Origin of the sequence: Streptomyces sp. NPDC006314 (assembly GCF_040613075.1) — a bacterium.
GTDB lineage: Bacteria > Actinomycetota > Actinomycetes > Streptomycetales > Streptomycetaceae > Streptomyces.
Window position 1 is genome coordinate 76587 of sequence record NZ_JBEXRL010000014.1, and the last position, 56206, is coordinate 132792.

General features: G+C 70.9%; 57 protein-coding genes, 1 pseudogene and 1 riboswitch (1 of these 59 running past the window's edge). Of the genes and pseudogenes, 14 read left to right on the forward strand and 44 right to left on the reverse strand.

Annotated features, from left to right (window positions below; all coding sequences use genetic code 11):
* The 7 genes and pseudogenes from ABZ079_RS24750 to ABZ079_RS24780 all read right to left on the reverse strand — a co-directional run.
* Positions 1-593, reverse strand: a pseudogene (locus ABZ079_RS24750) (hypothetical protein); the annotation flags it as partial.
* A 189-nt stretch (positions 594-782) separates the two neighbouring features.
* Positions 783-2213, reverse strand: a complete 1431-nt coding sequence (locus ABZ079_RS24755) for an FAD-dependent oxidoreductase (protein ID WP_356941633.1) — start codon at positions 2211-2213, stop codon at positions 783-785.
* 22 nt (positions 2214-2235) lie between these two features.
* Entirely contained in the window at positions 2236-3036 is an 801-nt protein-coding gene (locus ABZ079_RS24760; RefSeq protein WP_356941634.1) for an ABC transporter permease, read from the reverse strand.
* Positions 3036-3965, reverse strand: a complete 930-nt coding sequence (locus ABZ079_RS24765; RefSeq protein WP_356941635.1) for an ABC transporter permease — start codon at positions 3963-3965, stop codon at positions 3036-3038. Before ABZ079_RS24765 ends, ABZ079_RS24760 begins: the two co-directional genes overlap by 1 nt.
* Before the next feature lie 3 nt (positions 3966-3968).
* Positions 3969-5135, reverse strand: a complete 1167-nt coding sequence (locus ABZ079_RS24770) for an ABC transporter ATP-binding protein (RefSeq protein ID WP_356941636.1) — start codon at positions 5133-5135, stop codon at positions 3969-3971.
* Positions 5132-6379: a spermidine/putrescine ABC transporter substrate-binding protein gene (locus tag ABZ079_RS24775; protein ID WP_356941637.1), complete on the reverse strand. Its 1248-nt coding sequence runs from the start codon at positions 6377-6379 to the stop codon at positions 5132-5134. Before ABZ079_RS24775 ends, ABZ079_RS24770 begins: the two co-directional genes overlap by 4 nt.
* Before the next feature lie 82 nt (positions 6380-6461).
* Entirely contained in the window at positions 6462-7997 is a 1536-nt protein-coding gene (locus tag ABZ079_RS24780) for a gamma-aminobutyraldehyde dehydrogenase (RefSeq protein ID WP_356941638.1), read from the reverse strand.
* A 210-nt stretch (positions 7998-8207) separates the two neighbouring features.
* On the opposite strand from ABZ079_RS24780, the gene ABZ079_RS24785 reads away from it, so the two are divergent.
* Positions 8208-8771, forward strand: coding sequence for an NADAR family protein (locus tag ABZ079_RS24785; RefSeq protein ID WP_356941639.1), 564 nt, complete (start codon positions 8208-8210; stop codon positions 8769-8771).
* 311 nt (positions 8772-9082) lie between these two features.
* Here ABZ079_RS24785 and ABZ079_RS24790 read toward each other — a convergent pair whose 3' ends face one another.
* Positions 9083-9988 (reverse strand): DUF4190 domain-containing protein, encoded by a 906-nt coding sequence (locus ABZ079_RS24790; RefSeq protein WP_356941640.1) that lies wholly within the window; start codon positions 9986-9988, stop codon positions 9083-9085.
* A 152-nt stretch (positions 9989-10140) separates the two neighbouring features.
* On the opposite strand from ABZ079_RS24790, the gene ABZ079_RS24795 reads away from it, so the two are divergent.
* Positions 10141-11211 carry an adenosine deaminase gene (locus ABZ079_RS24795; protein WP_356941641.1) on the forward strand — a complete coding sequence of 357 codons (1071 nt, stop codon included), beginning with the start codon at positions 10141-10143 and terminating at the stop codon, positions 11209-11211.
* Positions 11212-11230: 19 nt separating this feature from the next.
* Positions 11231-11920, forward strand: coding sequence for a glycerophosphodiester phosphodiesterase (locus tag ABZ079_RS24800; protein WP_356941642.1), 690 nt, complete (start codon positions 11231-11233; stop codon positions 11918-11920).
* Here the strand turns inward: ABZ079_RS24800 and ABZ079_RS24805 are convergent.
* Positions 11917-12516, reverse strand: coding sequence for an NAD(P)-binding domain-containing protein (locus ABZ079_RS24805; protein ID WP_356941643.1), 600 nt, complete (start codon positions 12514-12516; stop codon positions 11917-11919). The genes ABZ079_RS24800 and ABZ079_RS24805 overlap by 4 nt on opposite strands.
* Positions 12517-12587: 71 nt before the next feature.
* Here ABZ079_RS24805 and ABZ079_RS24810 point away from each other — a divergent pair, with 71 nt between their 5' ends.
* On the forward strand, positions 12588-12947 hold the full coding sequence (locus tag ABZ079_RS24810) for a helix-turn-helix domain-containing protein (protein WP_356941644.1): 360 nt from the start codon (positions 12588-12590) through the stop codon (positions 12945-12947).
* Positions 12948-13066: 119 nt separating this feature from the next.
* Here the strand turns inward: ABZ079_RS24810 and ABZ079_RS24815 are convergent, their stop codons facing one another.
* Together ABZ079_RS24815 and ABZ079_RS24820 are read right to left on the reverse strand one after the other, a co-directional pair.
* Entirely contained in the window at positions 13067-13600 is a 534-nt protein-coding gene (locus ABZ079_RS24815) for a hypothetical protein (RefSeq protein ID WP_356941645.1), read from the reverse strand.
* A 205-nt stretch (positions 13601-13805) separates the two neighbouring features.
* On the reverse strand, positions 13806-15245 hold the full coding sequence (locus tag ABZ079_RS24820) for a gamma-aminobutyraldehyde dehydrogenase (protein ID WP_356941646.1): 1440 nt from the start codon (positions 15243-15245) through the stop codon (positions 13806-13808).
* A gap of 205 nt (positions 15246-15450) precedes the next feature.
* Between ABZ079_RS24820 and ABZ079_RS24825 the strand changes: the two genes are divergently transcribed.
* The 7 genes from ABZ079_RS24825 to ABZ079_RS24855 all read left to right on the forward strand — a co-directional run bounded on the left by ABZ079_RS24825 (position 15451) and on the right by ABZ079_RS24855 (position 22283).
* Entirely contained in the window at positions 15451-15969 is a 519-nt protein-coding gene (locus ABZ079_RS24825; RefSeq protein WP_356941647.1) for an Lrp/AsnC family transcriptional regulator, read from the forward strand.
* The gene (locus ABZ079_RS24830; protein WP_356941648.1) at positions 15954-17336 is read left to right on the forward strand and encodes an aspartate aminotransferase family protein; all 1383 of its coding nucleotides are present in this window, start codon (positions 15954-15956) and stop codon (positions 17334-17336) included. Before ABZ079_RS24825 ends, ABZ079_RS24830 begins: the two co-directional genes overlap by 16 nt.
* Before the next feature lie 198 nt (positions 17337-17534).
* A complete protein-coding gene (locus ABZ079_RS24835; RefSeq protein ID WP_356941649.1) occupies positions 17535-18275 on the forward strand; it encodes an ATP-binding cassette domain-containing protein in 741 nt (246 codons plus the stop codon).
* Entirely contained in the window at positions 18257-19714 is a 1458-nt protein-coding gene (locus ABZ079_RS24840; RefSeq protein ID WP_356941650.1) for a hypothetical protein, read from the forward strand. Before ABZ079_RS24835 ends, ABZ079_RS24840 begins: the two co-directional genes overlap by 19 nt.
* Positions 19715-19825: 111 nt before the next feature.
* Positions 19826-20233: a VOC family protein gene (locus ABZ079_RS24845; protein WP_356941651.1), complete on the forward strand. Its 408-nt coding sequence runs from the start codon at positions 19826-19828 to the stop codon at positions 20231-20233.
* A 124-nt stretch (positions 20234-20357) separates the two neighbouring features.
* Entirely contained in the window at positions 20358-21434 is a 1077-nt protein-coding gene (locus ABZ079_RS24850) for a Rossmann fold nucleotide-binding protein (protein ID WP_356941731.1), read from the forward strand.
* A gap of 159 nt (positions 21435-21593) precedes the next feature.
* Positions 21594-22283 (forward strand): LAETG motif-containing sortase-dependent surface protein, encoded by a 690-nt coding sequence (locus tag ABZ079_RS24855; RefSeq protein ID WP_356941652.1) that lies wholly within the window; start codon positions 21594-21596, stop codon positions 22281-22283.
* 144 nt (positions 22284-22427) lie between these two features.
* Here the strand turns inward: ABZ079_RS24855 and ABZ079_RS24860 are convergent, their stop codons facing one another.
* From ABZ079_RS24860 to rlmN, 5 genes are all read right to left on the reverse strand, one after another.
* On the reverse strand, positions 22428-23225 hold the full coding sequence (locus ABZ079_RS24860; RefSeq protein ID WP_356941732.1) for a maleylpyruvate isomerase N-terminal domain-containing protein: 798 nt from the start codon (positions 23223-23225) through the stop codon (positions 22428-22430).
* A gap of 11 nt (positions 23226-23236) precedes the next feature.
* Complete coding sequence (locus ABZ079_RS24865) at positions 23237-24256, reverse strand: ABC transporter ATP-binding protein (protein ID WP_356941653.1); 1020 nt, start codon at positions 24254-24256, stop codon at positions 23237-23239.
* Positions 24256-25857, reverse strand: a complete 1602-nt coding sequence (locus ABZ079_RS24870; protein WP_356941654.1) for an iron ABC transporter permease — start codon at positions 25855-25857, stop codon at positions 24256-24258. The genes ABZ079_RS24865 and ABZ079_RS24870 overlap by 1 nt, the downstream gene beginning before the upstream one ends.
* 38 nt (positions 25858-25895) lie before the next feature.
* A complete protein-coding gene (locus tag ABZ079_RS24875; protein ID WP_356941655.1) occupies positions 25896-26978 on the reverse strand; it encodes a thiamine ABC transporter substrate-binding protein in 1083 nt (360 codons plus the stop codon).
* A gap of 81 nt (positions 26979-27059) precedes the next feature.
* A riboswitch (TPP riboswitch) is annotated at positions 27060-27167 on the reverse strand.
* Positions 27168-27190: 23 nt separating this feature from the next.
* Positions 27191-28297, reverse strand: coding sequence for a 23S rRNA (adenine(2503)-C(2))-methyltransferase RlmN (rlmN, locus tag ABZ079_RS24880; RefSeq protein ID WP_356941656.1), 1107 nt, complete (start codon positions 28295-28297; stop codon positions 27191-27193).
* A gap of 208 nt (positions 28298-28505) precedes the next feature.
* Between rlmN and ABZ079_RS24885 the strand changes: the two genes are divergently transcribed.
* Positions 28506-28898 carry a hypothetical protein gene (locus ABZ079_RS24885; protein WP_356941657.1) on the forward strand — a complete coding sequence of 131 codons (393 nt, stop codon included), beginning with the start codon at positions 28506-28508 and terminating at the stop codon, positions 28896-28898.
* 316 nt (positions 28899-29214) lie between these two features.
* Here ABZ079_RS24885 and ABZ079_RS24890 read toward each other — a convergent pair whose 3' ends face one another.
* The 6 genes from ABZ079_RS24890 to rpsB all read right to left on the reverse strand — a co-directional run bounded on the left by ABZ079_RS24890 (position 29215) and on the right by rpsB (position 35424).
* Positions 29215-30441, reverse strand: a complete 1227-nt coding sequence (locus ABZ079_RS24890; protein ID WP_356941658.1) for a cytochrome P450 — start codon at positions 30439-30441, stop codon at positions 29215-29217.
* A 229-nt stretch (positions 30442-30670) separates the two neighbouring features.
* Positions 30671-31813, reverse strand: coding sequence for a phosphatidate cytidylyltransferase (locus ABZ079_RS24895; protein ID WP_356941659.1), 1143 nt, complete (start codon positions 31811-31813; stop codon positions 30671-30673).
* A complete protein-coding gene (gene frr / locus ABZ079_RS24900) occupies positions 31813-32370 on the reverse strand; it encodes a ribosome recycling factor (RefSeq protein WP_055706853.1) in 558 nt (185 codons plus the stop codon). Before frr ends, ABZ079_RS24895 begins: the two co-directional genes overlap by 1 nt.
* Before the next feature lie 183 nt (positions 32371-32553).
* The gene (gene pyrH, locus ABZ079_RS24905) at positions 32554-33312 is read right to left on the reverse strand and encodes a UMP kinase (protein ID WP_356941660.1); all 759 of its coding nucleotides are present in this window, start codon (positions 33310-33312) and stop codon (positions 32554-32556) included.
* Positions 33313-33516: 204 nt separating this feature from the next.
* The gene (tsf, locus tag ABZ079_RS24910; protein ID WP_356941661.1) at positions 33517-34353 is read right to left on the reverse strand and encodes a translation elongation factor Ts; all 837 of its coding nucleotides are present in this window, start codon (positions 34351-34353) and stop codon (positions 33517-33519) included.
* A gap of 150 nt (positions 34354-34503) precedes the next feature.
* Positions 34504-35424, reverse strand: coding sequence for a 30S ribosomal protein S2 (rpsB, locus tag ABZ079_RS24915; protein ID WP_356941662.1), 921 nt, complete (start codon positions 35422-35424; stop codon positions 34504-34506).
* 273 nt (positions 35425-35697) lie between these two features.
* Here rpsB and ABZ079_RS24920 point away from each other — a divergent pair, with 273 nt between their 5' ends.
* On the forward strand, positions 35698-36282 hold the full coding sequence (locus ABZ079_RS24920; protein ID WP_356941663.1) for a peptidoglycan DD-metalloendopeptidase family protein: 585 nt from the start codon (positions 35698-35700) through the stop codon (positions 36280-36282).
* A 125-nt stretch (positions 36283-36407) separates the two neighbouring features.
* Here the strand turns inward: ABZ079_RS24920 and ABZ079_RS24925 are convergent, their stop codons facing one another.
* The 18 genes from ABZ079_RS24925 to ABZ079_RS25010 form a co-directional block, all read right to left on the reverse strand.
* Positions 36408-36965, reverse strand: coding sequence for a helix-turn-helix domain-containing protein (locus tag ABZ079_RS24925; protein ID WP_356941733.1), 558 nt, complete (start codon positions 36963-36965; stop codon positions 36408-36410).
* A 64-nt stretch (positions 36966-37029) separates the two neighbouring features.
* Entirely contained in the window at positions 37030-37872 is an 843-nt protein-coding gene (whiG, locus tag ABZ079_RS24930) for an RNA polymerase sigma factor WhiG (RefSeq protein WP_356941664.1), read from the reverse strand.
* Positions 37873-38184: 312 nt separating this feature from the next.
* On the reverse strand, positions 38185-39345 hold the full coding sequence (dprA, locus tag ABZ079_RS24935) for a DNA-processing protein DprA (protein WP_356941665.1): 1161 nt from the start codon (positions 39343-39345) through the stop codon (positions 38185-38187).
* Positions 39342-40967: a YifB family Mg chelatase-like AAA ATPase gene (locus ABZ079_RS24940; RefSeq protein WP_356941666.1), complete on the reverse strand. Its 1626-nt coding sequence runs from the start codon at positions 40965-40967 to the stop codon at positions 39342-39344. Before ABZ079_RS24940 ends, dprA begins: the two co-directional genes overlap by 4 nt.
* Positions 40968-41333, reverse strand: a complete 366-nt coding sequence (locus ABZ079_RS24945) for a YraN family protein (RefSeq protein ID WP_356941667.1) — start codon at positions 41331-41333, stop codon at positions 40968-40970.
* Between the two features lie 88 nt (positions 41334-41421).
* The gene (locus ABZ079_RS24950; protein WP_003965949.1) at positions 41422-41730 is read right to left on the reverse strand and encodes a DUF2469 domain-containing protein; all 309 of its coding nucleotides are present in this window, start codon (positions 41728-41730) and stop codon (positions 41422-41424) included.
* A 56-nt stretch (positions 41731-41786) separates the two neighbouring features.
* Positions 41787-42311 carry an NUDIX hydrolase gene (locus tag ABZ079_RS24955; protein ID WP_356941668.1) on the reverse strand — a complete coding sequence of 175 codons (525 nt, stop codon included), beginning with the start codon at positions 42309-42311 and terminating at the stop codon, positions 41787-41789.
* The gene (gene lepB, locus ABZ079_RS24960) at positions 42301-43086 is read right to left on the reverse strand and encodes a signal peptidase I (protein ID WP_356941669.1); all 786 of its coding nucleotides are present in this window, start codon (positions 43084-43086) and stop codon (positions 42301-42303) included. The genes ABZ079_RS24955 and lepB (ABZ079_RS24960) overlap by 11 nt, the downstream gene beginning before the upstream one ends.
* A 71-nt stretch (positions 43087-43157) precedes the next feature.
* Positions 43158-43322, reverse strand: a complete 165-nt coding sequence (locus ABZ079_RS24965) for a hypothetical protein (RefSeq protein WP_356941670.1) — start codon at positions 43320-43322, stop codon at positions 43158-43160.
* 90 nt (positions 43323-43412) lie between these two features.
* Entirely contained in the window at positions 43413-44420 is a 1008-nt protein-coding gene (gene lepB / locus ABZ079_RS24970) for a signal peptidase I (protein WP_356941671.1), read from the reverse strand.
* On the reverse strand, positions 44308-45402 hold the full coding sequence (gene lepB / locus ABZ079_RS24975; protein ID WP_356941672.1) for a signal peptidase I: 1095 nt from the start codon (positions 45400-45402) through the stop codon (positions 44308-44310). Before lepB (ABZ079_RS24975) ends, lepB (ABZ079_RS24970) begins: the two co-directional genes overlap by 113 nt.
* Positions 45395-46096 carry a signal peptidase I gene (gene lepB, locus ABZ079_RS24980; RefSeq protein ID WP_356941673.1) on the reverse strand — a complete coding sequence of 234 codons (702 nt, stop codon included), beginning with the start codon at positions 46094-46096 and terminating at the stop codon, positions 45395-45397. The genes lepB (ABZ079_RS24975) and lepB (ABZ079_RS24980) overlap by 8 nt, the downstream gene beginning before the upstream one ends.
* A 45-nt stretch (positions 46097-46141) precedes the next feature.
* Entirely contained in the window at positions 46142-46492 is a 351-nt protein-coding gene (rplS, locus tag ABZ079_RS24985; RefSeq protein WP_356941674.1) for a 50S ribosomal protein L19, read from the reverse strand.
* A gap of 135 nt (positions 46493-46627) precedes the next feature.
* Entirely contained in the window at positions 46628-47461 is an 834-nt protein-coding gene (trmD, locus tag ABZ079_RS24990; protein ID WP_356941675.1) for a tRNA (guanosine(37)-N1)-methyltransferase TrmD, read from the reverse strand.
* Positions 47461-48021 carry a ribosome maturation factor RimM gene (rimM, locus tag ABZ079_RS24995; RefSeq protein WP_356941676.1) on the reverse strand — a complete coding sequence of 187 codons (561 nt, stop codon included), beginning with the start codon at positions 48019-48021 and terminating at the stop codon, positions 47461-47463. The genes trmD and rimM overlap by 1 nt, the downstream gene beginning before the upstream one ends.
* Before the next feature lie 82 nt (positions 48022-48103).
* Complete coding sequence (locus tag ABZ079_RS25000) at positions 48104-48343, reverse strand: RNA-binding protein (RefSeq protein ID WP_003973401.1); 240 nt, start codon at positions 48341-48343, stop codon at positions 48104-48106.
* Positions 48344-48348: 5 nt separating this feature from the next.
* The gene (gene rpsP, locus ABZ079_RS25005) at positions 48349-48768 is read right to left on the reverse strand and encodes a 30S ribosomal protein S16 (RefSeq protein ID WP_030785131.1); all 420 of its coding nucleotides are present in this window, start codon (positions 48766-48768) and stop codon (positions 48349-48351) included.
* 369 nt (positions 48769-49137) lie between these two features.
* Complete coding sequence (locus ABZ079_RS25010) at positions 49138-49737, reverse strand: hypothetical protein (protein WP_356941677.1); 600 nt, start codon at positions 49735-49737, stop codon at positions 49138-49140.
* A 580-nt stretch (positions 49738-50317) separates the two neighbouring features.
* On the opposite strand from ABZ079_RS25010, the gene ABZ079_RS25015 reads away from it, so the two are divergent.
* Positions 50318-51133 carry a class I SAM-dependent methyltransferase gene (locus ABZ079_RS25015; protein ID WP_356941678.1) on the forward strand — a complete coding sequence of 272 codons (816 nt, stop codon included), beginning with the start codon at positions 50318-50320 and terminating at the stop codon, positions 51131-51133.
* Positions 51134-51376: 243 nt separating this feature from the next.
* On the opposite strand, the gene ffh is transcribed toward ABZ079_RS25015, so the two are convergent.
* The 4 genes from ffh to ABZ079_RS25035 all read right to left on the reverse strand — a co-directional run.
* Positions 51377-52927 (reverse strand): signal recognition particle protein, encoded by a 1551-nt coding sequence (gene ffh, locus ABZ079_RS25020; RefSeq protein ID WP_356941679.1) that lies wholly within the window; start codon positions 52925-52927, stop codon positions 51377-51379.
* 84 nt (positions 52928-53011) lie between these two features.
* Positions 53012-55462 carry a [protein-PII] uridylyltransferase gene (locus tag ABZ079_RS25025; RefSeq protein ID WP_356941680.1) on the reverse strand — a complete coding sequence of 817 codons (2451 nt, stop codon included), beginning with the start codon at positions 55460-55462 and terminating at the stop codon, positions 53012-53014.
* 26 nt (positions 55463-55488) lie between these two features.
* Complete coding sequence (locus ABZ079_RS25030; protein WP_356941681.1) at positions 55489-55827, reverse strand: P-II family nitrogen regulator; 339 nt, start codon at positions 55825-55827, stop codon at positions 55489-55491.
* Positions 55824-56206: the end of an ammonium transporter gene (locus tag ABZ079_RS25035; protein WP_356941682.1), read on the reverse strand. It continues 961 nt past the right edge of the window; 383 of the gene's 1344 nt are visible here — the last part of the coding sequence; the start codon falls outside the window, past its right edge — the gene reads right to left on this strand; its stop codon occupies positions 55824-55826. The genes ABZ079_RS25030 and ABZ079_RS25035 overlap by 4 nt, the downstream gene beginning before the upstream one ends.

Here is a 56206-nt window from a genome sequence, read left to right on the forward strand (position 1 = left end):
GGAGCCTCCTCCTTCGGGGCCTCCTCCTTCGGGGCCTCCTCCTTGGGAGCCTCCTCCTTCGGGGCCTCCTCCTTGGGAGCCTCCTCCTTCGGGGCCTCGCCCGGCTTGTTCGGGTCCGGCTTGTTCGCGTCCGGCTTGTTCGCGTCCGGCTTGTTCGCGTCCGGCTTGTTCGGGTCCGGCTTCCAGTGGTCCTTGTCGTGCTCCTTCCACTGGTCCTTGTGCTCGTGGTGCCAGAAGTAATGGACGTCGCGGTGGGAGTCCCAGAAGTAGTACCGGTGGTGCTTGACCACTACGTAGAAGCACTTGTGGTGGTCGTCCCAGTGGTACTCCCGCTTCTCGACCCAGCAGGAGAACTTCTTGTGCTTCTTCCAGTGGGACTTCTTGTGCTTGTCCCAGCAGTAGAGCTTGTGATGCTTGCCGTGATGCTTGGCAGCCATGCCCACTGCCGACGCCTCCGGCATCGGCGCCGCCGTCGCGGTCGCGGCCGGCAGGATGACACCTCCGGTGACGAAGGCGGCCGAGGCCACCGCGGCCGCCAGGCCCAGGCGGCGACTGGGACGGGATACTTCGCGCTCAAGGGTGGTGCGAGTCATGGTCTCTCCTGCTGATCCAGTGAGGAAGTCGGTGCCTCTCGGTGAGGCCGTGCTTCAAGTACGCCGGAATCGGGCAGCAGGGTCACGCTCCGGGAATTCGTGGCTTGACGGAGCTGTGAGAAGCGGGTAAAAGTCCCCGAAATGGACAGGCCCAGGTCGTTGACCTGGGCCTTTGTGCACCGCATCGGCTCAGCTGTCGAAGCCCAGCCCGAGCCGGTCCATCGTCCGCAGCCACAGATTGCGGCGGCCGCCGTGCGCGTCCGCGCGGGCCAGGGACCACTTGGTGAGGGCGATGCCCGTCCAGGCGAAGGGCTCCGGCGGGAACGGCAGCGGCTTCTTGCGGACCATCTCCAGCTCGGTCCGCTCGGTGCGCTCCCCGTCCAGCAGGTCCAGCATCACGTCCGCGCCGAAGCGGGTCGCGCCGACGCCGAGGCCGGTGTAGCCCGCCGCGTAAGCGACCTTCCCCTGATGGGCGGTGCCGAAGAACGCCGAGAATCGGGAGCAGGTGTCGATCGCGCCGCCCCAGGCGTGGGTGAAGCGGACGCCCTCCAGCTGCGGGAAGCAGGTGAAGAAGTGGCCCGCGAGCTTGGCGTACGTCTCCGGCCGGTCGTCGTACTCGGCGCGCACCCGGCCGCCGTAGGGGTAGATCGCGTCATAGCCGCCCCACAGGATGCGGTTGTCGGCGGACAGCCGGAAGTAGTGGAACTGGTTGGCGCTGTCGCCCAGCCCCTGCCGGTTCTTCCAGCCGATCTCCGCCAGCCGGCCGGCACTCAGCGGCTCGGTCATCAGCGCGTAGTCGTAGACCGGGACGGTGTACGAGCGCACGCGGCGCAACAGGCTCGGAAAGATGTTCGTGCCGAGAGCGACCCCGCGGGCGCGGACCGCGCCGTACGGCGTGCCCACGGCCATGCCGGCGCCGTACTGCTTCAGGGTCAGCGCGGGCGTACGCTCGTACACCCGCACGCCCAGCTCGATGCACGCCCGCTTCAGGCCCCACGCCAGCTTCGCGGGGTGGAGCATGGCCACGCCCCGGCGGTCCCACAGGCCCGCCTCGAAGGTGGGCGAGTTCACCTGCTCGCGCACGGCGTCGGTGTCCAGGAGCTCGATGCCGTCCGCGAGGCCCTTCTCCGTCAGCTCCCGGTACCAGTCGCGGAGTTCCCAGGCCTGGTAGGTCTCGGTGGCGACGTCGATCTCGCCGGTGCGTTCGAAGTCGCAGTCGATGCCGTGCCGGGTGATCGCCGCCTCGATCTCGTCGAGGTTGCGCCGGCCCAGCTCCTCCAGCCGGTGGATCTCGTCCGGCCAGCGGGCCAGGCCGTTGGGCAGGCCGTGTGTGAGGGAGGCGGCGCAGAAGCCGCCGTTGCGGCCGGAGGCGGCCCAGCCCACCTCGCGGCCTTCCAGCAGGACCACATCGCGCCGCGGGTCGCGCTCCTTGGCGTTGAGCGCCGTCCACAGTCCGCTGTAGCCGCCGCCGACGACCAGCAGGTCGCAGGTCTCGGTGCCGGTGAGGGCGGGCTCGGGGGATGGCTTGCCGGGGTCTTCCAGCCAGTACGGGACCGGCTGGGCTTCGGAGAGAGAGGCGATCCAGTTGTCTTTGCCACGGCTCATGGCGCTTGGGGCCATGATTTCAACTCCCTACAGGGGCTTATGCCTTTTGCTTGGTACGGCGATGGGTGACGACCATCGAGGTCAGGACGAACAGCACGGCGACGAGGAACATGGCCGTGCCGATCACGTTGATCTGCACAGGCGTTCCGCGCTGCGCCGAACCCCACACGAACATGGGGAACGTGACGGTCGAACCGGCGTTGAAATTGGTGATGATGAAATCGTCGAAGGAGAGCGCGAACGAGAGCAGCGCGCCCGCGGCGATTCCGGGTGCCGCGATGGGCAGGGTGACCCGTGCGAAGGTCTGCACCGGGCCGGCGTACAGGTCTCGGGCGGCCTCCTCGAGGCGCGGGTCCATCGACATCACGCGGGCCTTGACCGCGGTGACGACGAAGCTGAGGCAGAACATGATGTGGGCGATCAGGATCGTCCAGAAGCCCAGCGGTGCACCCATGTTGAGGAACAGGGTGAGCAGCGAGGCCGCCATGACGACCTCGGGCATCGCCATCGGCAGGAAGATCAGCGAGTTGACGGCGCCGCGTGCGCGGAAGCGGTAGCGGACGAGCGCGAAGGCGATCATCGTGCCGAGGAGCGTGGCGCCGACCGTCGCCCACACGGCGATCTGGAGACTGAGGGACAGCGAGCCGCACATGTCGGCGACGCCGCACGGGTCCCTCCAGGCGGCCGTGGAGAACTGCTGCCATTCGTAGTTGAAGCGCCCCTTCGGCTTGTTGAAGGAGAACACCGTGACGATGACGTTGGGCAGGAGGAGATAGGCGAGCGTGAAAAGTCCGGCGATGACGACCAGACGACGCTTGAGCCAGGTGACGAAGGGCATTAGACCAGATCCTCCGTCCCGGACCGTCGGATGTAGATCGTGACCATGGCCAGGATCGCGGCCATGAGGATGAAGGAGAGCGCGGCCGCCGTCGGGTAGTCCAGAATGCGCAGGAACTGTGTCTGGATGACGTTGCCGATCATGCGCGTGTCGGTGGAGCCGAGGAGTTCGGCGTTGACGTAGTCACCGGCCGCCGGGATGAAGGTCAGCAGCGTGCCGGAGACCACGCCCGGCATCGACAGCGGGAAGGTGACCTTGCGGAAGGTGGTCCAGGGCTTGGCGTACAGATCGCCGGCCGCCTCGTGCAGCCGCCCGTCGATCCGCTCCAGCGAGGTGTACAACGGCAGGATCATGAACGGTAGGAAGTTGTACGTCAGGCCGCAGACGACCGCCAGGGGTGTGGCCAGGACCCGGTCGCCGGCCGTCCAGCCGAGCCAGCTGGTGAGATCCAGGATGTGCAGCGAGTTCAGGGCGTGCACGATCGGACCGTTGTCCGCGAGGATCGTCTTCCAGGCCAGGGTGCGGATCAGGAAGCTGGTGAAGAACGGGGCGATCACCAGGATCATGATGAGGTTCCGCCAGCGGCCCGCGCGGAAGGCGATGAGGTAGGCCAGCGGGTAGCCGAGCAGCAGGCACAGGATCGTCGCGGCGGCCGCGTAGAGCACCGAGCGCAGGAACTGCGGCCAGTACTCGGCGAGCGCGTCCCAGTAGGTCGCGAAGTGCCAGGTGACCTTGTAGCCCTCCTCCAGGGAGCCCGTCTGCACGGATGTGGAGGCCTGGTAGATCATCGGCAGCGCGAAGAAGACGATCAGCCACAGCATGCCGGGCAGCAGCAGCCAGTACGGGGTGAACCGGCCGCGCTTGCGCGGGGGCTTCTTCGTGGGTTCGGCGGGGACGAGGGGCGGGGGCGCCTCGGTGAGCGTCGACATGATCTACGCGGCCTCTTCCTCGACGGACTCCACGCCGGCGTCGATGTCCTGGGCCGCGTCCAGGCCGAAGGTGTGAGCCGGGCTCCAGTGCAGGACGACGTCGGCTCCGGGGACGAGGCGGCCGTCGCGCTCGACGTTCTGGACGTACACCGCGAGTTCGTCGCAGACGGGGCTGTCGATCACGTACTGCGTGGAGACGCCGATGAAGCTCGCGTCGGCGATCCTGCCGGTGAGGCGGTTGCGTCCCTCGGGGATCGAGCCCGCGTCGTCGGCGTGCGTGAGCGCGATCTTCTCCGGACGGATACCGACCAGCACCTTGCCGCCGGCCGTCGTCGGGGCGGAGCATCGCGCCTCGGGCAGCACCAGCTTGCCGCCACCCGCCTTGAGGACGATGTCGTCGCCGTTCTTCGTGTCGACCTCGGCCTCGATGAGGTTGGAGGTGCCGAGGAAGTTCGCGACGAACGTCGTCTGCGGGTTCTCGTACAGGTCGGTGGGCGCACCGAGCTGCTCGACGCGGCCCGCGTTCATCACGGCGACCGTGTCGGCCATGGTCATGGCCTCCTCCTGGTCGTGCGTGACATGGACGAAGGTGATGCCGACCTCGGTCTGGATGCGCTTCAGCTCCAGCTGCATCTGGCGGCGCAGCTTCAGGTCGAGGGCGCCCAGCGGCTCGTCGAGGAGGAGCACTTTCGGGTGGTTGATCAGCGCGCGGGCCACGGCGACCCGCTGTTGCTGGCCACCGGAGAGCTGGTGCGGCTTCTTGCGCGCCTGCTCGCCGAGCTGGACCAGCTCCAGCATGTCCTCCACCTGCTTCTTCACACTCTTGACGCCGCGCCGGCGCAGACCGAAGGCGACGTTCTCGAAGATGTCCAGGTGCGGGAAGAGGGCGTAGGACTGGAAGACCGTGTTGACCGGCCGTTTGTACGGCGGCAAGTGGGTGACGTCCTGGTCGCCGAGGCGTACGGTCCCGGAGGAGGGTTCCTCCAGCCCGGCGATCATGCGCAGGGTGGTCGTCTTGCCGCAGCCGGAGGCACCGAGCAGGGCGAAGAAGGAGCCCTGCGGCACGGTCAGGTCCAGCGGGTGCACGGCGGTGAAGGCGCCGTAGGTCTTGGAGATCCCGGAGAGGCGGACGTCGCCGCTGTTGTCTGGTGTCGTCTTCATCGTCGTCACGCCCCTGTCAGCTTCGCGAACTTCTCTTCGTAGGCCGTCTCTTCCTTCTGGCTCAGGGAGCGGAAGGCACGGGACTTCGCCTGCATGGCCTTGTCGGGAACGATCAGCGGATTCGTCGCCGCCTCCTTGTCGATCTTCGCAAGGTAGGGCTTCACGCCGTCGACCGGAGTCACGTAGTTGATGTAGGCGGCGAGCGCGGCGGCCTGCTCGGGCTCGTAGTAGAAGTCGATGAGCCGCTCGGCGTTCGTCTTGTGGCGGGCCTTGTTGGGAATGCACAGGTTGTCGGTCGACGTCATGTAGCCGCTGTCCGGGATGACGAAGTCCACGTCCGGGCTGTCCGCCTTGAGCTGGACCACGTCACCCGCCCAGGCGATACAGGCCGCGAAGTCCCCCTTGGTGAGGTCGGACGTGTAGTCGTTGCCGGTGAAGCGGCGGATCTGCCCCTTGTCGACGGCCTTCTGGAGACGGGCGATCACCGCGTCGAAGTCGTCGTCGGTGAACTTCGCCGGGTCCTTGCCCATGTCGAGCAGGGTCATCCCGATGGAGTCGCGCATCTCCGACAGGAAGCCGACGCGCCCCTTGAGCTTGGGATTGTCGAGCAGGTCGGAGACCGACTTCACCTCGATGCCGTCCAGCGCCTTCTTGTTGTAGGCGATGACGGTGGAGATGCCCTGCCAGGGGTACGAGTACGCCCGCCCCGGATCCCAGTCCGGGTTGCGGAACTGGGGCGAGAGGTTGGTGTAGGCGTGCGGCAGGTTGGACGGGTCCAGTTTCTGGACCCACCCGAGACGGATGAGCCGGGCGGCCAGCCAGTCCGTGAGGACGATGATGTCGCGGCCGGTGTCCTGGCCGGCGGCCAGCTGCGGCTTGATCTTGCCGAAGAACTCGTTGTTGTCGTTGATGTCCTCGCTGTAGTCGACCGTGATGCCGGTCCGCTCGCGGAAGGTGTCGAGCGTCGGGTGATGCTTGCCCTTGTCGTCGACGTCGATGTACTCGGTCCAGTTGGAGAAGTTCACGGTCTTCTCCTGGGCCGAGTGGTCCGCGGCGGACATGCCGCCCTGCGTCTTGCCCGCCGCGGGAATCCCGCAGGCGCTCAGCGCCCCGAGTCCGCCGGCCGCGAGCGCACCGCCCGCGGATGCCCGCAGCAGCGAGCGGCGGGTCATGGCGGCCCTGCCGTTGCGCAGGCTGCGCCGCATGGCGGCCATGTGGGCCGGGGTCAGACGGTCGGGCTCGTACTGCTCCATGCGCGTGGTGCCCTTTCGGGAGGGATGGGTCGGCCTGGTGAGGGCCGGGTCGTCACATCCGGCGGCAGCCGGTCGGCAGCTGCTACCGGTCCCCGAAGATCGTGCGGTGCCAGTCCTTGCGGGCCACCGCAGTGTTGTCGAACATAACGTGCTTGACCTGCGTGTACTCCTCGAATGAGTACGCCGACATGTCCTTGCCGAAGCCGGAGGCCTTGTAGCCGCCGTGCGGCATCTCGCTGATGATCGGGATGTGGTCGTTGATCCAGACGCAGCCCGCCTTGATCTCGCGGGTGGCCCGGTTCGCGCGGTAGACGTTGCCGCTCCACGCGGAGGCGGCGAGGCCGTACGGGGTGTCGTTGGCCAGCCGGATGCCTTCATCATCACCGTCGAACGGCAGCACGACCAGTACAGGGCCGAAGATCTCGGACTGGACGATCTCGCTGTCCTGTGCGGCGTCGGCGATCAGGGTGGGCCGGTAGTAGGCGCCGTCCTCGAGGTCGCCCTTCGGTGCCTCGCCGCCGGTGACCACGCGCGCGTAGGCACGCGCACGGTCCACGAAGCCTGCGACACGGTCCCGCTGGGCGTGTGAGATGAGCGGCCCGAGGTCGGTACCCGGAGCGAAGGGGTCGCCGAGCCGTACGGTCTCCATCAGGATGGCGGTCTGCTCCACGAACGCCTCGTACAGAGGGCGCTGCACGTACGCGCGCGTGGCGGCGGTGCAGTCCTGTCCGGTGTTGATGAGCGCACCGGCTACGGCGCCGTGGACGGCCGCCTCGAGATCGGCGTCGTCGAAGACGACGAAGGGGGCCTTGCCGCCCAGCTCCAGGTGGAGGCGCTTGACGGTGGCGGTGGCGATCTCGGCGACGCGCTTGCCGACGGGGGTGGACCCGGTGAAGGAGGTCATGGCGACGTCCGGGTGGCCCACCAGGTGCTCGCCGGCCTCCTTTCCGGTGCCCGTGACGATGTTGACGACCCCGTCCGGGATACCGGCGTCCGTGGCGGCCTCGGCGAAGAGCAGCGAGGTGAGCGGGGTCAGCTCGGCCGGCTTCAGGACGATGGTGTTGCCGGCCGCGATCGCCGGGAGGATCTTCCAGGCGGCCATCTGGAGCGGGTAGTTCCAGGGCGCGATGGACCCGACGACACCGATGGGCTCACGCCGGATGTACGAGGTGTGGTCGCCGGAGTACTCACCGGCGGACTGCCCCTGCAGATGCCGGGCGGCACCTGCGAAGAAGGCGGTGTTGTCGATGGTGCCCGGCACGTCGAACTCACGCGTGAGCTTCAGCGGCTTGCCGCACTGCAGGGACTCCGCGCGGGCGAACTCCTCGGCGCGGTCGGCGAGCACGGCGGCGAACCGGTGCAGGGCGTCCGAGCGCTCGCCCGGGGTGGCACGTGCCCAGCCCGGGAATGCCTCGCGCGCCGCGGCGACGGCCGCGTCGACGTCGTCGGTGCCGGCCGCCTCGTAGGTGTACACCTCCGCACCGGTGGCGGGGTCGATCACGGCGTGGGTACGGCCCGACGTTCCCTTGGTGAGGCGGCCGGCGATGAACTGCGCGCCGTCCGCGAATCGGTCCTGTGCGGGGAATCGTTCCGGGGTGGCGGTGCCCGGGTTGTGCATGTCGCTCTCCTCCGCCGTTCGTCCCGTCCCCGGGGGGCGGGTGGCGTAGCTCCAGCTCGATTTGAGTGCCGATCCTGACAGAGCAATGGCACTCCAACAAGTGATTCCGTTGTTGCCTTTTGGTTACGCGACGGAATCTGTCGACCAGGTGTCGAGTCGGGGCGGAAAAGGGCGGACGGAGTGTCAGTGGTGCGTGCCAGACTCGCGTGCATGGGAGAGATCGACGGGGTGGAAGCGCTGATCAGGGAGGTCCGGGCGGGGGCCCGGCCCCGGTACCTCCACTTCTGGGGGCACCGGCCGCGACCGGACGGCAAAATCGGCCCGAGCTGTCTGAGTCAGTGGTGGCCGTCACCCTTCGTGGTGGACGGGGTCGGATACGCGACGGCCGAGCACTGGATGATGGCGGGCAAGGCCCGGCTGTTCGGGGACGCGGAGGCGGAGCGCCGGGTGCTGGCCGCGGAGCATCCCGCCGAGGCGAAGAAGGCGGGGCGGCTGGTCAGGGACTTCGACGAGGCGATATGGGAGCGGGAGCGCTTCCGGATCGTGGTCGAGGGCAGCCTGCACAAGTTCGCGGCCGACGACGCCCTCCGGGTGTTTCTGCTGGGCACCGGTGACCGGGTGCTGGTCGAGGCGAGCCCCGTGGACCGCATCTGGGGCATCGGCCTCGCCGCGGACGACGAGGCGGCATCGGACCCGGAGCGCTGGCGCGGCCCGAACCTGCTCGGCTTCGCCCTGATGGAAGCCCGGGAAAGATTGGCGGGCGCGGGGGCCTGAGGGAGCGGGGCCTGAGGCGCGTCCGTGGCGAGCGGGGCCCGAGGGAGACGCGTCCGAGGCGAGCACGGCCTGAAGAGGCGAGCAGGGGGCGAGCAGGGGACGGTGCGGCGGCGCCTGGGGGAAGCGGGCCTGGGCGGGAGACGGCGGTGGAGGCCCGGGCCCGAACCGGCTGGGAGGACGATCGGCTCGGGCCCGCGGGCAGCGGACGCGTCTCGCTCGGGTGCCAGACGTGCGCGGTCCCGCAGATCCGGGACACCAGACGTGCGCGGCCCCGCCTCAAGTCCCGGGCATCGGTGGTGAGCGGTCCCGCGTCAGTTGCTGAACGCGATGGCGAAGGCGAACAACCCGATTACCAGAACGATGCCGGCGGCTCCGCAGATGAGGCCGGCCAGGGCCACACCCGGGTTGGTGGCCTCGCCCCGGTTGGCCTTCCCGCGGCCGATCGCGCCGAAGATGATCGCCAGGATGCCCAGCACCAGGGCCACCGGCCACACCAGGAAGCCGAGCGACGCCAGAATCCCGAGCACCAGGGAAGCCGTTCCCATGCCGTCGCTCGGAGCCGGCTGCACACCGGGCCAGCCGTAGCCGTTCGGGGCCGGGTAGGGGCCGCCGTACGTCGGCTGAGGCTGCCCCGGGTAGCCGTACGCCGACGGGCCGCCCGGATATCCGTACGGCACCTGTCCCGGGCCGTCGGGCGCGATGGGCGGCGGAGGCACGGGTTCCGCTCCCCCGTCCCACGCGGCGGGCGGCGCCGGCGGGGCGAAGGGGCTGCCGGTGGCCGCCGGCGCGGTGGGCGGGGCGTAGGGGTTCGCGGGGGCGGCGGGCGGAGCGTAGGGGTTCGCCGGAGGCGGGGCAGCCGGGGGCACGAAGGGGCCGGCCGGCGGCGCGGACGGGTTCGCCGGGGGCGCGACGGAGTCGGCCGGACTGGCCCATGGCGCGGGCACGGCCCCGGCGGGCCCACCCGGTGCCGCAGGCAGCGAGGTCAGCGTCTGCTGGTCGTGGACGGAGCCGGAAATCCGGCCCGCGGCCGGACTCTGCCGTCCCGTCGGTATCGACTCCTGCACCGGCGTGTACGGCCGGCCCTGCGCCGGGACGGCATCCTGCACCTGGGGGGGTGGCGGGGCCGCCGTCTGCTTGTCCAGGGACACTCGAGGCGACGGCGGCACTTCCCCGGTGGTCCGCTCCGGCGGCGGGTACTGCGGCACCTCGTCGGACATGCTGGAAGACCCCTCTGCTGGACGTCCCGTCATGCTACGGGCAGCCCGGGACGGCGTGGGCCGGGGCCTACGATGATCCCGCGTCATCGATCAGCCGATCACCGCGCCCGCACCGACCACGCTCCGCGGGCGCCCGTCCCGGGGAGGACCCCATGACCGACAGCAGCTCCGTACCCGCCGCCGGTACGGCCGACCGCGATCTGCGGACCTTCATCGCCGGACTGCCCAAGGCCGAGCTGCACGTCCACCACGTCGGCTCCGCCTCCCCGCGCATCGTCTCGGAACTGGCCGCCCGCCACCCCGACTCCAAGGTCCCCACCGACCCCGAGGCCCTGATCGACTACTTCACCTTCACCGACTTCGCGCACTTCGTCGAGGTGTATCTGTCGGTCGTCGACCTCATCCGCACCCCGGAGGACGTCCGGCTGCTCACCTACGAGGTGGCCCGGGACCTGGCCCGCCAGCAGGTGCGGTACGCCGAGCTGACCATCACCCCCTACTCCTCCACCCGGCGCGGGATCGAGGAGACGGCGTTCATGGCCGCGATCGAGGACGCCCGGAAGGCGGCCGAGGCCGAGTTCGGAACGGTCCTGCGCTGGTGCTTCGACATTCCCGGCGAGGCCGGGCTCGAGTCCGCCGAGGAGACCGCGCGTCTGGCCACCGACGACCGGATCCGCCCGGAGGGCCTGGTGTCGTTCGGGCTCGGCGGGCCCGAGATCGGCGTGCCGCGGCCGCAGTTCAAGCCCTACTTCGACCGGGCCATCGCCGCGGGGCTGCACTCCGTCCCGCACGCCGGTGAGACGACCGGCCCCGAGACGGTGTGGGACGCGCTGAACGAGCTGCGGGCCGAGCGCATCGGGCACGGCACCAGCTCGGCGCGGGACCCCAGGCTGCTCGCCCACCTCGCCGAGCACCGCATCCCGCTGGAGGTCTGCCCGACCTCCAACATCGCCACCCGCGCGGTCCCCACCCTGGACGAGCACCCGCTCAAGGAGTTCACGCGCGCCGGGGTCCTGGTCACGATCAACTCGGACGACCCGCCGATGTTCGGGACCGACCTCAACAACGAGTACGCGGTGGCCGCCCGCCTCCTCGACCTGGACGAGCGCGGCCTCGCCGACCTCGCGAAGAACGCCGTCGAGGTGTCCTTCCTGGACGCGGCGGGCAAGGCGCGGATCGCGGCGGAGATCGACACCTACACCGCCGCCTGGCTCACCCTCTGACACACACCACAATGGGGCCATGCAGACCGTGACCGCCGTGGCCCACCGCGGCGACCCCTACCGCTTCCGCGAGAACACGATCGACTCGCTGTGTTCCGCGCTCGACCTGGGCGCGGACGTTGTCGAGGTCGACGTACGGCTCACCCGTGACGGTGTCCCCGTGCTGCTGCACGACGAGACGCTGGAGCGGCTGTGGGAACTCGACCGGCCGCTGCGCGCGCTGTCCGCCGAGGAGTTGCGCGGGCTCACGGCGGGCGGTGTGCCGACGCTCGCGGAAGCGCTGGCCGCGACCGGGGACAGCAGGGTGATGGTGGACCTGTGCGGGCGGGGCGGCCGCCGGCTCGTGGACCGGGTCATGGACGTGGTCCGGCAGAGCGGGGCCCGGGACCGCGTCTACTACTGCGCGGGCGCCGAGGCGATGCTCGCCGTCCGTGCCGCCGACCCGGCCGCCGAGATCGCCCTGACCTGGACGACCCTCGCCCCGCCCCGGCCCGCGCTGCTGGACGCGGTCCGCCCCCGCTCGCTCAACTACCGCTTCTCCCTGGTGAGCCGGGACCTGGCGGCCCGCGTCCACCACGACGGCTACCTGTTGTCCGTCTGGACCCCGGACACCCGCCGCTCCATACGCCGCATGCTGGACCTGGGCGTCGACTCGATCACGACGAACCGGGTCGACGTCCTGCACGCCCTGAGGTCCCAAGGCGCCTAGCTCCCGGCGAACTCCAGCGGGGGCGCGATCGCCTGGGCGTCCGCTCCCTCCGCCACCCACAGCCGGACCAGCAGCGCGGCCGTCGCCTCCAGCAGTCCGGCCCGGTCCAGTCCTCCGGCGTGCAGCGGCTCGCAGCCGAGGTCGCGGACGAGGTGTCGTACGACCCCGAGCGCGTCCTCGTCGTCGCCGCACAGCGGAACGGCGAGCGGCCGCCCGCCGAAGACCGGCGGGGTCAGACGCCAGACGCTCTCGTGGCAGAGGTTGAACGCCTTGACCACGCGGGCGCCGGGCGCGGCGGCCGCGATCCGCTCGGCCGCGGCCGGCCCGCCGGTCGTGAGGAGCCCGAAGTCCGGGCCGCCGACCGGATTGGTGCAGTCGATCAACACCCGTCCGCGCAGGGCGTCCCCGAGCCCGGCGACCACGCCCACCACCGCCGCGTACGGCACCGCGAGCAGCACCGCGTCGGTGCCGTGTTCCGCCGCATCGCGCACATCACCCCGCGACCGGCTGCCGGCGACCACCTGGTGCCCGGCTCGCTCCCACTGCCGGCCCAGCGCGTCCGCCATCGCGCCCGTGCCGAGAATCCCGATCCGCACAACTGCCCCTCTTCCGTTCGGCGTCGCTTACCTCCGCGACAGTAGGGAGCCGCTCGGGCACCATTCGGTATGTGATCGATGACCAGCCCTTCCTCGCCGACTGTCGCGCCCGCCTCGCCTTCGACCTGCTCGCCAACACCTGGAACTCGGTGGTGCTGTGGGCCCTGCGGGACGCCCCGCAGCGCCCTGGTGCGCTGCGCGAGCGCATCGGCGGGATCAGCCAGAAGGTGCTGACGGAGACTCTGCGCCGACTGGAGTTCAACGGCCTGGTGGAACGGCGCTCGTACGGCGGCGCACCGCCCCGCGTGGAGTACGGACTGACGCCGCTGGGGCGGTCGTTGCTCGCGCCCATCGACGCCTTCGGCGTCTGGGCCTTCGAGCACGGCGACGAGGTCATGGCCGCCCAGGAGCGCTACACCCGCGAGCACTGAGGGGCCGTCACCGGTAGCCGGCCACGTACACATCGTGCCGGTCCCGGCCGGGGCGTCTACTCCGTGAACTCCTCTTACGCCTAGGGTGAGTCGATGCCCCGTGGCTCGGTGGAGCGCGCTCACCGCCCTCGTGCCGCAGGAGCCGGCACGGCCCGCTGCCCGCTGAGCGCCTCCAGCCGCTTGATCTTCTTCCGTACGACGTACAGCGGGACGACTCCGAGGATCCCGAAGGACATGTCGATCAGGGTCCACCAGAAGGGAATGCCCCGGACGGGCCCGCAGGCGAGGGCGAGCGGGACGATCCCGGCACAGGCGATCATCCCGAACTCGATCACCCAGATGTTGCGCACCGGGTCGCGGTACGGGCCGTAGAAGGCGACCGCGATGACGAGGTGTGCGAACGCCAGCCAGTCCGTGCCGTAGAGGACGAAGGGGTACTCGGCGTCGGCGGTGTCCAGCCCGTGCCGCACCCGGGAGATCCACGCCATCAGCCCGGGCAGGTGCTCCGGCACGGACAGCGCGCGCAACGCACTCTCCGTCCAGCGCAGTTCGTGGACCAGCGGGAAGGCGGTGGCCCCGCTGAGGACGAGGCACACGACGAAGAAGACCAGCCAGACGCGGATGCCCTTGAGCAGGGCGGCTCTGTCGCTCATGGCAGGAGCGTACGCCTAGAATTGAACGCGTTCAAAAGCGGGGCTCTTCATGGCGAGCGCGCCGATGAGGGAGGCCGGCGCGGGGTCGTCCGGACAACGGCCCACGCGAGGAGGACGAGCCGCGGTTCGCGGCGGTGGAGTGGGAACAAAAAGCGGCCCCGGACAGGGATGTGTCCTGTCCGGGGCCGCTCAGTCGTCGCGGCGGTCAGGCGTCCAGGGACGTCATCACGTGCTTGATGCGCGTGTAGTCCTCGAACCCGTACGCCGACAGGTCCTTGCCGTAGCCGGACTTCTTGAAGCCGCCGTGGGGCATCTCGGCGACCAGCGGGATGTGGGTGTTGATCCACACGCAGCCGAAGTCGAGCTTCTTGGACATGCGCATCGCGCGGGCGTGGTCCTTGGTCCACACCGAGGAGGCGAGGGCGTACTCGACGCCGTTGGCCCACTCGACGGCCTGCTCCTCGTCGTTGAAGGACTGGACGGTGATGACGGGGCCGAAGACCTCGTTCTGGATGATCTCGTCGTCCTGCTTGACGCCGGACACGACGGTCGGAGCGTAGAAGTAGCCCTTGTCACCGACCTGCTGGCCGCCGGTCTCGACCTTGGCGTGCGCGGGCAGGCGCTCGATGAAGCCGGCGACCTGCTTGAGCTGGTTCGGGTTGTTCAGCGGGCCGAACAGGACGTCCTCGTCGTCCGGCAGGCCGGTCTTCGTCTCGGAGGCGGCCTTGGCGAGCGCGGCCACGAACTCGTCGTGGATGGAGTCCTGTACGAGGACCCGGGTCGCGGCCGTACAGTCCTGGCCGGCGTTGAAGAAGCCCGCCACGGAGATGTCCTCGACGGCCTTGGCGATGTCGGTGTCCTCGAAGACGACGACCGGGGCCTTGCCGCCCAGCTCCAGGTGGACCCGCTTGACGTCCTTGGACGCGGACTCGGCGACCGAGATGCCCGCGCGGACGGATCCGGTGATGGAGGCCATCGCCGGGGTCGGGTGCTCGACCATCGCACGGCCGGTGTCCCGGTCACCGCAGATGACGTTGAAGACGCCCTTGGGGAGGATCGAGCCGATGATGTCGGCGATCAAGACCGTGGAGGCGGGGGTCGTGTCGGACGGCTTCAGGACGACCGTGTTGCCCGCCGCGATCGCCGGGGCGAACTTCCACACGGCCATCATCATCGGGTAGTTCCAGGGGGCGACCTGGGCGCAGACGCCGACCGGCTCACGGCGGATGATCGACGTCATCCCCTCCATGTACTCGCCGGCCGAGCGGCCCTCGAGCAACCGGGCCGCACCGGCGAAGAAGCGGATCTGGTCGACCATCGGCGGGATCTCCTCGGAGCGGGTGAGCCCGACCGGCTTGCCCGTGTTCTCCACCTCGGCCGCGATCAGCTCCTCGGCGCGCTCCTCGAACGCGTCCGCGATCTTCAGGAGGGCCTTCTGCCGCTCGGCCGGCGTCGTGTCGCGCCAGGCCGGGAAGGCGCGGGCGGCGGCCTCCATGGCGGCGTCCACGTCCGCCTGTCCGGACAGCGGCGCGGTCGCGTACGCCTCGCCGGTCGCGGGGTTGACCACCTCGGTGGTCCGTCCGTCGGCGGCGTCCCGGAACTCACCGTCGATGTAGTTGCGCAGACGACGCAGCTCGGTGCTCACTGCCGGCCTCCTGATCTGGTTCGAAAGTTCAAGCTGTGCGACGTGTCCAGCCCTGTCCGGCTGTCCAGCCACTGAGACACCCACCCTAATCGGCACACCCACGTTTTCAACACCCCCATCGCGAGCGGTTCTGCGAAATCCGCAAGCTTTGGCCTCTGAAACAACGAATTTCATCGATCAGGCCTTGCGAAACTATCGAGACGTCGTGCAGAGTGAGCTCGTGGCCAGTCGAAGCGCAGACCAGAGGGACTCGTCCCGCGAGTCCAGGAACGGCACTCCCCAGCTGGATGCCGTCTCCCTCGCCATCATTCAGCAGCTCCAGGAGGACGGCCGCCGGCCGTACGCCGCGATCGGCAAGGCCGTGGGCCTGTCGGAGGCGGCCGTGCGCCAGCGCGTCCAGAAGCTGCTGGACCAGGGCGTGATGCAGATCGTCGCCGTCACGGACCCGCTCACCGTGGGCTTCCGCCGGCAGGCGATGGTCGGGATCAACGTCGAGGGCGATGTCGAGTCGATCGCGGACGCGCTGACCGGCATGTCGGAAGTCGAGTACGTGGTGATGACCGCGGGCTCGTTCGACATCCTCGCCGAGATCGTCTGCGAGGACGACGACCACCTGCTGGACGTCATCAACAAACGCATCCGGGCGCTGCCCGGCGTGCGCTCCACCGAGAGCTTCGTCTACCTCAAGCTCAAGAAGCAGACCTACATGTGGGGAACCCGATAACCGTGAGCCAGAAGGACCTCAGCAAGACCGCGTACGACCACTTGTGGATGCACTTCACCCGCATGTCCTCGTACGAGAACTCCCCCGTCCCGACCATCGTCCGGGGCGAGGGCACCTACATCTACGACGACAAGGGCAAGCGCTACCTCGACGGTCTCGCGGGTCTGTTCGTGGTCCAGGCCGGTCACGGCCGCACCGAACTCGCCGAGACCGCCTTCAAGCAGGCCCAGGAGCTGGCGTTCTTCCCGGTGTGGTCCTACGCCCACCCCAAGGCCGTCGAGCTGGCCGAGCGCCTCGCCGACTACGCCCCGGGTGACCTGAACAAGGTCTTCTTCACCACCGGCGGCGGCGAGGCCGTCGAGACCGCGTGGAAGCTCGCCAAGCAGTACTTCAAGCTCCAGGGCAAGCCGACCAAGTACAAGGTCATCTCCCGCGCGGTCGCCTACCACGGCACCCCGCAGGGCGCCCTGTCGATCACGGGTCTGCCGAGCCTGAAGGCGCCGTTCGAGCCGCTCGTCCCGGGCGCGCACAAGGTGCCGAACACCAACATCTACCGCGCCCCGATCTTCGGTGACGACCCGGAGGCCTTCGGCCGCTGGGCCGCCGACCAGATCGAGCAGGAGATCCTGTTCGAGGGCCCCGAGACCGTCGCGGCCGTCTTCCTCGAGCCGGTGCAGAACGCGGGTGGCTGCTTCCCGCCGCCCCCCGGCTACTTCCAGCGGGTCCGCGAGATCTGCGACAAGTACGACGTGCTGCTCGTGTCGGACGAGGTCATCTGCGCCTTCGGCCGTCTCGGCACGATGTTCGCCTGCGACAAGTTCGGCTACGTCCCGGACATGATCACCTGCGCCAAGGGCATGACCTCGGGTTACTCCCCGATCGGCGCCTGCATAGTCTCCGACAGGATCGCCGAGCCGTTCTACAAGGGCGACAACACCTTCCTGCACGGCTACACCTTCGGCGGTCACCCCGTGTCGGCCGCGGTCGGTCTCGCCAACCTCGACCTGTTCGAGCGCGAGAACCTCACCCAGCACGTGCTCGACAACGAGGGCGCCTTCCTGCAGACCCTGCAGAAGCTGCACGACCTGCCGATCGTCGGCGACGTCCGCGGCAACGGCTTCTTCTACGGCATCGAGCTGGTGAAGGACAAGAACACCAAGGAGTCCTTCACCGACGAGGAGACCGAGCGCGTCCTGTACGGCTTCCTCTCCAAGGCTCTGTTCGACAACGGCCTGTACTGCCGCGCCGACGACCGCGGCGACCCGGTCGTCCAGCTCGCCCCGCCGCTGATCTCCAACCAGGAGACCTTCGACGAGATCGAGCAGATCCTGCGCGCGACCCTGACGGAGGCGTGGACCAAGCTCTGATCTCGATCCGTCCGATCAGCTGATCAGCACACGGCCCCGTGCCGCCCGTTCGAGTGAGAACGGCGGCCCGGGGCCGTGTACTGTCCGGGCTCCCGGCCGGGACCTGCTTAGCGTGCCAGTGACCGCTCGGCCCGGCCTTCGTTCCCCCGCACGGGGGAACAGGCACGGGAAAACGGATCAGAACCGAGGTGTACGCCCATGGAGGCCCCGCCGGACAACGACGTGCTCTGGGCACGCTCCCTGCACTTCAGGCACCCCGACGGTTCCCCCGGACTCGCCGGGGTCTCGTTCGGCGTGCGGGAGGGCGAGATCCTCGCCGTCACCGGCCCGCGCGGCAGCGGCAAGACCACGCTGCTGCGCTGTCTGTCCGGTCAGCTGCCGGTGCGGCACGGCGAGGTCTGGTTCAACAGCGCGCCCGTGCACACCCTGGGCCCGATGGCCCGGGAGCGGCTGCGCCGGGACCGTTTCGGCTGGATCGACCCCGAACCGGTCCTGATCCCCGAGCTGAACGTCTGGGAGAACACCGCGCTCCCGCTGATGCTGCGCGGAAGCAGCCGCCGCCGGGCCAAGGCGGCCGCAATGGAGTGGCTGGAACGCCTGGACGTCGGCGACAAGCCCCGCAGACGCCCGCACGAGCTGCAGCACGCCGAACGCCAGCGCGTCGCCATCGCCCGCGCCCTCGCCCCCGGGCCCACGATCCTCTTCGCCGACGAGCCGACGGCGCCGCTGCACCGCGCCGACCGCGCCCACGTCCTGCGCACGCTCACCGCGGCGGCCCGCTCGCACGGCATCACCGTGGTCCTCGCCACGCACGACTCCGACACCGCCGCCCTCGCCGACCGCACGGTATCCCTTCTGGACGGCCGGTGCGTGCGCACCGTGCAGCTGCCGGACGCTCCCGACCCGGAAGGCCGGGCCGCGTGCTCGCTCTCCGTCTGACCCGCGCCGCCCGGCCCGCCGTCCAGCTGCGCCGCCTGCTGGTGGCCGCGGCCTCGGCGGGCACCGCTTTCCTCCTGCTCGCCTGCCTCGGCTACGCCCTGCACCACCCCGAGGCGGCGGACGCCGCCGCGCTGCGCCTGGCCTGGTGCGCGGTGCCCCTGGCCGCCACGGTGTACTTCGCGCTCGCGGTCGCCCGCACCGACCCCGGCACCCGGCCGCGCTCCGGGCTCTCCGCCGTCGGCCTCGGCCCCGCCCGCCTGATGGCGGTCTCCGCCCTGACCACGGCCCTGCCCTGCGCCCTCGGCTCCCTGCTCGCCCTGCTCGTCTTCCTCCATCTGCGCGGCGACCTGACGGGCATGCCCTTCGACGGCGCGGCCGCGGACTTCCTGGCCGCGGACCAGCCCCTCCCCGTCCCGGCGGCCCTCACCCTGCTGGCCCTGACCCCGACGATCGCCTCGGCGACGGTGGCACTCGCCCTCCGCCCGACAGACCCCCGCCCCACCACCCCGGGGACCCGCAGATTCGGCCGCTTCGGGGCGTACGGCCACGCGGCGGGGCGGGAGTCGTTCGGGGCGTACGGGAGGTTCGGGGCGAGGTTCCCGGCCGGGGCCGGCACTCCTCGCGCCCAAGCCGGACAGACCGACGGCGGGCAGCCGTACGCCCTCCCCGCGGCCAGCCGCGACGACGCGCCACCACACCGGCACCCCGCGGCCGGTCGTGCCATCGGCGCGGCTCCCGTCCGGGAGAAGGACGGCGCCCTCACCGTGCCGGTCGGCGATACCGGCCCGGAGCCCCCGGCCCCGGACACCGCACCGGCGGCCGAGCCCCCCGCACCGGCCGGCCAGGCGCCCACCGGCCTCCCCTGGGGCGTCGCCCTCCTCGCCGCCGGCCTCGCCGTACAGGCGTACGCCGGCCGCTCCGCCCCCGCGCCCTTCCTCACCAGCCTCCCCGGCGAGGCCATCACCGTGCTGCTCGGCCGGCTGCTCACCGCTGCCGGTCTCGTCCTCGCCGCTCCCGGCCTCACCCACCTGTGCGGCCGGCTCCTCCAGTCGGTGCGCCCGGGTGCGCTCCGGCTGCTCGCCGGCCGGGTCCTCATGGCGGAGGCCAACCGGGTCGGCCGCCCCCTCGGCGTGGTCTGCGCGGTCGCGTCCGCCGGCTACGCGATGACCGCCCCGTACGACGGCTCGGCACGCGCCTTCGGCCCGCTGACCGTCCTCGGTGTGCTCCTCGTCGGCGGCTGCACGGTCGCCACGCTCCTCACCGCGGCCGTCGAGGCCCGCCAGTGCCGCGCAGGCACCACCGCGGCGCTGCTCCGCCTGGGCGCGCCGCCCACGCTGCTGCGCGGTGCCGCCGCCCTCCGTGCGGCCGCCCTGCTGGCCCTGTTCGGCCCGCTCACGCTGGTGATCGCCGCGCTGGCGGCACTGCCGCCGGCCCGCTGAGCGGTCCGGTACGAAAAAAGATCGCCGGCCGCCGATGAGTTCGGGGAGGGCCGCCGGTCTACCCACCGACCGCGATCCACCGCGGACGAGAACCCGACGGGAGAGGCCCCCATGTACCAGCAGATGATCTTCGTGAACCTGCCCGTGAACGACCTCGACGCCTCGAAGAGGTTCTTCACGGAACTCGGCTACACGATCAACCCGCGGTTCAGCGACGAGAAGGCGGCCTCCGTGGTGATCAGCGACACCATCGTCGCGATGCTGCTCACCGAGCCGTTCTACGCGACCTTCACCAAGAAGGAGATCGCCGATGCCACGACGACCAGTGAGGTGCTGATCTGTCTGAGCGCCGAGAGCCGCGAGAAGGTCGACGAGCTGGTCGACAAGGCGATCGCGGCCGGAGGCACGGCGAGCGGCGAGACCCAGGACCACGGCTCCATGTACGGCCGCGCCTTCGACGACCTCGACGGCCACACCTGGGAGATCATGTGGATGGATCCGGCCGCGATCCAGGGCTGACCCTCTCTCGACCGAACGTCCGTGCCAGCATGGGCGGGTGGAACCGACACCCGCCCAGCCGCTCCCCCAAGCTCTCGACCCCGCTCGGCCAGGGGGGACCCCCACCGCCGGACATGACCGCGAGATCGAGTCCCTCGCCGAGTTCGACGAGGTGGTCGCCGCGCACGCCTCGCTCACCCGATTCCGGGTGCAGGCCGTCGACCTGACCGGCCGTACCGACGTTCTGCTCCGCCTGGACACCACGGGTGCCGTCTTTCTCGGCTGCCCGATGACCCCCGAGGCAGCCGTGCATGTCCGGTCGGCCGGAGCCCTGGTGTTCCCGCCGGTCCCCGGCCTGCCCTTCGACCCGTACCGCGGCTTCGTCTACACGCCCGGCGAACTGTTCGAGTCGCTGGGCAAGGGGTACGAGGCGACGCCGGACGCCCTGGCCTACGCCTGGTTCCAGCGGACGAAGGCCGATGGTGACGTCTTCGCCTCGACGCTCAGGGCGATCCACGACGACGCCGTCTCCGACGCGCTGGACGAACTCCTCGCCGGAGCGCGGGTGGTGGGTGTCATGGGCGGCCACGCGATGGGCCGCGGCACCGCCGCCTACGCCGGTGCCGCCCGGCTGGGCCGCGAGCTGACCCGCGCCGGGTTCACGGTCGCCACCGGCGGCGGACCGGGCGCGATGGAGGCGGCGAACCTCGGCGCCTACGCCGCTCCCTTCGCCGACGGCATGCTCGACGACGCGCTCCGGCTCCTCGCCAGGGCCCCCTCGTTCCGCCCGTCCGTCACGGACTGGGCGCGGGCCGCCTTCGACGTGCGCGAACGCTGGCCGGGCGGCGGGGAGTCGGTGGGCATCCCCACCTGGTTCTACGGCCACGAGCCGCCGAACGCGTTCGCCGCGCACATCGCCAAGTACTTCGCCAACGCCACCCGCGAGGACGGCCTGCTGGCCCGCTCCCGCGCCGGAGTGGTCTTCCTGCCGGGCGCCGCCGGGACGGTACAGGAGATCTTCGACAACGCGACGCCGAACTACTACGAGTCGCGCGGTGAGCCCACGCCGATGGTGCTCGTGGACGAGGCGCACTGGACGCGGGAGCTGCCGGTCTGGCCCTTGCTGCGGTCGCTGGCCCGGGGCCGGGCGATGGAGTCCCGTATCGCCCTCGTTGACCGGATCGAGCAGGCTCCGGACGCGATCAAACGTCTTGGCAGTTAATAAGCAGGCAAAGTCAACTGCGGTCCCAGGCATATGCATTGACACTACTTACGGAGCGCTTATAAACCTGTGAGCCTCTTGGGGGTGCTGGGGCCTCACCTCATCCGTCGTCCCAACTCCCCCTCCACCCCCCGCAGTTATGCTTTGAAAAGGACAAACGTGTCCATAACTCGCCGTAGCGCACGTCGTTCCGTGCGCATCCTGGGTGTTGCCTCCGCCTCGGCCGCGGTGGTGCTGGGTCTGTCCAGCACCGCGCTCGCGTGCAACATCCGTGACTTCAAGGCCGAAGCCAGGTGCGACGGCGAAAAGGGCGTCATCGTCGTCACCGACACCGACCGCTCCGCGGTCGAGGCCACCGTCACCGTGTTCCTCGAGAGCGACGGCGGCGTCGAGACCAAGGTGGGCGAGCAGCAGGTCAAGGGCTCGGCCGAGGGTACACCGGTCACCTTCCCGGAGGACTGGAAGCCGAACGCGACCTACCGCGTCCACGTCAAGGCCCGCCACATCGTCGACGAGGACATCAAGCCCGACCTGGTGACCCCGTCCACCGCCTGCAAGACCGAGGAGACCAAGACGCCGACGGCGACGGCCTCCACGACGCCGTCGCCGTCCAAGTCCGCCCCGGCCGAGCCGGCGACCCCCACCCCGTCGGCCTCCGAGTCCAGTTCCGCCCCGGCGGGCACGCCGAGCAACGCGCCGTCCCCCGCGGCCGGTGACTCGAACCTCGCCGAGACCGGTGCCAACTCCAACACCGGTCTGATCGCCGGCGTCGCGGCCGTCCTGGTCGTCGCCGGTGGTGGCGCGGTCTTCTTCGGCATGCGCCGCCGTGGTGCGCGCAACAACGGCTGACGCTCCCTCTCCGCACAGCACCGCGGCCCGTCCTCCTATCCCCAGGGGACGGGCCGCGGTCATGGCCCGGTTGTCCCCGGGGGCCGGCCTCGGCCGTTGCCCGGCCCGGGAACCGGCCGCGGTCGTGTCCCCGTCGGGGCCGTCTCAGCCGAAGGTGGTCCGCTGCGGCCAGAACTCCAGCAGTTCCCGCTCGCCCAGCACCTCGAGGCCGGGACCGTCCAGCGGCAGCCGACGGTAGAAGGCGAGCAGGACGGAGGTGAGCGGTCCCCGCAGGGCCACGCTCGCCTTCTCGTGCCCGCGACGCCAGGCGACCCCCTCCTCGCCCAGCTCGACGAGCCATTCGGCGTTCACGGCGGGCTCGGTGTCGGTGGCGTGCAGGTGGATGCTGCGGCCGGGGCTTCCGCACAACTCCTTCGCCTCCCGGTGCGATGTGTTCCGCTGCACCCACCGCACGAGCTGGAGCCACTCGTCCAGCGCGTCGGCCGCGATGTCGGGCGCGACCTCGTACGGCAGCGTGGCGTCCGCGCGGTGGATGGTGATCTCGTGGGTCATCCGGCGGGCCCAGAAGCCGGTGTCGGCCACACCGGTCCACGACCACACCTCGGTGTCCGGTCCGGCCTCGCGCAGCGCCCCGACGACCAGGTCTCCGGCCTCCACCAGGCAGGCGTCCAGTGCCGCGGCGCCGCCACCGGCCTCCGGCCCTTCGCCGAGCGGCACCCGCTCGCGCTCGATCCCCTCCTGCGCCCGGCTCCGCACTATGGTGTCCACCCAGCGCAGGGCACCTCCCCTATGGCGTACGAGCTGTTCGAGCGACCAGTCCGGGCAGGTCGGCACGGTGGCCGAGAGATCGGCGCCGGAGGTCACCACGGCCCTCAACTGCCCTACCTGGTGGATGATCTCGTCGCAGTACCGGTCATGTGTGACGTCATGGCCTGACCCCAGGGCGAGGATGATCAGTCGAGCACGACGATTTCCGCCGCGCCGAACTCCACCCCGACCGCGTCCCCGACCTCCGGTGCGTCCCGCAGCGCGCAGGCCGCCTCCAGGCGCGGGCCGTCCTGAGGCTGGAGGTGGACGGCCACATGGGTGCCCTTGAAGGTGCGGGCGGTCACGGTGCAGGGCAGGCCCGCGTCGACGGCCACCATCCGTACCCCGGCGGGGCGGACGAGAAGCGTGCGGTTTCCCTGCGGAGAGCCGTCGGGCACCGGCAGCTTGCCCCAGGGGCTGTCGGCGGCCGTACCGGCGACGGTCGCCGGGACCACGTTGTCGAAGCCGAGGAAACGGGCCACGAACGCGTCGGCGGGCCGCTGCCAGACCTCCAGGGGCGTACCGGACTGCGCGATCCGCCCGTCCCGCATCACCACCACCCGGTCGGCCAGCGCGAACGCCTCGCCCTGGTCGTGGGTGACGGCGAGCACGGTGGTGCCCAACCGCCCGAACAGTTCCCTGAGTTCGACCACCAGGCGTTCCCTGAGGGAGCGGTCGAGCTGGCCGAGCGGCTCGTCCAGCATGAGCAGCCGGGGCCGGGGCGCGAGCGCCCGGGCGAGGGCCACACGCTGCTGCTCACCGCCGGACAGCCCGGCCACGGCCCGCCGGGCGGCCCCCGGCAGCCCGACCAACTCCAGCAACTGGCGCACCCGGGTGTCCCGTTCGGCCTTGACGACGCCGTGCATACGCAGTCCGAAGCCCACGTTGGCGCCGACGTCCCGCTGCGGGAAGAGCTGGTGGTCCTGGAACATGAGCCCGACACCGCGCTGGTGCGCGGGCATGCCCCCCTGGTCGCGGCCGTCGAGCAGCACCCGCCCCGAGTCCAGCCGCTGCAGCCCGGCCACCGCCCGGAGCAGCGTCGACTTGCCGCTGCCGCTGGGCCCGAGCACACACACCACCTCGTGCTCGGCGACATCGAGGTCGACCGCGTCGAGCACGGCCCGCCCGCCGAAACGCACGGTAGCGGCATCGAGGCTCAGCAGCATCAGAACTCCCCCGTCCGGTCGGTGCGCAGCCGCTCCAGGACGAGCAGCGCGACGGCGCACACCACCATCAGAATGGTCGAAAGGGCCATCGCCTGACCGTAGTTGAGGTCTCCCGGGCGGCTGAGCAGCCGGGCCACGGCAACCGGGAGGGTCGGGTTGTCGGGTCGGGCGATGAACACGGTCGCCCCGAACTCGCCGAGCGAGACGGCGAACGCGAACCCGGCCGCGACCAGCATCGCCCGCCGCACCATCGGAAGATCCACCTCGCGCCACACCCGCCAGGGCGAGGCCCCCAGCACGGCCGCCGCCTCCCTGAGCCGCCCGTCCACCGCGCGCAGCACCGGCAGCATGGTCCGTACGACGAAGGGGGCGCCCACCAGCGCCTGGGCGAGCGGCACCAGGATCCAGGACTGGCGCAGGTCCAGTGGCGGCTTGTCGAGCGCGATCAGGAAGCCGAAGCCGACGGTCACGGCGGACACGCCGAGCGGCAGCATCAACAGCGCGTCGAAGCCCCGTACCAGCCGTCCCGCGTCCCGGCGGGCCAGCGCGGCGGCGGCGAGACCTCCGATCACCACGGCGATGGCGGTGGCGGCGACGGCGTACTCCAGCGAGGCCCACACGGCGTGCAGGGGTGCCACCAGGAACGTACCGCCGTCGGGGTCGGTCAGCGCCCGGTAGTAGCCGAGGCCGGGTGCGTCGAGGGAGCGCCGGACGAGCACGGCGAGCGGCAGCACGAGGAGCAGGGCGATGGTGGTGAGGACCCCGGCGAGCAGCGCCCACTGGCCGGCCCCGCGCGGCCGGCGAACGGTCACCTTCGGGTCGACGAGGCGCAGCGCGGTCTCCCGCCGCCGTACGGTCCAGGCGTGCACGGCGAGGATCGCGCCGACGGCGGCGAACTGGACGAGGGTGAGGACGGCGGCCGTGGACAGATCGAAGGTCTCCGAGGTCTGCCGGTAGATCTCCACTTCGAGGGTGGAGAAGGTGGGGCCGCCGAGGATCTGCACGACACCGAAGGAGGTGAAGGTGAACAGGAACACCATCAGCGCGGCGGCGGCCACGGCGGGCGCGAGAGCGGGCAGGGTGATCTTCCGCCAGGCCCCGAGCGGCGAGGCGCCGAGCATCCGGGCGGCCTCCTCCTGCCGGGGGTCGAGCTGGGCCCACAGCCCGCCCACCGTGCGCACCACTACCGCGTAGTTGAAGAAGACGTGGGCCAGCAGGATCGCCCACACCGTGGTGTCCAGCCGTACCCCCCACAGCTCGTCGAGCAGACCGCCCCGCCCGACGAGCGCCAGGAAGGCGCTGCCGGCGACGACGGTCGGCAGCACGAACGGGACGGTGACGACGGCCCGCAGCAGCTGCTTGCCCGGGAAGTCGAGGCGCGCGAAGACATGGGCGGCGGGCAGCGCGAGCAACAGGGTGAGCGCGGTGGAGGCGAGCGCCTGCCAAGTGGTGAACCACAGCACGTGCCGGATGTCCGGCTGGGTGACGACGTCCGCGATCCGCCCGAACCGCCAGGCGCCGTCCACCTTCAGTCCGCGCGCGACGATCGCGGCCACGGGCCAGGCGAAGAACAGCGCGAAGAACGCGACGGGCAGGGCCATGAGCCCGAGCCGCGCCGCGCTTCTCCGCCGTGTCCCGGCTACCTCAGTACGAGTGACGTCCACGACTTGACCCACTGGTCGCGGTTGGCGGCGATCTTGTCCGGGGCCATGGTCCGGGGGTGCTCGGCGGCCGGCCCGTACTTCGTGAACTCGGCAGGAACGGCGGCACCCTTCACGACCGGGTAGACGAACATGTTGAACGGCATGTCCTGCTGGAACTCCTTGGTGAGCAGGAAGTCGATGAACGCCTTGCCGCCCTCGGTGTTCTTCGCGTTGCTCAGCAGCCCGGCGAACTCGATCTGCCGGAAGCAGGTGCCCGCGGCCACGCCGGTCGGTGCGGTACCGGGCCGCTTCTTGGTGTTGATCACCTCGGCGGGCGGGGAGGAGGCGTACGACACCACGAGCGGCCGGTCCCCGCCGGCCTTCTTGCCCCCGGAGGAGCCGGAGAACTCCTGGAGGTAGGCCTGCTCCCAGCCGTCGACGACCTTCACGCCGTTGGCCTTGAGCTTCTTCCAGTAGTCCTGCCAGCCGTCGTCACCGTACTCGGCGGCGCTGCCGAGCAGGAAGCCGAGACCGGGCGAGGAGGTGGCCGCGTTCTCGGTGACGAGGAGGTTCTTGTACTCGGGCTTGGCCAGGTCGGCGAAGGACCGGGGCGGGGCCAGCTTGTGCTCGCTGAAGTAGGCCTTGTCGTAGTTGACGCAGATGTCGCCGTGATCGACCGGCGTGACCCGGTGCTTGGCCCCGTCGAGCCGGTAGGCGGCGCCGACGGTACCGAGCCCCTTGGCCTCGTACGGCTGGAAGAGGCCGTTGTCGAGAGCCCGGGACAGCAGGGTGTTGTCGACGCCGAAGAAGACGTCGCCCTGCGGGTTGCCCTTGGTCAGGATCGCCTTGTTGACGGCCTGGCCCGCGTCACCGTCCTCGAGGGCCTTGACCTGGTACCCGGACTGCTTCTCGAAGTCCTTGAGGACGCTCTCGGAGACGCTCCACGAGTTGTGGCTGACCAGGGTGACGGTCTTGGAGTCCGTGGACCCCTTGGCGTCGCTCGAGCCGCACGCCGTCAACGCCGGCAGCGTGACCAGGCCGAGCCCGACCGCCATGGCCACGAAGGTCTTGTTGTGCACTGGATGTCCTCCTGGGGGTGGCCAGGAAGAGACGCGGCCCTGCCCGGGCTCCGCGAGGGAGGCCCGGGCAGGGCGCAACAGCTTGAGTGATGACCGAACTTCCTACCCAGAATGACCTGGGCGAGGTTCAGAGGGTCTGCGGCCCGTTTGCCGCACTCTCAGCGCTGTGGCGCTCCCCTGTCGGAATATGAAGATGTGTGGACGTGGCCAGATTACCGCTCGGTGGCCGCGAGCTGACCACAGGCCCCGTCGATCTCCTGGCCACGGGTGTCCCGAACCGTGACGGGCACACCGTGCGCGGCGATGGCCTCGACGAACGCCTTCTCGTCCGCCGGCCGGGAAGCGGTCCACTTGGACCCCGGCGTCGGGTTGAGCGGGATGAGGTTGACGTGCACGGGCCTGCCCTTGAGCAGCCGGCCGAGCCGGTCACCGCGCCACGCGTGGTCGTTGATGTCCCGGATCAGCGCGTACTCGATCGACAGCCTGCGACCCGACTTCTCGGTGTACTCGAACCCGGCGTCCAGCACCTCGCGCACCTTCCACCGCGTGTTCACGGGGACGAGGGTGTCGCGCAGCTCGTCGTCGGGGGCGTGCAGGGAGATCGCGAGCCGGCACTTGAAGCCCTCGTCGGCGAACCGGTGGATGGCCGGCACGAGCCCGACGGTGGAGACGGTGATCCCGCGCTGCGAGAGCCCGAGCCCGTCCGGGGCGGGATCGGTGAGCGCCCGAATGGCACCCACGACCCGGTTGTAGTTGGCGAGCGGCTCCCCCATCCCCATGAAGACGATGTTGGAAAGCCGCGCAGGCCCGCCGGGCACTTCCCCGTCCCGGAGCGCCCGCATGCCGTCCACGATCTGGTGGACGATCTCGGCGGTGGACAGGTTCCGGTCGAGCCCCGCCTGCCCGGTCGCGCAGAACGGGCAGTTCATGCCGCACCCCGCCTGCGAGCTGATGCACATGGTGACCCGGTCCGGATACCGCATCAGCACGGACTCGACGAGCGTCCCGTCGAACAGCCGCCACAGGGTCTTGCGTGTGGTCCCCTGGTCGGTCGACAGATGCCGTACGACGGTCATCAGCTCGGGAAGCAACGCCTCCTGCAGCTTGCCGCGCGCACCGGCGGGGATGTCGGTCCAGTCCGCCGGGTCGTGCGCGTACCGCGCGAAGTAGTGCTGCGAGAGCTGCTTGGCACGGAACGGCTTCTCGCCGATCTCGGCCACCGCGTCCTTGCGCTCGGCGGGCGTGAGGTCGGCGAGGTGCCGCGGCGGCTTCTTGGCTCCGCGCGGGGCGACGAAAGTGAGTTCTCCGGGCTTAGGCATGGCGCTTACCAGTGTCGCAGATCGACTCGGGTAGCCCAGGCCAGAGCGGGGTGGGGGCGGTCACCCGTGGGCACCGACTGTCAGCATTGGTTGGCCTCGGACGGCCCAGGGACGGCCCAGGGCGCGTGCTCGGGCGGTGGGATGGTCAGTAGCCTGCATCTCTGTAGGTAAGTGCGGCATGATCGCAGTCATGTCTTGAGGGGGACTGATGAGTGCCTGCATAGCTGCGGCCGTCTTCTTCGGCCTGCTGGGTCTGATCCCGGCCAGGAAGGCGCGAGGCGTCCGTCACCTCATAGCGCATGGCGAGCGCGCACCCGGTGTGTGCGACTACGTCACCTGGGACGACGGCGACGCGAGCGCCTGGTGTTCGTTCGTCACCCCGGACGGCAAGAGCAGACAGATTGTGGTTACAGGGTACGGATCTCCACGATTCGAGGCCGGCGACGTGGTGGAGATCGCCTACTGGAAGGGCAGACCGCGTACCGCGGTGGTGGTACAGGACGAGGAGAACTACTGGCGCACCCACCTCGTCGCTGCGATCGTCTGCTCCGTACTGGCCGGCGTTTTCGCGCTGGCCGCGATCTTGGCTGCAGCGCTCTAGGAGCTTCGGCAGCGCGACTGGTGATATCACCACAGCCAACCCGCCATTCGATGCCCGCTTGTGTCCCTGCTCCGAAGGCGTGACACAAGCGGTCCCGCCCGGCTCGTCGCCGAAGGCGCCCGGTTCCGGTCCTCCTGCTCCGCCGAGAAGGGCCCCTGGGCGTACGGCAAGGTCCTGACCGGCGCCGAGAGGGCAAGTCGGGACAGCTGGTCGGCCACGCGCACTCCGTCGCGAATCGCCCCGACCGCGGCCGCTACACCGCCTCCAGGTAGTCCCAGCCGAGCCAGCCGGGGTCGCCCGTGACGTGACCCGGGTGTCACCAGGTCACGGGCAGCGTCCTGGGGCCGCGGATCAGGCCCTGGCGCTGGAACTCGACCTCCTCGGGAGGCACGGCCAGCCGGATGCCGGGGAAGCGGGCGAGTACGGCGCCGATCATGACCTCGGCCTCCATGCGGGCCATGATGGCGGCCAGGCAGTGGTGCGGGCCGTGGCCGAAGGCCAGATGGGCGGGGCTCTTCCGGTCGAAGTCCAGGGCGTCGGGGTCGGGGAAGACCTCGGGGTCGCGGTTGGCGGCGACGTAGGCGTTGTAGACGACGTCGCCGGCCCGGATCAGCCGGCCGCCGACCTCGACGTCCTCGACGGCGACACGGGGGATGCCGACGCCGTTGCGGTGCGGGACGTAGCGGAACAGCTCGTCCACGGCCCGGGGCAGGAGTTCCGGCTCGCGCCGCAGCCGGTCCATGTGCTCGGGGTGGGTGAGCAGTGCGTACATCATCGAGCCGCTGTTGTTGCGCACCGCGTGACCGCCGCTGACCTGGATGGCGGTGGCCAGGGAGATCGCCTCGTCGTCGGTGATCTCGCCCGCCGCGGCGGCCTGCGCCAGCACGCCGGCCAGGTCGTCGCGGGGATCCTCGCGGCGCTGCTGGAGCAGTTCGACGATGCGGGCCCGGGTGGCCTGAGCGGCCTCCCTGGCGCGTTCCTCGGACTCGGTGCCCGCGGACAGCAGGGCCTCACCCGTCGCCGCCCAGCGGTGCCAGTCCTTCTCCTCCACACCGAGGAAGTCGCGGGTCACGGCGATCGGGAAGGGGCCGTGCAGGTGTTCCATGAGGTCGGCCGGTGCGCCCGCGCGCTCCATCCCGTCGAGCAGTTCGGTGGCCCTGCCCTCGGCCAGCGGCCGCAGCCGCTGCATGCTCCTGCCGGTGAAGGCGCGGGCGACGACCCGGCGCAGCCGACTGTGCCGGGGCGGGTCGATGTACTGCAGACCCGCCGTCTGCGAGGCCACCGGCACCGGGCGCATGGTGGTGACATCGCGGCCGACGACCTGTTCCCGGGAGAAGCGCGGGTCGGAGGTGACGAAGCGGACGTCCTCGTACCGGGTGACCAGCCAGGCGTGCCCCTCGCCGTGCGGGAGCCTGATCCGGGTGACCGGCTCGTCGCGCAGCAACTCGTCCAGGAACGGATCGGGGTCGAGTGCGGGCAGGTCGTCGACGGGCCAGAACCTCACCGGCGGAGGAGGCGGGGCGGGGGCTGGGTCGAGGGGCATCGGGCACACTCCCTGCTGCGTCACCGGGCGGCGGAGTACACGTCGCCCTCTGAGGGAGTCTGCCGCGCGCGGGCTCCGGCTGCCGATTTGTGCTGCGGCATCCGGGTGCGGTCCCTGCGCAACGGGCCGGGAGGTCCGGGAAACGGCAACGGGCCGGGAGGTCCGGGAAACGGCAACGGGCCCCCGCCTTGTGCTCAGGACGGGGGTCCGGACGTCGTACGGCACTCGCTCACGCGGATCCGACGAACACCACCATCAGCAGCCAGACCACCGGCGCCGTGGGCAGCAATGAGTCCAGTCGGTCCATGATGCCGCCGTGCCCGGGAAGCAAGGTGCCCATGTCCTTGATGCCGAGATCCCGCTTGATCATGGACTCGCCGAGGTCGCCCAGCGTGGCGCTGACCGCGACCGCGAGGCCCAGCAGCAGGCCCTGCCACCAGGTGCCGTCGTCGATCAGGAACCGCATGCACAGCGCGCCCGCGACCATGGCGAACAGCACCGCGCCCAGCAGGCCCTCGCGGGTCTTGCCGGGGCTGATCCGCGGGGCGAGCTTGTGCTTGCCGAAGCGCCAGCCGACCGCGTACGCGCCGGTGTCGCTGACGACCGTCAGCAGCAGGAAGGTGAGCACCCGCCAGGGGCCGTCGTCGGCGGTGAGCAGCAGCGCGACGAACGTGGCCAGGAAGGGCACGTAGAACGCCGCGAAGACGCCGGCCGTGACGTCCTTGAGGTAGTTCTCCGGTGGTTCGGTCATACGCCAGACGAGGACGGCGAGGGCCGTCAGGGCCATGGCGACCCACGCGCCCTCGGCGCCGCGCACATAGCCGGCGACCACCATCGCCGCACCACCGACCGCCAGCGGCACGAGCGGCGCCTTGATGCCCTTGCGCTCCTGCAGCCTGCTGGTGAGCTCCCACAGCCCGACGACGACGGCGACCGCTATCACGCCGACGAACACGGCCTTGACGATGAACAGGGACGCGACGATCACCACACCGAGCCCGACGCCGACCCCTATGGCCGCGCTCAGGTCACGGCCCGCGCTCTTCTTCTGCGGCGCTGGCGCCGGCTGGGGGGCGTCGGGCATGGGCTCCGGATTCTGGGTCTCGGCCGGGACGGGCCGGTCCTGGAAGGTCTCGTCTCGGAACAAGGGGCCGCCCAGCCGAGCGGCCCCCCGGTCGTCGTCCTGGTCTCCGGCGTACGCGGACACCTCGGGCACGATGGGCATGGGGCGAGTCTGCTGCGCCTCAGGCGCATCGTACGTGGGGCCCGCCGGGGCGGCCCCCTGGACAGGCTGGGCAGGCCTGCCCGCGGTGGACGCCCAGTACCCGGCCTGCCCCGCCGGTGGCGGCGCCCCCCAGGAAGAGTCGCTCATCAGACTTCGAGCAGCTCCGCTTCCTTGTGCTTCAGAAGCTCGTCCACCTGAGCGACGTACTTGTGCGTGGTGTCGTCGAGCTCCTTCTCCGCACGGCGGCCCTCGTCCTCGCCGACCTCGCCGTCCTTGACGAGCTTGTCGAGGGCTTCCTTGGCCTTGCGGCGCACGGAGCGGATGGACACGCGCGCGTCCTCGGCCTTGCCCTTGGCGACCTTGATGTAGTCGCGGCGGCGCTCCTCGGTCAGCTCGGGGAACACCACACGGATGATGTTGCCGTCGTTACTGGGGTTGACGCCCAGGTCGGAGTCGCGGATGGCCTGCTCGATGTTGCGCAGGGCGCTCTTGTCGAACGGCGTCACGACCGCCATGCGCGGCTCCGGCACGGAGAACGAGGCCAGCTGGTTGATCGGCGTCGGGGCACCGTAGTAGTCGGCCACGATCTTGTTGAACATCGCCGGGTGCGCACGGCCGGTGCGGATCGCGGCGAAGTCCTCCTTGGCGACCACGACGGCCTTCTCCATCTTCTCCTCGGCCTCGAGGAGGGTCTCTTCGATCACCACTTGCTCCTGCGTGTCTTGAGTGAGGCCCGGCTGCGGTTCCTCTATCGGGCGGCGGCCGGCTGCGTCGCGTCTTCTTCCTGCACGGTTCCCGACCGGCAGGACATTGTCCATCCCCCGGCCAGGGCGCGTCCCGTCCGTCCCTCGGACAGGTGGCGCACCCCGGGCGACGGGGTGTGCCGGTCAGTCCCGGCTGCCCTGGTCACCCACCAGCGTGCCGATCTTCTCACCCTTGACGGCACGGGCGATATTGCCCTCCGCGAGAAGCTCGAAGACGAGGATCGGGAGCTTGTTGTCACGGCACAGCGTGATGGCGGTGGCGTCGGCGACCTTGAGGTCGCGGGTGATGACCTCGCCGTAGCCGAGGGCGTCGAACTTGACGGCGTCGGGGTTGGTCTTGGGGTCGGAGTCGTAGACCCCGTCCACGCCGTTCTTGCCCATGAGCAGCGCCTCGGCGTCGATCTCCAGGGCGCGCTGGGCGGCGGTGGTGTCGGTGGAGAAGTACGGCATGCCCATACCGGCGCCGAAGATGACCACGCGGCCCTTCTCCAGGTGGCGCACGGCGCGCAGCGGGATGTACGGCTCGGCGACCTGACCCATGGTGATGGCGGTCTGCACCCGGCTGTCGATGCCCTCCTTCTCCAGGAAGTCCTGGAGGGCGAGGCAGTTCATCACGGTGCCGAGCATGCCCATGTAGTCGGAGCGGGCGCGGTCCATGCCGCGCTGCTGGAGTTCGGCGCCGCGGAAGAAGTTGCCACCACCGATGACGACCGCGATCTCGGCGCCGTCCCGGACGACGGCCGCGATCTCACGGGCGATCTTGTGCACCACGTCCGGGTCGACGCCCAGGCCCCCGCCACCGGCGAAGGCCTCTCCGGACAGCTTCAGCAGAAACCGGCCGCGTACTTTGCCGTCGTCGCTCTTCTCGGCCTTCGTCGTCATGGGAGATCCCGCCTCTTTCACGTGTTGCACATACGAAGAAGGCCATTGCCGACGGGGTCGCTTTTCGCTCCCATGCGCGGCAATGGCCTCCTCGTCAGATCTGCTGCCGTCCGCCCCACGCCCGGGTGTGGCGGTGTGCGCGGACGACTGCTGTCGACCCTATCGGGATTTCTCCGCGGGTCGCGCGTCGATCGCGGTACGGACTCAGATGCCGACCTTGATGCGCGAGAAGCGCTTCAGGGTGACACCGGCCTCGTCCAGCACCTTCTGGACCGACTTCTTGTTGTCGAGCGCGTACGGCTGGCCGAGCAGCGTGGCGTCCTTGAAGAAGCCGTTGACACGACCCTCGACGATCTTGGCGATCGCGGCCTCGGGCTTGCCCTCGGCGCGGGTGGTCTCCTCGGCGATGCGTCGCTCGGACTCGACGACCTCGGCCGGGACGTCCTCCTGGGAGAGGTACTTCGGCGCGAAGGCGGCGATGTGCTGGGCGATGCCCTTGGCGACCTCGGCGTTCGGCTTGTCGAACTCGACCAGGACACCGATCTGCGGGGGCAGGTCGGGCATGGTGCGGTGCATGTAGGCGGTGACGTAACCGTCGGAGAACTGCGCGAAGCGGTCCAGGACGATCTTTTCGCCGAGGTTGGCGTTGGCCTCGTCCACGAACGCCTGAACGGTCTTGCCGGGCTCGATCTCGGAGGCCAGCAGGGCCTCGAGGTCGGCCGGGTTCGTCTTGGCGACGTGCTCGGCGATGGCGTTGGCCACGGCCTGGAACTTCTCGCCCTTGGCGACGAAGTCGGTCTCGCACTTCAGCTCGACGAGGACGCCGGAGGAGTTGTCGTCGGCGATGATGGAGACCACGGCGCCGTTCTCGGCGGAGCGGCCCTCGCGCTTGGCGACGCCCTTCTGGCCCTTGATGCGCAGCGCCTCGACGGCCTTGTCGACGTTGCCCTCGGCCTCGTCCAGCGCCTTCTTGCAGTCCATCATGCCGGCGCCGGTGAGCTCACGGAGCTTCTTGACGTCGGCGGCGGTGTAGTTCGCCATGAGTCTGTGAGTCTTTCTCGAAGTCTGGAGATCTTCAGATCCGCACGGTTCGCGATCCACATGTGGTCGCGGATCGTGTACCCGGTGCCGACCTACGGGTGAACAGCGGGGGCGGACTTCATGTCACCGCCCCCGCCGTCGACGCTGACGTCAGGCCTGCTCGCCCTCGGCGGCCTTCTCGCCCTCGGCCGGAGCGGCCTCCGCGGGAGCGGCCTCGGCGGAAGCGGCCTCCGCGGGAGCGGCCTCGGCAGGAGCGGCCTCGGCAGGAGCAGCCTCGGCAGCCGGAGCCTCGTCCTTCTTCTCACCCTCGAGCAGGTCGCGCTCCCACTCGGCGAGCGGCTCGCCCGCGGCCTTCTCGCCCTTGTCACCGGTGGCGACACCGGAACGGGCGATGAGGCCCTCGGCGACGGCGTCGGCGATCACACGGGTGAGCAGGGTGACGGAGCGGATCGCGTCGTCGTTGCCCGGGATCTTGTAGTCGACCTCGTCGGGGTCGCAGTTGGTGTCGAGGATCGCGACGACCGGAATGTTCAGCTTCCGGGCCTCACCAACGGCGATGTGCTCCTTCTTGGTGTCCACGATCCAGACGGCGCTGGGCACCTTCTGCATCTCGCGGATACCACCGAGGGTCTTCTCCAGCTTGGCCTTCTCGCGCGAGAGCACGAGAAGCTCCTTCTTGGTCAGACCGGAAGCGGCGACGTCCTCGAAGTCGATCTGCTCGAGCTCCTTCAGGCGCTGCAGACGCTTGTAGACGGTCGAGAAGTTGGTGAGCATGCCGCCCAGCCAGCGCTGGTTGACGTAGGGCATGCCGACGCGGGTGGCCTGCTCGGCGATGGCCTCCTGCGCCTGCTTCTTGGTGCCGACGAACATGACCGTGCCGCCGTGGGCGACGGTCTCCTTGACGAACTCGTAGGCGCGGTCGATGTACGACAGCGACTGGAGCAGGTCGATGATGTAGATGCCGTTGCGCTCGGTGAAGATGAAGCGCTTCATCTTCGGGTTCCAGCGACGGGTCTGGTGACCGAAGTGGACGCCGCTCTCCAGCAGCTCCCGCATCGTGACGACGGCCATGGCCGTATCTCCTTGGTTTTCCCGGTTGTGCCGCGCCCGCCGGACGGCGGCCGCGCCTGACGCCCGCGGTGCGCCGTGCCACGAAGGACCGAGAGGCGCTTGGTACGAACCCTTGCGGGTGCCGTACCGGGGCGTGCGAAGTCGACCCGGTGACCCGGATCGCCAGAAGAAGTGTACGGGACCGGCGGGGCACCGGGTGACGCCACTGTCCACAAACGGGGAGTGGTCCACAGAGTCCGGCCATGAGCGGGCCGGCTGCGGGACGGTTCTCGCATGCGACGAGCGATGCGATGTGTCTCGGTGTGGGCGGCTCTGCTGCTGGGCCTGGCAGCGGCCGCACTCACCCCTCCCGCCCGGGCGGACGGTCCGGCCCCTGTGCCCCCACCGGCCCCGCGGGCCCCGGTCCCGGCCATCGGCCGCGCCTGGCCGGTGGGTGTCCGGCCGCCGGTGCTGCGCGGCTGGGAGCCGCCGGCGACGATGTACGGCGCCGGACACCGGGGTGTGGACCTGGCGGCGCCGCCCGGGGCTGCGGTGCGAGCGGTCGCGGCCGGCCGGGTGTCCTTCGCCGGCCGGGTGGCGGGCCGGGGCGTGGTGTCGCTGGAGCTGACAGGCACGGACCTGCGCACCACCTACGAGCCGGTGAGCCCGTCGGTGAAGAAGGGGGACGAGGTGGGGGCGGGCGAGGTGGTGGGGGTGGTGGAGCCGACGGGCTCGCACTGCGGGAGGGCCGGATGCGTGCACTGGGGCCTGCTGAGCGGCGACACCTATCTGGACCCGCTATCCCTGCTCCCGCCGTGGCTGCTGAACAGGGGCCCGTCGCGACTGCTGCCGGTGCTGGGCGTACAGCTCCCTGCGTAGCCCCGGGCAGTCGCCCCCACCTGGCCGCGGGCAGTCGTGCGGCCGCGGCGGCGCCCGTCCCAGCGAAAGGCGGCACCCCGCCGGCGCGGGCAAACGACCCGGCCCCCGCCCGGCGGCAGCCGGCCTCAGCCCTGGACGCCCCGCAGAACCATGGCCACGGCGGCATCCGTGATGGCCGCGGGATCTTCCGCCGCCCCCAGCTCGATGCGCCGCACTGCCGCGTCCACCACCCCCTGCAGCAACATCGCCGCCAGCCGAGGCTGCTCGTGCCCCATCTCCCCCAACGCCTCGACGATCATCACGACCAGTCCCCCGTGGGCCGCCCGGATCTTCTCCCGCGCCCCCGCGTCCAGCTCACTCGCGGAGATGGCGACGACCGCCCGGTGCCGCCGGTCCCCGACCAGCGCCAGCTGCTGCCGCACATACGCCTCGACCTTGCCCGCGGGCGAGTGCGCGCGCTCCATGGCCGCGGCCACCTCCGCGGCCCACAGCGGGAAGTCGGCCTCGCACAGCTCCTCGACCACGGCGGCCCGCGAGCGGAAGTACTCGTACACGGACGACCGCGCCAGCCCCGTCCGCTCGGCCAGCGCGGGAAAGGTCAGCGCTTCCGTCCCGCCCTCGGACAGCAGGGAGCGAGCCGCGTCCAGCAGGGCGGCTCGCTGCATCGACCGGTGCTCGGCCACGGAGGCCGCTCGAATCCTTGGCACGTCGACCACTTTACGGACAGGCCATCCCGGAAGGGAGGACTCAGCGCCCGAAGCTCGCCAGCTTGGCCCGCAGTTGCAGCACCGACTTGGTGTGGATCTGGCTGACCCGGCTCTCGGTGACGCCGAGCACGTTGCCGATCTCGGCGAGGGTGAGCCCCTCGTAGTAGTACAGCGTGACGACGGTCTTCTCCCGCTCGGGCAGCGTGTTGATGGCCCGTGCGAGGAACCGCCGCAGCTCCCGGTCCTCCGCCACTTCCACCGGGTTGTCGGCGGCGGTGTCCTCCAGCGTGTCCATGAGGCTGAGCCGGTCCCCGCCCTCGCCGCCGACGTGCAGCAGCTCCTCCAGGGCGACCACGTTGGCCAGTGACAACTGGCTGAACACGGCGTGCAGTTCGTCGACCTCCATGCCCAGCTCGGTGGCGACCTCACCCTCGGTCGGAGTGCGTCGCAGCCGGGCCTCCAGGGTGGCGTAGGCGCGCTCGACGTTGCGCGCCTTCTGCCGGACCGATCGGGGGATCCAGTCCAGTGCCCGCAGCTCGTCGATCATCGCGCCGCGGATCCGGGTGATCGCGTAGGTCTCGAACTTGATCTCCCGGTCGATGTCGAACTTCTCGATCGCGTCGATCAGCCCGAAGACCCCGGAGGACACGAAGTCCCCCTGCTCCACGTTGGGGGGCAGCCCGACGCTCACCCGGCCCGCCACGTATTTCACGAGCGGCGAGTAGTGCAGGATCAGCTGCTCCCGCAGCCGGTCGTCCCCCGTCGCCTTGTACGACCGCCACAGCTCGTCGAGCGTCGAGGGAGCGGGCGGCCGCACGCTGCCACCGTCGCGGGCGGCTGGGGGGATCGCCGCCCGATCGGACCCGGAGGTGTGCTGGGGCATTCGTCGCCTTGTGCCGTTCTGCCGTGAAGTGCTGCGAAGTGGGAGGGGGTGGGGCTCGTGGGATGGAGTGGGCTGCCTGGGTGAGTCGTCGGTCTGATGTCGAGTCGGCGCGGTCTGTGTCAGCGCCTTCGTGAGCGTAGCGTGATTGAGACGTCGCAATGCGCGAACAGTGAGGCTCCACCCGTGCGCGGTGCCCCCCGGCCGACCCGGTGACCGCACGCCCGGGTTCGCTCTGCGTGACCGGTCGAAGGGGCCAACTCCAGGAAACTCCAAGGGCGTCGGAGGTTCGCCCGGACGGCCGAACACGCTCGGTCAACATGAGCGGTGACCATCCCGGACCGAGATCATCGCCTGGCGTGTCAACTTCCAGCCATCGCCATGTCGTTCGACGTAACCAAGTGCCCGGAGTTCGTACAGTCTCGCGATCGCCTCGTCCGGCGTGGTCCGCGCGTCGAGCGCGATCTCCCCGGCGGGGGCCGCGCGGTCCCCGGGCAGGGCGGCGAGGACGGTCCGGGCGGACGGTCCCAGCAGGTCCCGCGGGAGCACCGGGCCCCGGCGAGGCGGGGCCAGCTCACCCATGTCCCCCACGAGTTCGACGACCTCCGCGGCGTCGGTGACCAGGGTGGCCTCCCCGCGCAGCAGTTCGTGCACGCCGGCGGAGAGGGCGCTGGTGACCGGGCCGGGCACGCCCATGGTGAACCGTCCCAGCCGCTGCGCGGCCCGCGCGGTGGCCAGCGAGCCGCTGCGGCAGGCGGCCTCCACGACGACGGTGCCCCGGGTCAGCGCGGCGATGACCCGGTTGCGGAGGATGAACCGGCTCGGTGTCGGGTGATCGCCCGGCGGCAGTTCGCCCACGACCAGTCCCTGTTCCGCGATCCTGCCGATCAGCGCGGCGTGGCCGCGCGGGTACGGCCGGTCGACACCGCAGGCGAGGACGGCGACGGTGGCTCCGCGGGCGGCGAGGGCGCCTCGGTGGGCTGCGCCGTCGATGCCGTAGGCGCCGCCGGACACCACGACCCATCCCCGCTCGGCGAGCCCCGCGGCGAGGGCGGCCGCCACATGGGTGCCGTACTCGGTGCAGGCCCGGGCGCCCACCAGGGCGACGGACCTCAGCGCCCACATCCGCAGGCCGGGCCGCCCTCGCACCCACAGCCCGAGGGGCCGGGCGTCCCCGAGATCGTCGAGCTGCCCGGGCCACTCGGCGTCCCCCGGGCACACGTACCGCGCCCCGGCGGCCTCGGCCACCGCGAGATCCTGCTCGGGCTCCGCCCGCCCGGCCCGCGCGACCAGCCCCGCCCACCGCACCCCGCTCGCCCCGGGCAACGGCTCCCCACCGTCGCGCAGCCGCCCCACCACCTCCCCCACGCCGAACTCCCGCACCCACCGCCCCCCGGCCTCGTCCCCGGGCTCGACGACCCGGGAGAGGAGGACCCGGCCGAGCCGTTCGCCGTCGGGGTCCCCGTCTCCGCTCACGTCAGCGCCCCGATGGCCATCGGCACCCCTCGGGGCACACCGGTGCGCAACTGCAGGGCCAGGGCGACGTCGGTCGCGTCCGGGCGGTCGTGCCCGACCAGGTCGGCGACCGTCCAGGCGACGCGCAGCACCCGGTCGATCCCACGGGCCGTGAGCACACCCCGTTCGAGGTTGCGCTCGGCCTCGTCCATCGCGCCGGCGGCGGCGTGGTACCGGCTGCGCAGTTCCCGGCCCGGCACTTCGCCGTTGCTGCGCCACGGGGTTCCGGCGAGGCGGGCGGCCGCCCGTTGCCGGGCCTGCCGCACCCGGTCGGCCACGGTCGCCGTGGACTCGCCTCGGGCGCCGGGGGCGGTGAGCTGGGCCCGGCTGACGGGATCGACCTCGACACGCAGGTCCACCCGGTCCAGCAGCGGGCCGGACAGCCGGGACTGGTAGCGGCGGATCGCCGATGGCGGACACTCGCACAGGGAGTCGCGTTGCGAGAAGCGCCCGCACGGGCAGGGGTTGGCCGCCAGCACCATCAGGAAGCGCGCCGGGAACCGGACCACGCCCGCGCTGCGTGCGATCACGACGTGCCCCGATTCCAGCGGCTGTCGCAGGGCGTCCAGGGTCTGGCTGCGGAACTCGGGCGCCTCGTCCAGGAACAACACGCCCCGATGGGCGAGGGACACGGCCCCCGGGCGGGCGATGCCGGGGCCGCCGCCGACGAGTGACTGCATCGTCGCCGAGTGGTGCGGGGCGCAGTAGGGAGCGACGTCGATGAGCGGCTTGCCCGGCGGCAGCAGCCCGGCCACCGAGTGAACCGCCGTGACCTGCAGCGACTCCTCCCTGGTGAGCGGGGGAAGCACGGCGGGCAGGCGCTCGGCGAGCATGGTCTTGCCCGCGCCGGGCGGGCCCTCCAGGAACAGATGGTGCCCCCCGGCCGCGGCCACCTCCACGGCCGTACGGGCCGAGGTCTGACCCACGACGTCCGCCAGATCGTGATCGTGGTCGTGCTGTGCGGCGCCGAGGCTGCGCATGCCGGTGGCGCCGCCCGTACCCGGCATGCGCAGACCGGCCAGGAGGGGGTCCGGGCGTCCCTGCCCGTCCGGCTCCTCCTCGGGGACCGGTTCCTCGGCCAGGACGGCGATGAGCTGCCGCAGACTGCGGACGCCGAGCACCGAAACGCCGGGGACCAGCGAGGCCTCGGCGGCGGCGCACTCCGGTACGACCACCTGCTCGTAGCCCGCGTCGGCCGCGGCCAAAACCGCGGGCAGGATGCCCCGCACCGGCCGCACCCGGCCGTCCAGGCCCAGCTCCCCGATCATGACGATGTCCGCGAGAACCCGCGGATCGATCCGCTCGGCGGCACCGAGCACCGCGCAGGCCACGGCCAGATCGAAGCCGGAGCCGGCCTTGGGCACCGACGCCGGGCTGAGTCCGACGGTGAGTTTCTTCTGCGGCCACGCGCCGCCCGAGTTCACCACCGCCGCCCGCACCCGGTCGCGGCTTTCCGTCAGGCTTTTGTCCGGGAGGCCCACCAGGGTGAAGGCGGCGACGCCCGGTTCGAGGTCGGCCTGGACCTCGACGACCACCCCCTCGACGCCGACCAGGGCCACCGAACACGTACGCGCGAATCCCATTCAGGCCACCCCCCGCGCGTGCTCGACGGACGGGGCGCCCCGGCGGGGCAGGAGGATGCCGATCAGGTCGATGCGGACGCCTCCCGGCGGAGCTCCCCCGTGGGCGTGGATCCAGCGTTCGGCCAGGCCCCGCAGCCGTTCGGCCTTCTCCGGGGTGATCGCGGCCATCGGATGCTCGTAGGAACCGCCCCTGCGGGTCTTCACCTCGCAGACGACGAGCGCGTCACCGTCCCGCGCCACGATGTCGATCTCCCCGGACCGTCCGCAGCGCCAGTTGCGCTCCAGGACCGTCATCCCGGCCTGGGCCAGCCGCCGCGCGGCCAGGTCCTCGCCGTACCTGCCGAGTGCACTGCGTGCCTTGCTCATGTCGGCACCACCTCCGGCGCCAACGCTCACGCATCCCGTCCCCAGATGTTGATCTTGGGGGACTACTCAGCGGTTGTGGAAAACCCCGTCACCCGCCCGGAAGCTCCAGGTCGCTCTTGTTCAGTTCCTCGATGTTCACATCCTTGAACGTGAGGACGCGGACCTGCTTGACGAAGCGAGCCGGCCGGTACATGTCCCAGACCCAGGCGTCGGCCATGGACACCTCGAAGAACACCTCACCCTGGACCGAGTGCACCTGCATCTCGTAGTCGTTGGTGAGGTAGAAGCGCCGTTCGGTCTCGATCACGTATTTGAACAGACCGACGACGTCTCGGTACTCCCGGTAGAGCTTGAGCTCCATCTCGGTCTCGTACTTCTCGAGGTCCTCGGCGCTCATGGCATGTTCCCCTTCAGCCGTGCGATCCCACCATTGTGCGCCAGTCCCGGGTTCCCTCAGACGATTTCCGTGTCGAGGGTCACGGGCCTGGCCGGGGGACCTTCGTCGAGCAGCCGCTGCAGCAACTCGGCGAGTCTGGTCGGATACACCGTCTCATGTGCCCGGGCCAGTTCCCGGCACGTCCACCAGCGCGCTCCGGCGACACTACGCCGCTCCAGCTCCGTCAGTCCCGCCGCCGCGGTGGCCGTCTGGGTCGTACGGGCCAGGTAGTACCACTCGTCCTGGTCCCAGCGGCGGCCCGCGAACGGGAAGGAACACCTGCGCCGCCACAACACGGGGCCGAGGTCGACATCGGTGATGCCGGTCTCCTCGGCGAGTTCCCGCAGCGCGGCCTCCTCGCGCGTCTCGGCACCCTCCAGACCGCCGCCCGGGGTGAACCACCAGTCGTCGGCCGGGTCGTCCGGCTCGTGGCCGTGCAGGAGCAGGATGCGGTCCACGGGGTCGAGAAGGACCACCCGGGCCACCTTGCGCAGGCCGCCTTCGTACGACTCCTCGCCCGTCCGCGTGGGCTCAGCGGACACCAGCCGCCTCCGGGCGCGCGGCACGGGCGCGGGAGCGGCCCAGGCGCTTGGCGATCGGGCCGTACGCCCCGCCGCCGAGGACCAGGACGGCACCGGCGACGATCAGCAGCTCAACGGTGCGCAGCGGGCCGGGCCGGGAGAGGGCACCGAGCGACTCGAAGCCGGTGGGGCGCTTGAGCGTGCCCTTCCAGGGCCATACGACGGCGTCCACGCGGGCGGATACGGCATCGCTGGAGACCGTCCCCTTGGCCGCGTCCGTGAGGTGGGCGGTGGAGTCCAGGGAGCCCTGGCGTTCGTCGCCGAGGAGGAACAGCCGGCCCTTCGGGACGGTCACGGTCGGGAAGTCGGTGATCTCTGCGAGGCTGCCCTCGGGCAGGTACGGCTCGTCGATCTGCTTGCCGTTGACGGTCAGCTTGCCGTCGGTGCAGCAGGAGACGGTGTCGCCGCCGACCGCGACGACACGCTTGACGACCTTGGCGTTGGTGACCCAGCTCTTGTCCTCGAAGACGACCACGTCACCGCGTCGCACCTCACCGCCGTCGACGCGCTGGGCGAGCACGCGGTCGCCGGCGTCGATGGTCGGGGCCATGGAACTGGTCGGCACGGTGTACGGCCGGTAGATCACCGCTGCCCAGGCGAATCCGCCGAGGAACAGCACCAGGCCCAGCGCCATGGCGAGCCCGGACAGCCGCTGCCCGATCCGGCTGCCGCCGACCTGTGCCGTGCCTGTGCCACCGCTGTGCGGGGCCGTACCCGTCGCGCTCTCGCCACCCATGGACCCGCACCCTACCCGGCGGTACCGAACGGGGGCAGCCCCCTGTTTCACGGCCGAGGTCACCGGCGCAGTCACAGGTTGCGGATGGCCTCGGCCAGGTCCGGTCCGTAGGAGGCCCAGCAACCCACCGACCCGTCCGGGTCGAGATGCCCCATGTACCACTCGCCGGCCTCGGCGTCACCGGAGTGACGGCGCAGGCGTTCGACGGTCCAGCCGTCGGGGAGTTCTGGTGCCACGACCGGAGCATCTCAGCCGGACGCACGGCGGGGCGAGTCAGGGGGCGCGCGGCGGGATCGGCTCGGCCGGCCGGAGCCCGGCCGACAGGGTCAGCGCTGTCCGGCGGACGTCTTCGGTTCGGCCTGGGACTCCGGCCGGTCCGTGCGCCGGCGCCGCCGCACCGCCACCGGCAGCAGCGCCGCGACGGCCACGCCCTCGGGGGCCACCGTCAGGGACGCGGACGCGGAGGGCTTCTGGTCGAGGCCGGGCTGGTCGAAGGTGCCCGGGACCGGCAGAGTGCCCCAGCGGGTGATCGGCCATGCCTTGACGATGGCGCGGCCGACGACCTTGTCGACGGGGACCATGCCGTGGTTCTTGTCGGACTGGTTGTAGCGGGAGTCGCGGGAGTTCTGGCGGTGGTCGCCCATCACCCAGATGTGGCCCTGGGGCACCGTCACCTTGAACTGGCCGCCGAGGTCGTCGTCGGTGCACGGGGTGTTGCCCGGGTAGACGTACGGCTCGTTCAGTGCCTTGCCGTTGACCGTCAGCGGGCCGGTGCCCTTGCACTGGACGGTGTCACCGCCGACGCCGATCACACGCTTGATGAGGTCCTTCTCCTCGGCGGACGGCATCAGGCCGATCCAGCTGAGCACCTTCTGCACGGCGTTCGGGTTGGGCGCGGGCTCGCCGGCCAGCCAGTTGTCCGGGTCGTGGAAGACGACGACCTCGCCGCGCTCGGGCTTGGAGCCGAACCACGGGGTGAGCTTGTCGACCAGGACACGGTCACCCTGCTGGAGGGTGTTCTGCATCGAGTCGGACGGGATGGAGAACGCCTGCACCAGGAACGTCTTGATCAGCAGCGCCAGGACCAGTGCGATGACGATCAGGATCGGCAGCTCCTTCCAGAAGGAGCGCGACTTTCTCGGCCGGCGTGCGGCCTCCTCCGCGCCCGCGTCCGTCCGGGCCTGCTGCCGCTCCGGCGTGCCGTCGTCGCCGGCCGCCGGGTCATTCCCGGAGGTCATGGCGCCGACCGGTACGGGGTCGTTCGCCCCCACGGGGTGCCCGCGGTGCTCCTCGCCGTCGTGTCCCGAACGTGCGCCAACCGCCACATCCCCCACGCCAACTCCTTACTCCGTGCCGCCGCCTGCCCCGGATACGGCGCAGGCCCACCACTCCCATAACGAGCGGGAGTTCCGCAGGGGTCGGGAGCTGGGTCGTTTCGTTCTGGTTCTCGGAAGCAACCCTATGCGACGGGCGGGGACCGGCGGTCGTCCCCGCCGCGGAGTCGGCGACGCTTGCGAAGGTTTTAGGTTCTTCCAGGCGCGTCCAGTGGCCGATCGGCCAGCCGATGACCATGGCCCGGCCGACCACCGAGCGCTCGGAGACCGTGCCGCCGTAGGGCGTGTTCTGGTGGAAGCGGGAGTCCGCGGAGTTGCCCCGGTGGTCGCCCATCACCCACAGCCGGCCCTGGGGGACGGTGATGTCGAAGGGGGTGGTGGAGGGCGCGTCCCCCGGATAGATGTAGTCGGCTTCGGTGAGCGGTACGCCGTTGACGGTGACGCGGCCCTGGGCGTCGCAGCACTTGACGTGGTCGCCGCCGACCCCGATGACCCGTTTGATCAGGTCCTTCTCGTTGTCGGAGGGCAGCAGGCCGATGAAGGTGAGGCCTTCCTTGAACTGCTTGACGACGACGGGGTCGTGCTTCTTGGCGGTCTTCTCGTCCGCCAGCCAGCCGCCCGGGTCGTGGAAGACGACGACATCCCCGCGCTGCGGCTTGGAGCCGAACCACGGGGTGAACTTGTCGACCAGCACGCGGTCGCCGATCCGGATCGTCTGCTCCATGGAGCCGGACGGGATCACGAACGCCTGGACGAGGAAGGTCTTCAGGACCAGCGCTATGAGGACGGCGACGCCTACCAGAAGGGGGATCTCCCGAACGGCTGAACGCCTGCGCTTGCGCTTCACCTTGCGCTGCAGTTTGCGGCGCTCCGCGCGCGTGCGACCGCCGCCGCCGGGCGCGGAGGTGCGACGCGAGCCGGTGGGCAGCAGGTTGTCCGCGGGCGTGCTGGGCACCCCGCGCGGTTTGCCGCGGTTACCCATGGGCGCCCTCCGCCGAAGCGGCGGGCACGCGCGCGTAGGCGGACGGCCGCGTCAGGTGTGTCCAGTGGGTGTGCGGCCACACGATCCAGTCGACCCGGCCGACGACGTCCCCGACGGGGATCATGCCGCCGCCGGGCGAGCCAAGGTGGTCGCGGGAGTCGCTGGAGTCGCTGCGGTGGTCGCCGAGGACGAAGAGACGGCCCGAGGGCACGACGACGTCGAAGGGCACGCTGGAGGCGCTGTCCCCGGGATGGAGGAACGACGTCTCGTCGACCGGCCGCCCGTTCACCTCTATCCTCTCCTCCCTGTCGCAGCAGACCACATGGTCTCCTCCCACGCCGACAACGCGCTTGACGTAGTCCGCGTCCCCGAAATACCCGGTGCCGTCGAACACAATCACGTCGCCGCGGCGCGGCTGGGCACCGAAACGGTACGCCAACTTATTTACGAGGACGCGGTCCTCGATCCTCAAACCCTGCTCCATGGATCCGCTCGGAATCCGGAACGGTTGCACCACGAAGGCGTTGAGGAGCAGCAGGAACGCCAGGCAGACGAAGAGAGTGAGGGTGATCCGGCCGCCCGGCAGCCATTCGGCGGCCCGCGCCACCAACGCGAAACGCGACCGTTCCTCCGGCCCCGGAGACTCCGGGTGGGAGGAGCGGTCGCGTTCCGTCGGCTGTGCTTCGGTGTCCATCGGGGCCTGATGCTATCCGGCCCCGCTGTGACGCCGGGGAAGCGCTCAGTTCTCGCGCTTCTCCTTGATCTTCGCGGCCTTGCCGCGCAGGTCACGGAGGTAGTACAGCTTGGCGCGGCGCACGTCACCCTTGGTGACCAGCTCGATCTTCTCGACGATCGGGGTGTGCACCGGGAAGGTGCGCTCGACGCCGACGGAGAACGAGACCTTGCGGACCGTGAAGGTCTCGCGGACACCGGAGCCCTGGCGGCGGATCACAACGCCCTTGAACTGCTGCACACGGGAGCGGTTGCCCTCGATGACGCGGACGTGGACGTTGACGGTGTCACCCGGGCGGAAGGCCGGGACGTCGGTGCGCAGCGACGCGGCGTCGACGGAGTCGAGCAGGTGAGACATTTCGTCTGCTTTCTTCGCTGATGCCACAGGTCATCAACGGGAGTTAGGTGTACATGAGGTCTGCCGCGCGGGTCGGGGCGGGCGTCGTGTCCCCCTGTGGCAGGGGCGCACGCCGGACGGACGCACAGCAGCGGCCTATTCTTCCACGCCCTCGGCCCGGCGCCAAAATCGCCCGTACGGCTCCCCCTCGGGGTCCGGTTCCCAGCCCAGGATGGAGAGCATCTCGCGGTCCTTCTTGTCGAAGGCCTTGGGGTCGCAGCGCTCGATCAGGTCGGGGCGATGCAAGGTCGTACGCTTCAGGGCCTCGTCGCGCCGCCAGCGGGCGATCTTGCCGTGGTGGCCGCTGAGCAGCACGTCCGGGATGTCCCGGCCGCGCCAGACGGGCGGCTTGGTGTAGACGGGTCCCTCCAGGAGGTTGGCCATGGCGCCGGGCGCGAAGGAGTCGTCACGGTGGGACTCGGCGTTGCCGAGGACGCCGGGCAGCAGCCGGGCGACGGCCTCGGTGATGACGAGAACGGCCGCCTCGCCGCCGGCGAGGACGTAGTCGCCGATCGAGACCTCGTAGACGGGTATCCGGGTCGCGTACTCGTCCATGACACGCCGGTCGATGCCCTCGTAGCGGGCCGGTGTGAAGACCAGCCAGGGGCGCTCGGAGAGTTCCACGGCCAGTTCCTGCGTGAAGGGGCGGCCGCTCGGGGTGGGGACGATCAGCGCGGGGGCCCGGGCGCCGGTCTCGTAGCCGTCGGCCAGGATCGTGTCCAGGGCGTGGCCCCAGGGCTCGGTCTTCATGACCATGCCGGGGCCGCCGCCGTACGGTGTGTCGTCGACCGTGTTGTGCCGGTCGTACGTCCAGGACCGCAGGTCGTGCACGTGGACATTGAGCTGCCCACGCGCGCGCGCCTTGCCGACGAGGGAGACGTTCAGCGGCTCGAGGTACTCGGGGAAGATCGTGGCGACGTCGAGGCGCATCACGACTCTTCCCCCGAGTCCTCCGCGTCCCGGGACGAGGCGACCTCCGCGCGGTCGTCGATCAGGCCCGGCGGAGGCGCGATGACCGCCTTCTGCTCCTCCAGGTCGATCTCGGTGACGATCTCCTCCACGAAGGGGATCAGCACCTCGCCGCCGTCGGGACGCTCCACGATGAAGAGGTCCTGGGAGGGCAGGTGCGAGATCTCGGTGATCCGGCCGACCTCGATGCCGTCCTCGGTGACCACGTCGAGGTCGATGAGCTGGTGGTCGTAGTACTCGTCCTCGCCCTCGGGGAGTTCCTCGGGGTCGATTTCGGCGATCAGCAGGATGTTGCGGAGGGCCTCGGCGGCGTTGCGGTCGGTGACGCCCTCGAACCGCAGGAGGAGGCGGCCACTGTGGACGCGGCCGGTGGCGATGGTGAGGGGCCCGGCGGAGGCCGGGTCGGTGGCCAGGACGGCGCCCGGGGCGAGCCGCAGCTCGGGCTCGTCGGTACGTACCTCGACGGTGACCTCGCCCTTGATTCCGTGGGCGCGGCCGATCCGTGCGACTACCAGCTGCACGTGTCCAAATCTCCTGTCATACGACTGCGGGCCGGGGACGGCCCAGTGGCCCTCCCCGGCCCGAGCCGGTTGCGATGAAGCGTCAGCGGACGTGGTCGACGTCGACGAGGTCGACGCGGACACCGCGGCCGCCGATGGCGCCCACGACGGTACGCAGAGCGCGCGCGGTACGGCCGTTGCGGCCGATCACCTTGCCGAGGTCGTCGGGGTGGACCCGGACCTCCAGCACACGCCCGCGGCGCAGGTTGCGCGAGGCGACCTGCACATCGTCAGGGTTGTCGACGATGCCCTTCACGAGGTGCTCAAGCGCCTCTTCGAGCATGCTGCTCAGGCCTCGGTCGACTCGGACTCGGCAGCGGCCTCGTCCTTCTTCTCAGCCTTCTTCTTCTGGGTGATCGCCTCACCCTTGCCCTCGTCGTCACCGCCGAGAGCCTCGAACGACGGACGGGCCGGCTTGGGCTCGGCGACGAGCAGCGGCGCGGGAGCCGGCTCGCCCTTGAACTTCTGCCAGTCGCCGGTCTTCTTCAGGATGGCGAGGACGGGCTCGGTCGGCTGAGCGCCGACACCGAGCCAGTACGCCACACGCTCGGCGTCCACCTCGATGACCGACGGGTTGTAGGTCGGGTGGTACTTGCCGATCTCCTCGATGGCCCGGCCGTCACGGCGGGTACGGGAGTCGGCGACGACGATGCGGTAGTGAGGCGAACGGATCTTGCCCAGACGCTTCAGCTTGATCTTGACTGCCACGGGAGTGGGTTCTCCTGGATTGACGTGGTTGGGCACGGCGAGCTGCCGCGTGGGGTTGCGGTACCCGAATGCCCGATGGACGCGTCAGCCGGAGGAGAGAGGGGTCCTGTGCGGCTGTCGAGTACAGCTAGCCATTGTGCCACACCCTGCGGGACGCTTCTGGCCGAGGGTGCGTGAGCTGCGGTCGGGCATGGCTGGGAGGCACCCGGCGCGGAGGTGACCGTACGTCGGGTGCGCTTCCCCGGCACCGGGAAGCTGCCGCCCGCGCCCGCCCCGGCGGCACGACTGCCCGCGGGATGGGGACACGGTACGGCCCGCTCTCGTTCGCGGATGACGAACGGACTGCGGCTGCCACGAGCAGTCGCAGTCTCAGCTCGCCGCCCCCACCACGTCCGGGATGCGGAACGGCTTGCCGCAGCCGCCGCAGACGATCGGGGCCTGCGCCAGGACCGACGGGACCACCCGGACGTTGCGGCCGCAGTCGCAGACCGCCTTGACGCGGACGCCACCACCGGAGGAGCCGTGCCGGGCGGCCGGGCCGCGGAAGGTGCGGGAGGTGTCGGACGAGGTGGCCACCGTGTGGGCCCTCAGCGCGCGCTGCAGCCGCTCGCTGGTCGGGCGGTAGCGCCGCTTCGCCTCGGGGTTGAGCGTGACCAGTGAGAAGCCGCTGCTCGGGTGCGGTTCCTCGGGGTGGTCGAGGCCCAGCTCCTCGGCGATCGCGAGGAAACGACGGTTGTGGTAGCGGCCGGCCCGGGAGGTGTCGCGGATCCCGCGGGCGGCGGCGATGCCGTGGACTGCCTCATGGAGCAGTCGCTCGAAGGAGAGCTCGTGCCCGCACGCGGACGACGACTCCCCGATCAGGGACTCTGGCGCGGCAAGGTCAGGCAGCTCGGGGTGGTACCGCTGAATGTCGGCCCACGCCTGTGCCAGCTCTGCGGCGAGAACAGGTGGTGTCTGTGTCGTGCTCACGTAATGACAACGAGCGGGGGTGCCGCTGTGTTCCTATTCCGGGGCATCCCAAATAATTTGCACGTACCCGTCAGTTGCCGCTGATGCGTCCTGACGAGGGCGGGTGCGCTGATCTGCGGAGAAGCCTCGCAGCTCGTACCAAGCTGGTGCGTAGTCCGCGGTACGACGGACGTCTGGTACGTGCGTGCGACGGCGGTCGGCGCCTACGCAAGACGCGTTTCGGTCGCTCTCGATGCGGAGCCCCACCTTGGTCAGCGTCTGTGACGGTCGTGACGTTACGGCGCGCCACTCCAGCCCCCGGAAGTGGCCCGTCCCCCTGGAACGGACACCGTACGGCCACCCGGATCGCCGGGACGTGAAATCCCGCCACACTCGCGTCCGGACCCCAAGCAGGGCCCCACGACCCCTGGACGGCGCCGCGAGGCGGGAGTTACCTGGCATACGTGGGAAGTGCGCGCGCACGGCACGGGGGCCACGCAACAACCGGGCACAGCGGCGAACTGTCGGCGGATTGGGGCGCTTACCTATGACACCTACGCTCGTGCGACAGCACCGGTCTCACGCGGATTCCGCACTCCGCGTGGACCTGTGCGCACGCGCGCGTGACTGGTCGGAGATCCAGGAGCGGATGCTGGTCCCGCTCTACGAAGCGGTCTACCAGCGGCTCGAAGTGGGCCCCGCCACCCGGTTGCTGGGCCTGCGCTGCGGCTCCGGCCTCGCCCTGCTGATGGCGGCCTCCAGGGGGGCGGCGGTGACGGGCGTCGACTCCTCCCCCGAACGGCTCGCCCTCGCGCGTGAGCGGCTGCTGCCGGACGCCTCGCGCGGCGTACGCGCCGGCACGCGCGCGCGTACGGCCACGAAACTCGTGGACGGCGCACCGGAGGACGCGTCCGGCGCGGTGACGGCCGCGTACACCCTGGTGACCGTCTTCGAGCCGATCGGCTGCCTCGCGGGCGACTCCGAGGGGCTCGGCGGGCAACTGGCGGCCGCGGTGCCGCTGGCCGGGCGCGGGGCCGCCGTGGTGCTGGCCGGCTGGGGCCCTCCGGAGCGCTGCGCCACCTCCTCGGTGCTGCGGGTGGCCACGAAACTGGCCGACCCTTTGCGCAGCGCGCGCAGGTGGCGCCCGGCCCGGCGGGACGACCTGGAGGAGGTCGCCCAGCGGGCGGGGCTGAAGCCGGACGGCTCGGGTCGGGTCGCCTGCCCCTTCGGGTACGCCGGCCTCGACAGCGCCGTACGCGGACTGCTCTCGACCGGTCTGTTCGACGCGGCGATCGCGGCGACCGACGCCAAGCAGGTCGACAAGGAGCTGACGGAGGCCCTGCACCCGCACCGGCGCCAGGACGGGACCGTGTGGATGCCGAACGTCTTCCGCTACCTCATAGCCCGCGTGCCCTGAGCGTCGCCGTCCTGCCTCAAGCGTCGCTGCTCGCTCATGCCCAGCGGGACGCCATCCCGCGCGCGATGGTGGTGACCTGTTCCAGGCCGCTCTCGGACCCGCGGTGATCACGCCGTGGACGACCCGCTCGGCCGCCATCCCGCCGAGCGCGCCGACGATCCGGCCGGCCGCGCGGGTACTCACCGGCATGCCCAGGGGCGCCCTTCCGGAGAAGGGCGCCCCTTGCAGGTGCGACGGGCCGGCTCAGCCCATGAACTTCTTGAACTCGTCCGGCAGCTCGAAGTCCTGGCCGCCCTGCTGCGGCAGCCCGAAGGCGTTGCCGCCCTGCGCGGCGGCCTCGCGGCGCTGGGCCTCCTCCAGCTCCTGCTGCCTGCGCTTCATCGGGTTGCCCGAGCGCTGCTTGCCCTTGGCCTTCTTGGGCTGCTTCTTGGTCCGGCCGGGGCCGCCGCCCATGCCCGGGATCCCCGGCATGCCCGGCATACCGCCGCCCTGGGCCATGCGGGACATCATCTTGCGGGCCTCGAAGAACCGCTCGACCAGGCCCTTCACCGCGCTGACCTCGACCCCGGAACCCTTGGCGATACGGGCGCGGCGCGAACCGTTGATGATCGTCGGGTCCTGGCGCTCGCCCGGGGTCATCGACTTGATCATCGCGGCGATGCGGTCGACCTCCCGCTCGTCGAGGTTGTTGATCTGTTCCTTGATCTGACCCATGCCCGGGAGCATGCCGAGCAGCTTGCTGATGCTGCCCATCTTCCTGACCTGCTCCATCTGGGACAGGAAGTCGTCCAGGGTGAAGTCCTGGCCCTTCCTGGACGCCAGCTTCGAGGCCATCTTCTGGGCCTCTTCCTGGCTGAAGGTCTTCTCCGCCTGCTCGATCAGGGTGAGCAGGTCACCCATGTCGAGGATGCGGGAGGCCATCCGGTCCGGGTGGAACGCGTCGAAGTCGTCCAGCTTCTCGCCGTTCGACGCGAACATGATCGGCTTGCCGGTGATCTGCCGGATGGACAGGGCCGCACCACCGCGGGCGTCACCGTCGAGCTTGGAGAGCACGACGCCGTCGAAGCCGACGCCGTCGCGGAAGGCCTCGGCGGTGTTGACCGCGTCCTGACCGATCATCGCGTCGACGACGAACAGGATCTCGTCCGGGGAGACGGCGTCGCGGATGTCCGCGGCCTGCTGCATCATCTCCTGGTCGATGCCGAGACGGCCGGCGGTGTCCACGATCACGATGTCGTGGACCTTGGACCTGGCGTGGTCGATGGAGTCCTTGGCGACCTTCACCGGGTCGCCGACGCCGTTGCCCGGCTCGGGGGCGTAGACGGCGACACCGGCGCGCTCGGCGACGACGCTCAGCTGGTTGACGGCGTTCGGGCGCTGGAGGTCGGCGGCGACCAGCAGCGGGGAGTGGCCCTGCTCCTTCAGCCAGCGGCCCAGCTTGCCCGCGAGGGTGGTCTTACCGGCACCCTGCAGACCCGCCAGCATGATCACGGTCGGGGGCTGCTTGGCGAAGCGGAGCCGCCGGGTCTCGCCACCGAGGATGGTGACCAGTTCCTCGTTGACGATCTTGAGGACCTGCTGGGCCGGGTTCAGCGCCTTGGAGACCTCGGCGCCGAGCGCGCGCTCCTTGAGGTTCTTGATGAACGTGCGGACGACGGGCAGGGCCACGTCGGCTTCGAGGAGCGCGATACGGATCTCGCGCGCCGTGGCGTCGATGTCCGCCTCGGAGAGCCGTCCCTTGCCGCGCAGGTTCTTGAAAGTCGCTGACAGGCGATCGGAGAGAGTGTCGAACACGGCGCTCGCGGTCCTCGGGGTCGGTGACGGTCTTCTGGGAATCGCCCTCCAGGGTATCCCGGCGCCGAAGCCACCGGGGCAGGGTCACCCGCGCAGCGTCTCCTCCAGTGTCCTGGCCGTCGACGCGGCGTCCCCCGCCGGCAGCGGCGCACCCGCGCCGGTCGTGACGTAGAAGGCGTCGACCGCGTTGGAACCCAGCGTCGACACGTGCATGCTGCGCACCCGTACACCGGCCTTCTCCAGCGCCGTCCCGATGCGGTGCAGCAGCCCCGGGGCGTCCTGGGCGCGGACCTCGATCACCGTGGCGTGGTGGGAGGCCGCCGGGGCGACCGTCACCCGGGGCGGCGGGGCGGCCCAGCCGCGGCGGCGGGGGTAGGCCGCGTCCCGTTCGGCGAGGCGGCCGGCGATGTCCAGGGAGCCGTCCAGGGCGCGGACGAGGTCGGCGCGGAGCCGGGCCGCCTGGGGCAGGGAGCCGTACTCGGCGGCGACCCGCCAGTTCAGGAGCAGGACCGAGCCGTCGTCGACGTCGTCGGGCAGGTTCAGGGCGCGCAGCTCCGCGGTGCGGACGGTGAGGCGGTGCACGGCGAGGACACCGGCGACCGCCGGCAGCACACCGGGCTGGTCGGGTACGGCGATGAGCAGTTCGACGCCGAGGGGTTCCGGTTCGCCGGAGGGCTCCGCGTCGGGGACCGGCTCGGTCTGCGGGTGCAGGGCGAGGACCGGGCCACCGGTCCGGAACGCCTCGACGGCGAGGCGTTCCTGCTCGGCGGTGGGCGCCGCGGGCTCGGGTTCGTCGGGGGCGTCCCCGGCGAGGACGGCGCAGACGCGTCGTACCAGGTCGGCTACGAGCGAGCCGCGCCAGGAGGACCAGGCGGCAGGGCCGGTCGCGAGCGCGTCGGCCTCCGTCAGGGCGTGCAGCAGCTCCAGTGTGCTCTGGGTGCCGACCGCCTCGGCGACCGAGCGGACGGTGGCCGGGTCGTCCAGATCGCGCCGGGTGGCCGTCTCGATCAGCAGCAGGTGGTGCCGTACGAGGGTCGAGAGCACGGCCACGTCGGCGCGGTCGAAGCCGATCCGCGCGGCCACGTCCCTGGCGATGATCTCGCCCGCCACGGAGTGGTCGCCGGGCCAGCCCTTGCCGATGTCGTGCAGCAGGGCGGAGACGAGGAGCAGGTCGGGGCGGCTGACACGGCGGGTCAGTTCGGAGGCGCGGACCGCTGTCTCGATCAGGTGCCGGTCGACCGTCCAGAGGTGGACGGCGTTGCGCTGCGGGCGGCAGCGGACCCGCTCCCAGTCGGGCAGCAGTCGGCTGATCAGGCCTTCCGCCTCCAGGGCCTCCCAGACGTCGATGGTCGGGCGGCCGGAGCCGAGGAGGGTCACCAGCTGCTCGCGGGCCTCGGCGGGCCAGGGTGTGGGCAGGGGGCGGGCGGTGGCGGCCATGCGCCGTACGGCGTGCAGGGAGAGCGGAAGGCCGGCCTGCGCGGCGGCGGCCGCGGCGCGCAGCGGGAGCACGGGGTCGCGCTCGGGGCGCGCGGCGCGCGCGAGCACCACCTCGCCGTCCATCTCGACCACGCCCTCGGCGAGAGGTGACCGTTCCGCGACCGGTTTGCCGCCGCTCAGCATGGCGCGCAGACGCGGCCGGACGGAGCGCGAGCGCAGCACGCGCCCCACTTCACGCCAGGTGACGTCACTGGCGTACGAGATGACCCGCGCCGCCTCGTACACCTGCCGCAGCAGGGTGTCGGCGTCCAGCAGGCCCAGCTCGGCCGCGACCTGGTCCTGTTCCTGCAGGGCCAGGCGGTCGGTCGCGCGGCCGGTGGCCAGATGGAGCGCGTCGCGGACGTCGAGCAGGCGTCGGCGGGCGTCCGCGAGGCCCTCACGCGGGGCGTCGGCCAGCCAGGATGCGGCGACGGCGCGCAGGGCGGTGGCGTCGCGGAGGCCGCCGCGGGCCTCCTTGAGGTCGGGTTCCAGGAGGTACTGGAGCTCGCCCTGCCGTTCGGCGCGTTCGGCGCAGAGTTCCTGGAGTTCGGGCAGGCGCTTGGGCGCCTGGTTGCGCCAGTCGGCCAGGACGGCGGTGCGCAGGCCCGCGGTGAGGCCGAGGTCACCGGTGAGGTGGCGGGCGTCCAGGAGGCCGAGGTGGACTTTCAGATCCTCTCCGGCCGTCTTCCTGGCTTCCGCCGGGGTGCGGACGGAGTGGTCCAGGGCCAGCCCCAGGTCCCATACGGGGTACCAGAGGCGGTCGGCCAGGGCGGCGACCGCACTGGGGTCGGAGCCGTCGTGCAGCAGCAGGAGGTCGAGGTCGCTGCGTGGGGACAGCTCGCCGCGGCCGTAGCCGCCCACGGCGACGAGGGAGACACCCCTGAGTCCGTCGCCCGCCGCCGTGAACAGTCCGGCGAGCCAGTCGTCGGTCAGTCCGGCGAGGGCGGCACGGCGCGGCGGCCCGGACCGCGCCCCCTCCGAGAGGAGGCGCAGCCGGGCCGCCGCGTAGCCGCTGGGTCCCGAGTCATCCGCTTCTTTCCGCACATCCGTACCCGTCACCCAGCGACTCCTGTCTCTCTGCCGTGTCAGAGCGCGTCCGGGCCGCGCTCGCCGGTGCGGACCCGCACGGCCGTCTCGACCGGCAGGGACCAGACCTTGCCGTCACCGATCTTGCCGGTCCGGGCCGCCTTGACGATGACCTCGATCAGCGGCTCGGCGTCGTCGTCCTCGGCCAGCACCTCGATGCGGATCTTGGGGACCAGGTCGACGGTGTACTCGGCGCCCCGGTAGACCTCGGTGTGGCCCCGCTGCCGACCGTAGCCGCTGGCCTCGGTGACCGTCAGCCCGTGGACGCCGAAGGCCTGCAGGGCCTCCTTGATCTCGTCCAGCCGGTGGGGCTTGACGACGGCGGTGATGAGCTTCATGCGTCCACCTTCTTGGTCTGCGTGGCGGCCAGGGCCGGGGCGGCCGCGACGGAGCCGACGACTCCGCCGCCGGCGCCGCTGAAGTCGTATGCGGTCTCGGCGTGCTCGGCCTGGTCGATGCCCGACACCTCTTCATCCTCGGTGACGCGCATCCCGATGGTCTTGTCGAGCAGGAAGGCGAGGACCGCGGAGACGATCAGGGAGTAGGCGAGGACCGCGAAGACACCGGCGCACTGCTTCCACAGCTGGTCGAACGTGTGGTCACCGTAGAAGACGCCCGTGGCGGCGGACTGGCCCTTGCCGGTGGCGAAGAAGCCGACGAGGAGGGAGCCGATGATGCCGCCGACCATGTGGACGCCGACGACGTCGAGCGAGTCGT

Coding starts and splice junctions, on each gene's coding strand:
- ABZ079_RS24755 (WP_356941633.1), bottom strand. CDS start 2,213: ATGGCCCCAAGCGCCATGAGCCGTGGCAAAGACAACTGGATCGCCTCT.
- lepB (WP_356941673.1), bottom strand. CDS start 46,096: ATGGACACCGAAGCACAGCCGACGGAACGCGACCGCTCCTCCCACCCG.
- ABZ079_RS24890 (WP_356941658.1), bottom strand. CDS start 30,441: ATGCCCCTCGACCCAGCCCCCGCCCCGCCTCCTCCGCCGGTGAGGTTC.
- whiG (WP_356941664.1), bottom strand. CDS start 37,872: ATGCCCCAGCACACCTCCGGGTCCGATCGGGCGGCGATCCCCCCAGCC.
- ABZ079_RS25000 (WP_003973401.1), bottom strand. CDS start 48,343: ATGCTCGAAGAGGCGCTTGAGCACCTCGTGAAGGGCATCGTCGACAAC.
- ABZ079_RS24790 (WP_356941640.1), bottom strand. CDS start 9,988: ATGTCCGACGAGGTGCCGCAGTACCCGCCGCCGGAGCGGACCACCGGG.
- rpsB (WP_356941662.1), bottom strand. CDS start 35,424: ATGGCCGTCGTCACGATGCGGGAGCTGCTGGAGAGCGGCGTCCACTTC.
- ABZ079_RS24785 (WP_356941639.1), top strand. CDS start 8,208: ATGGGAGAGATCGACGGGGTGGAAGCGCTGATCAGGGAGGTCCGGGCG.
- ABZ079_RS24800 (WP_356941642.1), top strand. CDS start 11,231: ATGCAGACCGTGACCGCCGTGGCCCACCGCGGCGACCCCTACCGCTTC.
- trmD (WP_356941675.1), bottom strand. CDS start 47,461: ATGCGCCTCGACGTCGCCACGATCTTCCCCGAGTACCTCGAGCCGCTG.
- ABZ079_RS24870 (WP_356941654.1), bottom strand. CDS start 25,857: ATGGCCCTGCCCGTCGCGTTCTTCGCGCTGTTCTTCGCCTGGCCCGTG.
- ABZ079_RS24920 (WP_356941663.1), top strand. CDS start 35,698: ATGCGACGAGCGATGCGATGTGTCTCGGTGTGGGCGGCTCTGCTGCTG.
- ABZ079_RS24865 (WP_356941653.1), bottom strand. CDS start 24,256: ATGCTGCTGAGCCTCGATGCCGCTACCGTGCGTTTCGGCGGGCGGGCC.
- rplS (WP_356941674.1), bottom strand. CDS start 46,492: ATGTCTCACCTGCTCGACTCCGTCGACGCCGCGTCGCTGCGCACCGAC.
- ABZ079_RS24950 (WP_003965949.1), bottom strand. CDS start 41,730: ATGAGCGCCGAGGACCTCGAGAAGTACGAGACCGAGATGGAGCTCAAG.
- ABZ079_RS24760 (WP_356941634.1), bottom strand. CDS start 3,036: ATGCCCTTCGTCACCTGGCTCAAGCGTCGTCTGGTCGTCATCGCCGGA.
- ABZ079_RS24795 (WP_356941641.1), top strand. CDS start 10,141: ATGACCGACAGCAGCTCCGTACCCGCCGCCGGTACGGCCGACCGCGAT.
- ABZ079_RS24945 (WP_356941667.1), bottom strand. CDS start 41,333: ATGAGCAAGGCACGCAGTGCACTCGGCAGGTACGGCGAGGACCTGGCC.
- rlmN (WP_356941656.1), bottom strand. CDS start 28,297: ATGCCTAAGCCCGGAGAACTCACTTTCGTCGCCCCGCGCGGAGCCAAG.
- lepB (WP_356941669.1), bottom strand. CDS start 43,086: ATGGGTGGCGAGAGCGCGACGGGTACGGCCCCGCACAGCGGTGGCACA.
- ABZ079_RS24895 (WP_356941659.1), bottom strand. CDS start 31,813: ATGAGCGACTCTTCCTGGGGGGCGCCGCCACCGGCGGGGCAGGCCGGG.
- ABZ079_RS24940 (WP_356941666.1), bottom strand. CDS start 40,967: ATGGGATTCGCGCGTACGTGTTCGGTGGCCCTGGTCGGCGTCGAGGGG.
- lepB (WP_356941672.1), bottom strand. CDS start 45,402: ATGGGTAACCGCGGCAAACCGCGCGGGGTGCCCAGCACGCCCGCGGAC.
- pyrH (WP_356941660.1), bottom strand. CDS start 33,312: ATGACGACGAAGGCCGAGAAGAGCGACGACGGCAAAGTACGCGGCCGG.
- ABZ079_RS24885 (WP_356941657.1), top strand. CDS start 28,506: ATGAGTGCCTGCATAGCTGCGGCCGTCTTCTTCGGCCTGCTGGGTCTG.
- ABZ079_RS25030 (WP_356941681.1), bottom strand. CDS start 55,827: ATGAAGCTCATCACCGCCGTCGTCAAGCCCCACCGGCTGGACGAGATC.
- ABZ079_RS24775 (WP_356941637.1), bottom strand. CDS start 6,379: ATGGAGCAGTACGAGCCCGACCGTCTGACCCCGGCCCACATGGCCGCC.
- ABZ079_RS24835 (WP_356941649.1), top strand. CDS start 17,535: ATGGAGGCCCCGCCGGACAACGACGTGCTCTGGGCACGCTCCCTGCAC.
- ABZ079_RS24815 (WP_356941645.1), bottom strand. CDS start 13,600: ATGAGCGACAGAGCCGCCCTGCTCAAGGGCATCCGCGTCTGGCTGGTC.
- ABZ079_RS24780 (WP_356941638.1), bottom strand. CDS start 7,997: ATGCACAACCCGGGCACCGCCACCCCGGAACGATTCCCCGCACAGGAC.
- ABZ079_RS24765 (WP_356941635.1), bottom strand. CDS start 3,965: ATGTCGACGCTCACCGAGGCGCCCCCGCCCCTCGTCCCCGCCGAACCC.
- ABZ079_RS24845 (WP_356941651.1), top strand. CDS start 19,826: ATGTACCAGCAGATGATCTTCGTGAACCTGCCCGTGAACGACCTCGAC.
- tsf (WP_356941661.1), bottom strand. CDS start 34,353: ATGGCGAACTACACCGCCGCCGACGTCAAGAAGCTCCGTGAGCTCACC.